Raw genomic sequence first — 55,683 nt, forward strand, 5'->3', positions numbered from 1 at the left:
GGCAGACCCGGCAGCGGACGAATCACCAGCTTGCCGCCCTTGAGGCCAGCAGCGGAGATCGGCGTGATGCAGGCCAGGCCGTTCTTGCCGTTGATGTTCATGCCGTCGGAGCCACAAACGCCCTCGCGGCAGGAACGACGGTAGGAGAAGCCTTCGTCCTGTTCCTTGATCAGCGCCAGCACGTCGAGGACCATGATGTCCTTGCCGCTGGTGTCGACCTGGAAGTCCTGCATGAAGGGCGCAGCGTCCTTCTCAGGGTTGTAGCGATAAACACTGACTTGCAACATATCCGTCACCCTTAATAAGTCCGAACCTTGGGTTCAAATGCCGGAACGGTCTTCGGCGCGAAGTTGACCGCACGCTTGGCTACGCGCTTCTCGCCTGGGAAGTACAGGGAGTGGCACAGCCAGTTTTGGTCATCACGCTCTTCGAAGTCTTCACGAGCGTGGGCGCCACGGGATTCTTTACGAACCTCGGCTGCGACCGCGGTCGCTTCAGCGACTTCGAGCAGGTTTTGCAGTTCCAGCGCTTCGATACGCGCAGTGTTGAACGCCTGGCTCTTGTCCGCGATTTTGACTTTCGCGATGCGCTCACGCAGGTCGGCCAGTTGTTGGATGCCCTTCTGCATGTATTCGCCAGTACGGAATACACCGAAGTAGTTCTGCATGCACTGTTGCAGCTCTTTACGCAGCGGCGCGACGTCTTCACCGGTGCTGCGCTCGTTGACGCCAGCCAGACGCGACAGCGACTGCTCGATGTCGGTTTCGCTAGCGCCACGGACTTCCACGCCTTCTTTCAGCGCTTTTTCCAGGTGCAGGCCAGCGGCACGACCGAACACCACCAGGTCGAGCAGCGAGTTGCCGCCCAGACGGTTGGCACCGTGTACCGATACGCACGCCACTTCGCCTACGGCGAACAGGCCTTCGATGATGGTGTCGTTGCCGTTGGCATCCTGAGTGATGGCCTGACCATGAATATTGGTGGCAACGCCGCCCATCATGTAGTGGCAGGTCGGGATGACCGGAACCGGAGCGACGACTGGATCGACGTGAGCGAAGGTCTTGGACAGCTCGCAGATACCCGGCAGACGGCTGTGCAGCACTTCTTCGCCGAGGTGATCGAGCTTCAGCAGCACGTGATCCTTGTTCGGGCCACAGCCGTTACCGGCGATCACTTCCTTGACCATGGAGCGGGCAACCACATCGCGGCCTGCCAGGTCTTTGGCGTTCGGCGCGTAACGCTCCATGAAGCGCTCGCCATGAGCGTTGATCAGGTAACCACCCTCACCACGGCAGCCTTCGGTGACCAGCACACCAGCACCGGCGATACCGGTCGGGTGGAACTGCCACATCTCGATGTCCTGCACCGGCACGCCGGCGCGCAGGGCCATGCCCACGCCGTCACCGGTGTTGATCAGGGCGTTGGTGGTAGAGGCGTAGATACGGCCAGCACCGCCAGTGGCCAGAACCACGGCCTTGGAACGGATGTAGACGGTTTCGCCAGTCTCGATGCAGATGGCGATGATGCCGACAATGGCACCGTCCTGGTTCTTCACCAGGTCAACGGCATACCACTCGTTGAGGAACGAGGTGCCGGCTTTCAGGTTGGCCTGATACAGGGTGTGCAGCAGCGCATGACCGGTACGGTCGGCTGCGGCGCAGGTACGGGCTGCCTGGGTCGGATTGTCCGGACCCTTGGACTGGCCACCGAACGGACGCTGATAGATGCGGCCCTGCTCGGTACGGGAGAACGGCAGACCCATGTGCTCGAGTTCGAACACGGCCTCCGGGCCGACGGAGCACATGTATTCGATAGCGTCCTGGTCACCGATATAGTCGGAACCCTTGACGGTATCGTACATGTGCCAGCGCCAATCATCGTTCGGATCGGCCGAAGCGATGGCGCAGGTGATGCCACCCTGAGCGGAGACGGTGTGCGAACGAGTCGGGAACACCTTGGTGACCACGGCGGTCTTGTGGCCGCCCTGGGCCAGTTGCAGCGCAGCACGCATGCCGGCGCCGCCGCCACCTACGATGATGGCGTCATAGGAAAGAGTACGGATGCTAGCCATGAATCAGAAACCCCACAGAATCTGCACGCCCCAGACGAACATCGCGAACATCGCGATGCCGCACACGGCCTGGAACAGGAAACGCACGCCAGTCGCCCACTTGCCCAGCGCCATTGGCGTCAGGTAGTCGGTGGAAATGGTCCACATGCCGACCCAGGCGTGCACACTCAGTGCGACGAGGGCCAGCAGGCTGAAGATGCGCATTGCGGTATTCGAGAACAGGCCATGCCATTCGGCGTAGCCCATACCCGGATTGCAGATCACATAGCCCAGCAGAAACAGCGTGTAAGCCGCGAGAACGACCGCAGAAACGCGCTGAGCCATCCAGTCATAGAGACCCGAACGCGAGAAATTCGTGACATTAGTTACCATATCCACACCCCCAGCAGCACGATCACGACTACCGCCACGGCGACGACAATCTTGGAGCCCAGCTTGCCGCCTTCCAGCGTCTCACCGATGCCCATGTCCATGATCAAGTGGCGCACACCGGCCACCAGGTGGTACAGCAGAGCGGACAACAGACCCCAGATCACGAACTTGGCCAGCGGGCTGGTCAGGCATTCTTTCACCTGGGCGAAGCCCTCTTCGGAGGTCAACGACTTGTCGAGGCCAAACAGCAGAATGGCGATACCGACAAAGAGGATGACACCGGAGATACGGTGAAGAATGGACGTGTAAGCGGTGATCGGAAGCTTGATAGTCCGAAGGTCTAGGTTTACAGGTCGTTGGCTATTCACGGCTTTTTTATCACACTGAGAGCCCCTAACGATCAGGGCAAAGTTGTTGGGAAGTGCACTGGCAAGGTACCCATCACCCAATGAGTGACAACCGCCATGACACGGCCCTAAAGCCTGTGGCGGTCGGCCGCAGAGTATAGACAGTTAGCAGACTAATGACAATGCGACCTCCCCCCCTAAAAAGCGCATTGCAGCCTTTAAACAAATGGCGTAAATAGCGCCCCTTTTTCGTTGAAAATCCCGTTCAAACCCTTCTACTGCCTGGGTTCTCGCAAATTGACTTTCGGATTTATCCCACTATAGTGGTGCGGGCCCTGCGTGGGGGGCTGTCTGATGATTTCAAGCATAACTAGGAGGCCACATATGGCTGACAAAAAAGCGCAGTTGATCATCGAGGGCAATGCCCCCGTCGAACTGCCCGTTCTGACCGGCACTGTTGGTCCCGAAGTAATAGATGTGCGGAGCCTGACCGCCACGGGTCGGTTCACCTTTGACCCTGGTTTTATGTCGACCGCCTCTTGCGAGTCGAAGATCACCTACATCGACGGTGACAAGGGCATTCTGCTGCACCGCGGCTACCCCATCGAGCAGCTCGCCGAGAAGTCCGACTACCTGGAAACCTGCTACCTGCTGCTCAACGGCGAACTGCCGAGCAAGGAAGAGAAGGCCCAGTTCGTCAGCACCATCAAGAACCACACCATGGTTCATGAGCAACTGAAGACCTTCTTCAACGGCTTCCGTCGCGACGCCCACCCGATGGCCATCATGTGTGGCGTGGTTGGCGCCCTGTCCGCGTTCTATCACGACTCGCTGGACATCAAGAATCCGCAGCATCGCGAAGTGTCCGCCATGCGCCTGGTTGCCAAGATGCCGACCATCGCAGCCATGACCTACAAGTACTCCATGGGCCAGCCCATGATGTACCCGCGCAATGACCTGAATTACGCGGAAAACTTCCTGCACATGATGTTCAACACCCCGTGCGAGATCAAACCGATCAGCCCGGTACTGGCCAAGGCGATGGATAAGATCTTTATCCTGCACGCCGACCATGAGCAGAACGCCTCTACCTCTACCGTACGCCTGGCAGGTTCTTCGGGCGCCAACCCGTTCGCCTGTATCGCCGCCGGCATCGCTGCACTGTGGGGCCCGGCACACGGCGGTGCCAACGAAGCGGTGCTGACCATGCTCGACGAGATCGGCAGCGTGGAGAACATCGACAAGTACGTGGCCAAGGCCAAGGACAAGGACGATCCGTTCAAGCTGATGGGCTTCGGTCACCGCGTCTACAAGAACTTCGACCCGCGCGCCAAGGTCATGAAGCAGACCTGCGACGAAGTACTGGCCGAGCTGGGTATCAACGATCCGCAGCTGGAACTGGCCATGAAGCTCGAAGAGATCGCGCGTAACGATCCTTACTTCAAGGAGCGCAACCTCTACCCGAACGTGGACTTCTATTCGGGCATCATCCTCAAGGCCATCGGCATTCCGACCTCGATGTTCACCGTGATCTTCGCCCTGGCACGTACCGTGGGCTGGATCTCGCACTGGAAGGAAATGCTCTCCGGCCCGTACAAGATCGGCCGTCCGCGCCAGCTGTACACCGGTTACGAGCAGCGCGACCTGCCCGACGACCGCGGCTGATAGCGAAACGAGACAAAAAAGGCTGCCAGATTGGCAGCCTTTTTTATTGCCGCAAACGCCCTCGTTTCAGCGTCCCTCCACCTTTGCCCGCAAACCCTGCAGCGTTTGCAGGGGAGCGTCGACGACAAAACTATTGGCCAGCCAGGAGGGCACGCTTCCGCCCGGCTCGGTATGCACCTCGTAGATCACTTCCACCCCGCCCTGCTCCAGCGGCTTGAGGTGCCACTCACCGTCGACGCGCGGCACCCGTACGAAGCCCTTTTCCTCCGGTAAACGCTCTGGCACGGCCTTGAGCAGGCGCGTGACACTGCCATCGGCATCGGTGCGCGTGGTCACCTGGATCACCGAATCGCGCGCCTCTACCGGCCAAGGCATTTCGAAGCGGGTGTACAGCTCGCTCACATTGCCCTTGGTGTCGAGCAGCCGCTGCTGCTGACAACTGAAAATCCAGGCACAGGACCCCGCGACATCTTCCTGAGCGGCCTGTACAGCAGCCAGGTCGCCCTTGATCGTGACCACGCCGCGATAGGCCTTGTACTTGGACCCAGGCACATCGGCCAGGTAAACGCTGACGCCGTCCTCCTCACGTTCCAATTGCCACGGCCTTTCGGCAGACTGGGCAGCGCTTGCACACAACAGCAGGGTCAAAACGGAAAAACGCATCATCTTCGAACAACTCCCGGCAGGATTGTTTGCCTTTCGACCCGCAGGGGTCACAAGCGGTTCATCACGTCAGGCCGTCGCCTGCTCCAGCCAACCCAACAGGCGAATGGCAGTTTCGCGATCATTGCCGCACAACTGCTCTTCCGCCTTGAACCCGCCGCACACCGCAGGCCTCTCCGGGCGACCGAAAATGGCGCAGAGATACTCGGCATCGAGATGAATGCAGCGCACACCGGCAGGCTTACCCTCCGGCATACCCGGAATCGGCGAACTGATGGAAGGCGCGATGCAGCAGGCACCGCAACCGGCTCGACACTCCATGAAATGACCTCGACTACAAACGAACGGCCTTTTGCGATCAGCGGTCGCGCTGCAAACGGGCCAGCAGACTGGACGTATCCCAACGCCCGCCGCCCATGGCCTGGACATCGGCATAGAACTGATCGACCAGCGCCGTCACCGGCAGCTGAGCACCATTACGACGCGACTCCTCGAGCAAGATCGACAGGTCCTTGCGCATCCAGTCGACCGCAAAGCCGAAGTCGAACTCGCCGGCCAGCATGGTCTTGTAGCGGTTTTCCATCTGCCACGACTGCGCCGCCCCCTTGCTGATCACATCGACCACCGCATGGCCATCGAGGCCCGCGCACTGAGCGAAGTTCAGCGCCTCTGCCAGCCCCTGCACCAGGCCGGCGATGCAGATCTGGTTGACCATCTTGCTCAACTGACCGCTGCCGGCCGGCCCCATCAAACGCTGCATTCGCGCGTAGCACTGGATGACCGGTTCGGCCACGGCATAGGTGCCGGCCTCGCCGCCAACCATGACCGTCAGCACGCCATTGACCGCCCCGGCCTGACCGCCGGACACCGGCGCATCGAGAAAGCCCAGGCCGCGCTCGGCCGCGACAGCCGCCAACTCACGCGCCACATCGGCCGAAGCCGTGGTGTGGTCGACCAGGATCGCGCCCGCCGCCATACCGGCGAAGGCGCCCTGCTCGCCCAGGATCACGCTACGCAGGTCATCGTCGTTGCCGACGCAGCACATCACCAGTTCGGCGCCAGCCGCCGCCTCACGCGGTGTCGGCGCACTGCTGCCGGCGTATTCCGCCACCCACTGCTCAGCCTTGCCCGGAGAACGGTTATAGACCGTCACCTGATGGCCGTTACGAGCGAGATGCCCGGCCATCGGATACCCCATAACCCCCAAACCGATAAATGCGACCTTTGCCATACCAACCTCCTCAGGACATAGGTTGCAGAGCCTAGCATGACGTTTGCCCTGGCCGAAAAGGCCTTCCATACTGCCAGCGAATCGGCCCGGAGCATGGCCTTGCGAAGGATAGGAGCAGCAATGGGACATTGGTTGGTCATCGACCTGGAAGCCACGACCGACGAAGGCGGCTGGCCGATGGAAGAAATGGAAATCATCGAAATCGGCGCCAGCCTGGTTGGCGTCGATGGCCATGAACGCGACCACTTCCAGCGCATCATCAAGCCGCAGCGCCGCCCCTGCCTGACCGACTTCTGCCGCGAGCTCACCCGTATCACCCAGGCCGAGGTCGACGCAGCAGCGCCAATGGCCCAGGTCTGGCCCCAGTTCGAACGCTGGCTGGCCCAGCATGCACCACGCCTGGTCGGCTGGAGCAGCTGGGGCGATTACGACCGCCGCCAACTGGAACAGGAATGGCGCCAGCACCAGCTGCACAGCCTGCTGACCCAAATACCGCACCTGAACCTCAAACAGGCCTTTGCCAAGGCGCGCCAACTTCAGCGCCCGGTCGGCCTTCACAGTGCCCTGCAACTCGCCGGCATGCAGTTTCTCGGGCGCCAGCATCGCGCGCTGGAAGATGCACGTAACACCGCGCGACTGCTGCCGCTGGTACTCCCCCTCAAAGACTGATGACGAAGAAAAGCCGCTTGGGCATACTGGCGGCCCTTTTATGGCCTGCCGTCCATGGCGGCCAGCCTCCGGGCCGTCGCTGGGCGACGTTAGAAATGGCTACCCGCAACTTTTCCACCCCCTTCCGAGGAATCGCAGATGTTCAAGGTCAACGAGTACTTCGACGGCACCGTCAAATCCATCGCTTTCAGCATGGCTGAAGGCCCAGCCACCCTCGGCGTGATGGCTCCGGGCGAATATGAGTTCGGCACCAGCCAGCTGGAAGTCATGCATGTCGTCGCCGGCGCCCTGACCGTCAAACTGCCGGGCAGCGACAGCTGGAGCACCTTTGAAGCTGGCAGCAAGTTCACCGTACCGGCCAACAGCAAGTTCCAGCTGAAAGTCGCAGTGGACACCGCCTACCTCTGCGAATACCGCTAAGCCAAAGGCCTCATGAGAAACCGGCCCTCGCGGCCGGTTTTTTCTTTGCTGATCACCACCAGGACACAGCCATGCCACGTTCCGCCCTTCTCGCCCCCATCGCCTTGCTCGTGGTGGCCATGGTCTCGATCCAGAGCGGTGCGTCGCTGGCCAAGAACCTGTTTCCCCTGGTGGGCGCCGAAGGCACCACGGCACTGCGCCTGGTGCTGGGTGCGATCATCCTGTCGCTGGTCATGCAGCCTTGGCGGGCCAGGCTGGACTTGAGCAAATGCCACGCCCTGCTGGCCTATGGCCTGGCCCTGGGCGGCATGAACCTGATGTTCTACATGTCCCTGCAGAGCATCCCGCTGGGCATCGCCGTGGCCCTGGAGTTCACCGGCCCCCTGGCCCTGGCGTTGTTTTCCTCGCGCCGCCTGCTGGATTTCGTTTGGGTAATCCTGGCCATCGTCGGCCTGTGGATGCTCCTGCCCACCGGCGCCACGCAAAGCGCCATCGACCCGCTTGGCGCCGCCCTGGCCCTCGGCGCCGGCGTTTGCTGGTCGCTGTACATCATCTTCGGACAGAAAGCCGGCGCCCAGCATGGCCGCCACACCGTCGCGCTGGGTACCTGGGTCGCCGCCCTGCTGGTACTGCCCATCGGCGTCTGGCATGCCGGCAGTGATCTGCTGAACCTCGACCTGTTGCCCATCGCCCTGGGTGTCGCAGTGCTGTCCTCGGCCCTGCCTTACAGCCTGGAAATGGTTGCTCTGACGCGCCTCCCGGCACGGACCTTCAGCGTCCTGATGAGCCTGGAGCCGGCAGTCGCAGCCATGTGCGGCCTGGCCTTTCTCGGCGAGAAGCTGCTCTGGGGCCAGTGGCTTGCCGTCGGCGCAATCATCGTGGCCTCGGCCGGTGCCGCTGCCACCATCAGACCCAAGAGCTAGCGACCGAACTGCAGCTCGGCCAACCGCGCATACAACGGGCTGCTCTCGATCAGCTCGGCATGCCGACCGATCGCGGCCAGGCGCCCCTGCTCGATCACCGCGATGCGATCAGCCTGCTTGACCGTCGCCAGGCGATGGGCGATGACCAGCGTGGTACGCCCGGCCATCAAGGATGGCAGCGCCTGCTGGATCAAGTGCTCGCTCTCGGCATCCAGCGCGCTGGTGGCTTCATCGAGCAGCAGGATCGGCGCATCGGCAAGCAAGGCGCGGGCGATGGCCAGACGCTGACGTTGCCCACCGGAAAGCCCAAGCCCGGCCTCACCGAGATGGGTCTGATAGCCCTGCGGCAGACGCTGGATGAACTCATGGGCATGCGCCGCCCGCGCCGCCGCCTCCACCTCAGCCTGACTGGCATCCAGGCGACCGTAGCGAATGTTGTCCTCGACCGAACCGAAGAACAGCGCGGGATTCTGCGAAACCAGGGCGAAACTGGCGCGCAGCTCGCGCGGGTCGAGCTGATCGATCGGTACGCCATCGATGAGGATGCGCCCGGCCTGCGGATCGAAGAAACGCAGCAGCAGATCGAACAGCGTCGACTTGCCAGCGCCGGAAGGCCCCACCAGCGCCAGGGTCTCACCCGCCGACACCTGCAGGTCGATGCCATCGATGGCGTAGCTGTCCGCACGCGACGCATAGGCGAAGCGCACGCCCTGCAGCTCGATGCGCCCCTGCACCGGCTGCGGCAGATGCCTGGGCTGCTCTGGCGCGACGATGGCGTTGCTGGCACGCAACAGCTCGCCGATACGCTCGGCGGCGCCCGCCGCGCGCTGCAACTCGCCGATCACCTCGCTCAGGGTGCCGAAGGATGAGCCAACGATCAGACTGTAGAACACGAATGCCGCCAGCTCACCACCGGAGATGCGCCCGGCGATCACATCCATGCCGCCCACCCAGAGCATCACCCCCACCGCACCGAGCACCAGCACGATGACCACGGTGACCAGCCAGGCACGCTGGGCGATGCGCTTGCGCGCCACATCGAACGCCGCCTCGGCGGACTCGCCAAAGCGGCGCTTGTCCTCGCTCTGATGGTTGTAGGCCTGCACCGTCTTGATCTGTCCCAGCACCTCACCCACGTAGCTGCCGACATCGGCCACGCGGTCCTGGCTTTGCCGCGACAGCGCCCGCACGCGACGGCCAAACAGCAGGATCGGCGCCACCACCAACGGCAGGGCCAAGAGGACGATGCCGCTGAGCTTGGGATTGGTCACCACCAGCAGCACACTGCCGCCGATCAGCATGATCAGGTTGCGCAATGCCATCGACAGGGACGAGCCGATCACCGACTGCAGCAAGGTGGTGTCGGCGGTCAGCCGCGACTGGATTTCCGAGCTGCGATTGCTCTCGTAGAAGCCCGGATGCAGCTCGATCAGGTGGTCGAACACTCGTCGGCGGATGTCCGCAACCACCCGCTCACCGATCCACGACACCAGATAGAAACGTGTGTAGGTACCGAAAGCCAATGCCAGCACCAGCACGAAAAACAGCAGCAGAGAATGGCGCAGTGCCGCTGGCGACTGCGTGGCCAGGCCCTGATCCACCAGCAGCTTGATGCCCTGGCCCATGGACAGGGTGATCGCCGCAGTGAACATCAGCGCCAGCAGCGCCCCCACTACCCGGCCGCGATAAGGCGCGATGAAGCGCCAGGCCAGGCGTATGGCGCCACGCTGGCGGGAAGAAAGCATCGATGTCATGACGGGTCTCAGGAGTCGGCAGCCGAGGGCGCTTCAGCCAGCCAGGCCACTGCACACAGGGCCAGCGCAGCCAGATTGGTCGAAAGCGGATTGAACGCTTGAATCAACAGATGGGGACTCAGCAGCGCAACATCAAGCAGCAGCACCAGCAACACCGCACCTGCGACCAGCAAAGGCCAGCGCTGGCGCGGCACCGCCAGCAGCGCGATACCCAGCAGTATCTCGACAATGCCACCGATGCGCGCGATCGACTCCGGCGCGAACAGCGCATGATCAGGCAGGCCATGCGCCGCGATCATCGCCACCTCGTCAGGGCTGAGCCAGAGAATCTTCGGCGCCAGCCCATGCCAGATGAACACCAGCGCCAGGGCCAGCCGAGCTAGCCAGGCGATCTGCGCCAGGCGCTGCTCAGTCATGCAGGAAGCGCTCGGCGTGATCGGCAGTGGGCAGCAGGCAGACCTGGTAGCGCCCGAACAGGCGGTAGCGATTCAGCGCGATGCGGTCATAACACCAGTCACGCAGCGGACGCGGAATCAGACGCAGCCAGGCAAGAACACGCCAGGGCTGAGGTAGGCGGGCGAGAATGCGCAACAATGCGCTGGAGCGCACATGCAAGCCTGCTTCATCGATCAGTGCCATGGTGTCGAAGCGATCGTTCGGCAGGCCATACCAGGCCAGCAGCGCCTGCCCCTGCGCCGACTGCACCGAAGCCAGGCGAAACTGGCACAGGCGATCATGCCGAATGAGAAATTTCGCCCAGCCGTTGCAGAGCTTGCAGACGCCATCGAACAGGACGACGCGCTCGCCTGCAGCAAGACCGGGCGCTAGCGATGGTTTCGTCATTGACCAGCGCTCGCCTGCTGCGCCAGAGGGCGGTAGTGGCCAGTGATGCGGTAGGCGAACAGAATGTCCTCCTCCTGCGTACCACGGCCGATGTTATGCAGCACCAGCGGCGCCCCGCTGGTTGCGCGGCGGTCGCTGACGATGCCGATATGGGTGAGGCCGCGACCCAGATCCCAGGTGACGATATCGCCGGGCTGATAGGCAGAGGCATCCTGTTTGACCGCAAGCGCCCAGCCCTGGCGCTTGAACCAGGTCATCAGATTGGGCACGCGGCGGTGGTCGATATTGCTGTCCGGACGAGTCAGGCCCCAGTTCTTCGGATAGGCGGCGAAGTTGCCGCGCATGTCGCGATGCACTGCTTCCTGCAGATCCAGCCCCTGCTGGCGTAGCGCGCGGATCACCACGTCGGTGCAGACGCCGGTGGCCAGGGGCACATCGCCGCCTGGATAGCTCAGCTTCCGGTAGGCCGGGTCATAGCTCAGGGTCACGCCGACCTGCTGGCGAGCATCGAGCACCAGCCTGTGCGCCTCGATGGCGTGCGCTGCAAAAGCCAGCGAGCAGAGCAGCAGTGCGATCACCGTGCGCATATCGATCTCCTATCGACTCAAGGGGTACAGCAGCTCTTCCTTATAACCGGCCCAGACCCGCACTGCATCGGGAAAATCGTCGTCCAGGCTCACGTCACCACTGTCCACCAGCAATGGCCGCCCCTGCAGCGTGCCCAGCTTGCGCTTGGTCGCCACCACGCGTAGGCGCTCCAGCCCAACCGCGCGCAATACACGCGGGCTGATCTGCTGGTTACCGCGACCGATGATATGACCCTGACCACCAATCGCGGTCAGCAGCAGGTAGCTTGGATAGCCCTCGACCAGGCCGAACAACTCGGCTTCGTTGACGTCGCGAGCGATGACCTGGCCGTCCTCGATCACGTCGACGCCCAGCAAGGTGGTTTCCAGTCCCAGATTCTGCGCCAGTCCGTGCAAGGTCGAACCGGGGCCGAACACGTAGCGCGCGCCCGGCTCCCACTCCGCCTCCAGCCAGGCGGCAAGATCGGCCAACACCAGCTCTTCGGATTCCACGCCGCCCTGTTTGACCGCCTGCACATACCCCCCCTCCTGCGGCACGCACAGCTCACCGTACCAGCGCGCGGTGACGCGGCCTTCGCGCAGGGCGCTCTCGTCGATGTCACGCACTTCGCCGCTGCCCAGGCGCACCAGGCCGCCGTCCACCAGGCGCGCAGTCAACTCACCCGCCGCTCGCGGACTGATGGCATAGACGCCGGACTGGATCTTCACCCCTGCCGGAATACCCAACACCGGCTGCCCCTCCCTGACGGCCGCACAGACATCACGGGCGGTACCATCACCGCCTGCGAACAGAATCAGAGCCACGCCGGCGTCCTGCAGCTGCTGCACCGCCTGGCGGGTGTCTTCGGCAGTGCTCACGCCGTCGTGCAACTCACCCAGCAAACGATGCGCGAAGCCCATCTGCGCCAGGAGATCGCCACCCATGGCACCCGGATAACTGACGAACTCAATGCGCTCATGCAGGGTCAACAACTGCTCAAGCGCAGTGCGCGTGCGTTGTGCAGCCTGTGGCTCGACGCCCAGCGCCAGTGCCTGCTCGGCCATGCCGTCGCTGCCCTTGAATGCTGCCGGACCACCCAGCCCAGCCAGTGGATTGATGATCAGACCGATATGAAAACGCGACATGACTTCCTCGTTCCACGAAGGCTGGCACGCAGCCTGCAGTGTGACTTTCGCAATGTGTTATCTGACGGCTTTCCGCCGTCGTGAACCAACTCAGAGTACCGCGAGCAGGAGCCAGGCCGGGCGAACAGATGAGCTTTCCGAGCCCGTTTACCACCCGGCATGGCCAACGCGCAGCAGACTTTTAACTGTCACCGCGCCTTCATCTGGATGCCCTAGAGTGGCGCGCACCACTGATGAGGAGACAGGCCATGAGCTTGCAAGACAACGCTGCCCAATGCCCAGCCACCCGACAACAGCAGGAGCCGGTGGGCGGTTTTATCATTGACGGCCAGGGCCGCGAAGTGCCCATTACCGAAGACATGATCCAGCAGGCCTGTGACGCTCTGGAAGAAAGCCGCCAGAGCGCCAACCAGCAGGCTTGAGCCGCACGCGCCAGGCAGCCGAAGCGCCTGGCGCGCCTTGCCTCAATCGCGTGGCACCAGCTTCAACGACAGGGAGTTGATGCAGTAACGCAGCCCGGTCGGGCGCGGACCATCAGGGAATACGTGGCCCAGATGCGCATCGCATTTAGCGCACTTGACCTCGATGCGATGCATGCCATGGCTGTAATCGTCGAGGCTGGCAATCACCTCGTCATTGATCGGCTGGAAATAGCTCGGCCAGCCGCTGCCCGAGTCGTACTTGGCATCCGAATCGAACAGCGCCTCGCCGCAGCAGGCGCAATGGTAGATGCCAGGGGTCTTGCTGTCGTGATAAGCGCCGGTGAACGGTCGCTCCGTGCCACCCAGACGGCAGACATGAAACTGCTCGTCAGTCAGCTCTTCGCGCCAGCTATCCAGGGGTTTGTCGAGTTTATCCACGAACGGGGCTCCTCCTCGGTAATGGGCGATACGCCAGGTTGCAGGCAGCGCCAGACCTTGCCTCGAAGGCAAGGCGTACACAACAACCCAGTCACTGTGCGCCGCGTGGCAGGCCAGAAAAAAGCAGAGCGGATAGCTTTGCCGCGCTCAGGTCGCCACGTATGATTCGACCCCAGTCTGTCACCCGCGTTACAGGCTGCCAAGATTCCCAGTCGAGAGAATTTTGCAGCGTGTTCAAGCGGGCTCTCCATAGCTCGGGATTTCTTACATGCAGGTCAGCAAATCGAACAAGCTCGCCAACGTCTGCTATGACATTCGCGGGCCGGTGCTCAAGCACGCCAAGCGTCTGGAAGAGGAAGGCCATCGCATCCTCAAGCTGAACATCGGCAATCCGGCGCCGTTCGGTTTCGAGGCGCCGGAAGAAATCCTCCAGGATGTGATCCGCAACCTGCCCACCGCGCAGGGCTACAGCGATTCCAAGGGCCTGTTCAGCGCCCGTAAAGCGGTGATGCAGTACTACCAGCAGAAGCAGGTCGAAGGCGTCGGCATCGAGGACATCTACCTCGGCAACGGCGTATCCGAGCTGATCGTCATGGCCATGCAGGCGCTGCTCAACAACGGTGACGAGGTGCTCATCCCAGCCCCTGACTATCCGCTGTGGACCGCTGCCGTGGCGCTGTCCGGCGGCAAGCCGGTGCATTACCTGTGCGACGAACAGGCCGGCTGGTTCCCCGATATCGCCGACATGCGCGCCAAGATCACGCCGAACACCAAGGCGCTGGTGCTGATCAACCCGAACAACCCGACCGGCGCGGTCTATTCCAAGGAAGTGCTGCAGGACATCGTCGAGCTGGCCCGCCAGCACAACCTGGTGATCTTCTCCGACGAGATCTACGACAAGATCCTCTACGACGAAGCGGTGCACATCAGCACCGCCTCGCTGGCACCGGACGTGCTCTGCCTGACCTTCAACGGCCTGTCCAAGAGCTACCGCGTGGCCGGTTTCCGTTCCGGCTGGGTGGCCATCTCCGGGCCCAAGCACAAGGCGCAGAGCTACATCGAAGGTCTGGATATCCTCGCCAACATGCGCCTGTGCGCCAACGTGCCGAGCCAACATGCGATCCAGACCGCACTCGGCGGTTACCAGAGCATCAACGACCTGGTGCTGCCCAACGGCCGCCTGCTGGAGCAGCGCAACCGCGCCTGGGAACTGCTCAACGACATCCCCGGGGTCAGCTGCGTCAAACCCATGGGCGCGCTGTACGCCTTCCCGAAGATCGACCCGAAAATCTGCCCGATCCACAACGACGAGAAGTTCGTCCTCGACCTGCTGCTGTCGGAGAAGCTGCTGATCGTCCAGGGCACCGCCTTCAACTGGCCCTGGCCGGATCACTTCCGCGTGGTCACCCTGCCCCGCGTCGACGACTTGGAGCAGGCCATCGGCCGTATCGGCAACTTCCTCAAGGGCTATAGCCAGTAAACCAGCATGGATCTGCAGATAGACGATTTCTACAAGGACGCGGCCAGCGGCCTGCTCATGCTCTATCAGGCCTTCCCGCGCAAGATGGCGCTGTACGTGGAAGACCTGATCGGGCGTGAGGAGCCGGATGAATTTGGCCTGCCCAGCAAGCGCCACCAGGCCTGCCTGGGCGCCTTGCTGTGGCTGGCCGAAGAAGGTTATCTGCGTTTCGAGTCGACCATCGCTTACGATGCGCTGGATCAGGCGGTGCTGAGCGAGAAAGGTTTTTTGCGCCTGTCGCGCGGCGTACCGCACGTGCTTCCCGACGGTGAACCATTGCCGCCAAGCGTACGCCGCGTGCACGCCACGCTGGCCTTCCAGCTGCGTGAAGCCCTGGCGCGCCAGCACGGGGAACGCATCGCCCGGCTGACCCGTCTACTGTTCGAAAGCCAAGCGGCGCAGGCAAACGACATAGTTTGAAATAGTCCCTGGTTGAAAGCTCCAGGTAGGCGCCCTTATATAGCCCGCATTACTCGTACGTCTTTCCCCGTGAGGAGTCCGTTCACACCATGATGCGCATTATGTTGTTCCTGGCCACCAACCTGGCGGTGCTGGTTATCGCCAGCATCACCCTCAAACTGTTGGGGGTCGACCGCTTCACCGGCCAGAACCACGGCAGCCTGCTGATTTTCTGCGCCGTGTTCGGTTTCGCCGGCTCGCTGGTGTCGCTGTTCCTGTCCAAGTGGATGGCGAAGATGAGCACCGGCACGCAGATCATCACGCAACCGCGCACCCGCCACGAACAGTGGCTGCTGCAGACCGTCGAGGAGCTGTCGCGCGAAGCCGGGATCAAGATGCCGGAAGTCGGTATCTTCCCGGCCTACGAGTCCAATGCCTTCGCCACCGGCTGGAACAAGAACGACGCGCTGGTCGCCGTCAGCCAGGGCCTGCTCGAACGCTTCTCGCCGGATGAGGTGCGCGCGGTACTGGCCCACGAGATTGGCCACGTGGCCAACGGCGACATGGTCACCCTGGCGCTGATTCAAGGCGTGGTGAACACCTTCGTGATGTTCTTCGCACGCATCTTCGGCAACTTCGTCGACAAGGCGATCCTGAAGAACGAAGACGGTCATGGCATCGGCTACTTCGTCGCCACCATCTTCGCCGAGCTTGTTCTGGGGATACTGGCCAGCATCATCGTCATGTGGTTCTCGCGCAAGCGCGAGTTCAAGGCAGACGAAGCCGGTGCCCAACTGGCCGGTACTGGCGCGATGATCGCTGCGCTGCAACGCCTGCGTGCCGAACAGGGTGTGCCGGTACAGATGCCGGACAGCCTGACCGCCTTCGGCATCAATGGCGGCCTGAAGAACGGACTGGCTGGCCTGTTGATGAGCCACCCGCCGCTGGAAGATCGCATCGAGGCGCTGCGCCGCCGCGGCTGATCGAACGCTACAGACGAAAAAGGCGACCTTCGGGTCGCCTTTTTCATTGGCTTGGCGTATCAGCTGCGCGTGAGGTGAAACACCACCTCCTCCACCGCTTCGAGCTGACTCTCGACAAAGCGCGGGTTGCCGCTCAGAACATCCTTGCGTTCCACCTCACGCGCCACCCAGCCAGACGTGAAGCGCTGCTCGACCTCGGCGTCCGCGACCGAGAACGGCGGGCCATCCATGCGCTGCTGATCGTACACCAGGGTCACCAGCAAGCCCTGGCAGGCTGGCGGCAGAATCGCCTGCAGGTGGGCGGCGTAACGCTCGCGCATCGGCGCTGGCAGCGCGATCAGCGCCGCACGGTCATAAAACGCCTGGCAGTCGGCAACGTCCTCACGGGTCAGGGCGAAAAAATCGCCGCAGAGAATCCGCAGCTTGCCCGCCTGGTAGACCTTGAACGCACCCTGCTGAACGACCTGCGGCTGCACATCACGCTCGACGAAGAAATCCTGCACGGCACGCTCGGCCAGCTCCACCCCGATCACGACGTGCCCCTGCTCCGCCAGCCAGGCCAGATCGAGGCTCTTGCCGCACAGTGGCACCAGCACCGCCGCCTCTTCACAGAGCCCGAGCCGAGACCAGTGACGGCGTAGATAGCCGTTGACCTTCTCCTGATGAAAACCGATTTGGCTACGCGCCCAACGATCCTGCCAGAACGCCTCGTGCATGGATAAAACCTCCACAAATTCGATAGGAATGCTCAACTATTTATGCTGGAAGTCGATAGATCCAGCACCGAAGATGGCGACATCCTACTTCAGGAACTGATTACCATGCTGCCCTCACTGTTCATATCCCATGGCTCACCGATGCTTGCCCTGGACCCAGGCGCCAGCGGCCCGGCACTGGCCAGGCTGGCCGCCGAGCTGCCCAGACCCCGGGCCATCGTGGTGGTATCGGCGCACTGGGAAAGCCAGGGCATACTGCTGACAGCGGGTGAGCACCCGCAGACCTGGCACGATTTCGGCGGCTTCCCGGCGCCCTTGTATGCCATGCAGTACCCCGCCCCCGGCGCACCGCAGCTGGCCGAGGAGATCGCCAGGCAATTGAACGACGCCGGCCTGCCCACCGGGCTCGACACCCAGCGCCCATTCGATCATGGAGCCTGGGTTCCGCTGTCGCTGATGTATCCGCAAGCGGATATCCCGGTGCTGCAGCTGTCTCTGCCGAGCCACCTGGGTCCCGAACTGCAGACCCGCGTTGGCCGGGCCCTGGCCAACCTGCGCGAGCGCGAGATATTGCTGATCGGCTCCGGCAGCATCACCCACAACCTCGGCGAGCTCGACTGGCGCGCCGGCCCCGACGTCATCACGCCCTGGGCCAAGGCGTTTCGCGACTGGGTGGTGGCACGGCTCGAAGCCGAAGACGAGCAAGCGCTGCACCAGTACCGCCGACTGGCGCCCAACGCCGTCCGCAACCATCCCAGCGACGAACACCTGCTGCCCCTGTTCTTCGCCCGCGGTGCTGGTGGCACCTTCAAGGTTGAACACAGCGGTTTTACCTACGGCGCGCTGGGTATGGATATCTATCGATTCGGCTAGGCATGCCACGCGCATGCAGCGGTGTCATCAGCCGAAAAATGCCGAGGCCCGTCATCGACGGGCCTCGCTCATACGCTCAGTCGAGCCGCACCAGGATACGGCCGACCATGCCGCCGGCCAGTATTCGCTCGATGGACTCTGGCAATTGCGTCAGGCCAATTTCATGGCACAGCGGCGAAAGATCGAGCTTCCACTGCAGCGATAGCTTGTCCCACATCGACGCCTTGACCACCAGCGGCAGCTCCACCGAATCCACCCCCAGCAGATTGACGCCACGCAGGATGAACGGCAGAACGCTGGCCTGGAACGCAACGCCTGCGGTCAACCCGCAGCAAGCCACGCTACCGCTGTGGCTCAGCGACTTGACCACGTTGAACAGAATATCGCCGCCCACGGTATCCACCGCACCCGCCCAGCGCTCCTTGAGCATCGGCCGCTCGCTACCCTGCTGCAGCTCCTCGCGGCTGACAATTTCATCTGCACCCAGGCCACGCAGGAAATCCGCCTGTTCGGCCTTGCCGGTGGCGGCGGCTACGCGATACCCGAGCTGCTTGAGCAGCACCACCGCGATGCTGCCAACGCCGCCCGTAGCGCCGGTGACCAGGACAGTGCCGGACTCCGGGGTAACGCCGGCCTGCTCCAGCTTGTCGACACACAGGGCGGCGGTCAGGCCGGCGGTGCCGAGCACCATCGCCTCGCGCAGCGGCAGGCCCTGCGGGCGCTTGATCGCCCACGCGGCCGGCACCCGGATGTACTGGCCGAAACCACCGGCGGTGTTCATGCCCAGGTCGTAGCCGGTGACGATCACTTCGTCGCCCACGGCAAACTCGGCAACGCTGGAGGCTTCGACCACCCCCGCCGCGTCGATGCCGGGCGTATGCGGGTAAGCCTTGGTCACACCACGATTGCCGCTGGCGGACAGAGCATCCTTGTAGTTGAGCGAGGAATAGCGCACGCGGATCAGCAGCTCGCCCTGCGGCAACTGCTCGACGTTGCGCTGGACGACTTCACGCTGGAAACCACCGCTAGCGCCTTCACTGACCAATAAGGCCTTGAACTCGGTCATAACCCTCTCCTCTTGTCGTGGTTCGCTGCTGCGCGATGCGAGTCGCCCGCGCAGCCATCATGAACGAAGCGTTACCAGAAGCGCTGCTGATTGAGCCGGCTCAGCCAGGTCAGGACGAAGCGATCTGCCGCCATGCTGGCAGCCAGTCCAACGCGCTCCTGCAGGCTCTTCTTCTGAGCGAAATGCAAATGGAACAGCTCCGCTTCAGCAGCACGTTCGGCCAGGTACTGGTCGCTGGTCTTGAGTTCGTCGACCAGCAGGCGCTCCTGTGCGGCCATGCCCAGCCAGATTTCGCCGGTGGCGATGGCATCGATGTCTAGCTGCGGGCGATAACGGGCGACGAAACCCTTGAACAGTTCGTGAGTGGTTTCCAGGTCCTCCTGGAACTTCTCCCGGCCCTTGTCGGTGTTTTCGCCAAATACCGTCAGAGTGCGCTTGTATTCGCCGGCAGTCAGCACTTCGAAATCGATCTCATGCTTCTTCAGCAGGCGATGCACGTTGGGCAACTGCGCCACCACGCCGATGGAGCCGAGGATGGCGAATGGCGCGCTGAGAATCTTCTGGCCGATGCAGGCCATCATGTAACCGCCGCTGGCGGCCACCTTGTCGACACACACGGTCAGCGGGATACCGGCATCGCGAATGCGCACCAGCTGCGACGACGCCAGACCGTAACTGTGGACCATGCCGCCACCGCTTTCCAGGCGTAGCACCACTTCGTCCTCGGCCTTGGCCATGGACAGCAGCGCCGTCACTTCATGGCGCAGGTTGTCGGTGGCCGACGCCTTGATATCGCCATCGAAATCCAGCACGAACACCCGCGGCTTGCTGGCCGGTGCCTTCTTGTCCTGCTTGGCCGCCTTGGCCTCGGCCTTGCGCGTGGCCTTGAGCTGGTCCTTGGACAGCACGCTCTGCTCCAGGCGCTCGCGCAGGTCCTTGTAGAAGTCATTGAGCTTTTGCACCTGCAACTGGCCACTGCCGCGCCGCCCTCTGCCGCGCGTGGCGGCAATCGCCACCAGCACCACGACGATAGCGACCACCAGGGTCAGGGTCTTCGCCAGAAAGCTGGCGTACTCACTAAGAAACTCCACGGATCCCCCTCGGACATTGCGGCGGCGCCTGAGCGCACAAAGGCCCAAGCATACCGGCGCGGCGGCCCGCCGGCCAACCTTGGCAGCGCGGCATAATGGCCATACAAGCAATTCAAACAAGCGTATGTTTTTTCGTTGACAGCCCCTGAGCTTCCTCATACCCTCGCGAAACATTCAACGTGCCGAGACCAATACGGACGTGGGCAGCATCTATCTGATTCGACATGGCCAGGCTTCATTCGGTGCGGACGACTACGATGTCCTGTCTCCCGTCGGCGTGCGCCAGGCCGAAGTGCTGGGTGACCACCTCGAGCAGCTCGGCATCGGCCTCGACCGTTGCGTCAGTGGCAGCCTGCGCCGCCAGCAACACACTGCCAACGCCGCCCTGGAGCGCATGAGCCATGCGCCGGCGCTGGATATCGATGAAGCCTTCAACGAATTCGATGCCGATGCGGTGATTCGTACGCTGCTGCCAGATCTGCTGCCGCAAGAGCCCGAAGCCCTGCACATCCTGCGCAACGGCGCGCAGAACCGCGCCGAGTTTCAGCGCCTGTTCGCCACCCTGATCCAGCGCTGGATTTCCGGCGAGCACGACAAGCCCGGCCTGCAAAGCTGGCAGGCCTATGTCGAGCAGGTCGCAGGCGGCCTACGGCGCATCCTCGAGCAGGCCCACAGCAAGCAGAACATTGCCGTGTTCACCTCCGGCGGCACCATCACTGCCCTGCTTCGCCTGATCACCGGCGTACCGCCTGCAAAAGCCTTCGAACTGAACTGGCAAATCGTCAATACCTCGCTCAGCCAACTGAAATTCCGTGGCAGCGAGGTGAGTCTGGCTTCCTTCAACAGCCATGTGCATTTACAGCTGCTGAAGGCGCCGGAGCTCATCACCTATCGATGAGCTCCAGCCCACTGCGGCCGCAAGGCTGCGCGAAAAAACCGAAAAAGGATAAGACCATGAGTGTTGCTGACATCGCCCAAACCATGCAGTCCAAGTTCAACGCCAGCGCCGCTGCAGGCCTGGATCTGGTATTCCAATTCAACATCGAAGATGGCGAGAACTACGCGCTGATCGTCAAAGACGGCACCTGCGCCCTCGAGCAAGGCGACAACCCGGACGCCAACGTGACCCTGATCATGGACAGCGAAACCCTCAAGGGCATCGTCAGCGGCGAAACCGACGGCATGCAGGCGTTCATGGCCGGCAAGCTGCGCGCCGAAGGCGACATGATGCTGGCGATGAAGCTGGGCGAACTGTTCCCGGTCTGATCGGCGAGCTGAGCGCAGAACACGAAAACCGGAGTCCTGGCACTCCGGTTTTTTATTGCCCGCGCACAGGTGAACGGCGCAGGTCGAAGATGACTGATCAGGCAGTTTGATCGAGGTGCAACACGCCCGCCTATAACGGCGCGTATTGCTTGTGACAGCCTGGGTGCAGCATTAGATTAACCAATTATCTGGGGCACCCATCATAAGTAAAAGGGATAAGCATGGCGCTCACTGACCAATCCACCCGCATCCGCACCGGCGAAGAGCTCGATACCGCCGTCATCGACGCCTACCTCAAAGCCAATATTCCGGGCTTGAGCGGCGAAGCCAGGATCAGCCAGTTTCCCGGCGGCGCGTCGAATCTGACTTACCTGATCGAATACCCGCAGCAGGAGTTCGTCCTGCGCCGCCCGCCATTCGGCCACAAGGCCAAGTCGGCGCACGACATGGGCCGCGAGTACCGCATCCTCAACCAGCTCAACGCCGGCTTCCCCTACTGCCCAAAAGCTTACGTGCACTGCACCGACGAGTCGGTGATCGGCGCCGAGTTCTACGTCATGGAGCGGGTCAAGGGCATCATCCTGCGTTCGGAGATGCCCGCTGAGCTGAACTTCAGCGCCGAGCAGACCAGCGCCCTGTGCAAGAGCTTCATCGACAAGCTGGTGGAGCTGCACAACGTCGACTACAGCGCTTGCGGTCTGGGCGATCTGGGCAAGCCCGAGGGTTATGTCGAGCGTCAGATCAGGGGCTGGAGCGACCGCTACGAGAAAGCCCTGACCCCGGATGCGCCAACCTGGGAGCCGATCAAGGCCTGGCTCAATGACAAGATGCCCGCCGATCACCACAAGCCGGGCATCGTGCACAACGACTACCGTTTCGACAACGTGATCCTCGCCCCGAACAACCCGATGCAGATCATCGGCATACTCGACTGGGAGATGACCACCATCGGCGATCCGCTGATGGATTTGGGCAACACCCTGGCCTACTGGATCGAAGCCAGCGATCCGGCGCCGGTGCAACTGATGCGCCGCCAGCCAAGCAACGCGCCGGGCATGCTCACCCGTCAGCAGTTCGTCGACTACTACGCCGAGAAAGCCGGCATCGAGATCAACAGTTTCGACTTCTACTACACCTACGGCCTGTTCCGCCTGGCCGGCATCGTGCAGCAGATCTACTACCGCTTCTACCACGGCCAGACTCAGGACAAGCGCTTCGCCCAGTTCATTCAGATGAACAAGCTGCTGGAGCAGATGTGCCTGCAGGTCATCGGCAAATCCACTCTCTAACCCCGGGGTAATCACAATGTCCAAGACCCAACTGTTCGACCTCGACGGCAAGATCGCCTTCGTTTCCGGCGCCAGCCGCGGCATCGGCGAGGCCATCGCCAAGCTGCTGGCCCAGCAAGGTGCTCACGTGATCGTGTCCAGCCGTAAGATCGACGGCTGCCAGGCCGTGGCCGACGCCATCACCGCCGAGGGCGGTAAGGCCACCGCCATCGCCTGCCACATCGGCGAGATGGAGCAGATCCAGAGCGTCTTCGCGCAAATCCGCGAGCAGTTCGGTCGCCTCGACATCCTGGTCAACAACGCCGCCACCAACCCGCAGTTCTGCAACGTGCTGGATACCGACCTCTCCGCCTTCCAGAAAACCGTGGACGTGAACATTCGCGGCTACTACTTCATGTCCATCGAAGGCGGCAAGCTGATGAAGGAAAACGGCGGCGGCTCGATCATCAATGTCGCCTCGATCAATGGCGTCTCCCCGGGCGAATTCCAGGGCATCTATTCGGTGACCAAGGCCGCGGTGATCAGCATGACCAAGGTCTTCGCCAAGGAGTGCGCGCAGTTCGGCATCCGCTGCAACGCGCTGCTGCCGGGCCTGACCGACACCAAGTTCGCCTCGGCGCTGACCAAGAACGACGCCATCCTCAAGCACGCCCTGCAGCGCATCCCGCTCAAGCGCGTGGCCGATCCGAGCGAGATGGCCGGTGCCGTGCTGTACCTGGCCAGCGACGCCTCCAGCTACACCACTGGTGTGGCGCTGAACGTGGACGGCGGCTTCCTCTCCTGAAGCCGAACGCCCTGAACGACAAAGGCACCTTGCAGGTACCTTTTTTATTTGTAGGGCGGGTCGTACGGCGCAGCCAACCTCAAGGGTACAAAACGCCCACTACCCGCTCCCACAAGTGAGAGAGGGTCATCAGATGGCCGCTACCAATCCTTCAGCGCAGCTTCGGCGGCGGGATTCATCGGCTCGGCCAGCAAGCCGGTCGGCGTCAGGCTGACGCTGTAGACCGCATCGGCGGCAATCGGCAGGTAGGTGACGCGCAGCGCCTGCGGGTCGAACAGCAGCAAATCACGCTGACTCAGTCGCAGCCAGCGCCACAGATCCACGCCATAAGGACTTTCGGCCAGCTGCACGCGGCCATGCTGTGCCAGCGCCTGCTGCTCAATGGCCAGAAAACGCCCGGACAAACGCTCCAGGCGGTAACCCGGCTCCAGACCGATCAGATCGGCCAGACCTTTCCAGCGAATCAGGCGACCATCGAGCTGCCACATGTCACCTTCCAGCGTGACCGTGCGCTCACGCCCCTTTTCGAGCAGCGTGACCTGATAACGCTGCGGGCCATCGGCCTTGAAGCTGAGTGTCACCAGTGGCTTGCCCGGCTGCAGCGGCTCGTAGGTGTACAGGTCGTAAGCCACCAGCCCCACCAGCCCGGCCAGGGCAAGAAATGCCAGACCACAGGTGCCGCGCAACCAGCCCAGGAACCAGCCCGTATTGAGCAAAATGCGCAATGCCACCAGCAGCGCCAATACGGCCAGCAGCGCCACGGCCCAGGCCAACCCGTCGTATTGCATCGGTTGCGTTCCTTCTCTGACGAAATCCCGGCATTATGCGCAGCTCTCCCCACGACGAACAGCCGCCACGCTGCGCATTCGCCCACAAGTCGACACTTTACCTATGCCTTTCGCTCTCGAGCTCGCCATCGACCCCAGCACATTAGCCATTCTCGCCCTGGTCGCCTTCATCGCCGGCTTCATCGATGCCATCGCCGGCGGTGGCGGCCTGCTGACCATTCCCGCCCTGCTCACGGCGGGGCTGCCACCGCATCTGGTCCTGGGCACCAACAAGCTGTGCGCCACCTTCGGCTCAGGTACTGCTGCCCTGACCTTCTACCGGCGCAAACTCTTCGATCCCAAGCAGTGGCGCAATGCGCTACTGGCTACGCTGATCGGCGCCCTGCTGGGCGCAGTCATCGCCCACTGGATGCCAGCGGCCTGGCTCAATCAGATGCTGCCGATAATCGTCTTCGCCTGCGGCCTGTATCTGCTGTTCGGCCGCATGCCGGAGGCGCCGGCCGAACACGACCTGCCGATCGCCCGTGGCCGGCAGTGGCCGCAAGGCCTGGGTCTGGGCCTCTACGATGGCGTCGCCGGCCCTGGCACCGGCGCCTTCTGGACGGTCAGCAGCCTGCTGATGTATCCGCTCGACCTGGTTCGCGCCAGCGGCGTGGCGCGCACCATGAATTTCGTCAGCAATGCGGCTGCCCTGGTGGTGTTCATCGCCTTCGGTCAGGTGGCCTGGGTGCTCGGTCTGAGCATGGGTGCAGCGCTGATGGTCGGCGCCTTTCTCGGCGCCCGCACGGCGATCAAGGGCGGCTCGAAATTCATCCGCCCGGTATTCATCACGGTGGTGCTGGCGCTGACTGCGCGCCTGGTCTGGCAGCACTGGTTTGGCTGATCCGGCGAGCCGTTCAGGATCCTGCAGGAGCGGCTTCAGCCGCGAAATGGTCGACGAGGTTCGCGGCTGAAGCCGCGCCTACATAAACAGCTCTAGGCCGGCAACGTAGGCTCGGGCTGGCCAAGACGGCGTGCGACGTAGAGATCGATCAGATGGCGGGCGATGGAGCGCGATGCCGGCAGCGGCGGTAGCTCATCGACCCGGAACCAGCCCGCGTCCTCGATTTCGTCTTCCTGCATGACGATTTCGCCGCCTGCATATTCGGCATGAAAGCCCAGCATCAGCGAATGCGGAAACGGCCAACCCTGGCTGCCGATGTACTGCAGGTTCTTCACCTGCAGGCCAACCTCCTCGTGCACCTCGCGCGCCACGCAATGCTCCACCGACTCGCCCGGCTCGACGAAGCCGGCCAGGGTGCTGTAAACCCCGGTGACGAAACGCGGCGAGCGCGCCAGGAGAATCTCGTCGCCGCGCGTGACCAGCACGATCATGCTCGGCGAAATACGTGGGTAGTGCTGCGACTCGCAGCCGTCGCAGCGCATCGCGCGCTCGCCAGGAAGCTGGCGGGTCGGCGCACCACAGCTGCCACAGAAACGGTGCTCGGCATACCAGGTGCCTATCTGCGCCGCGTAGGCCAGCATGCGGAAGGTTTCCACCTCGCCCTGCAGCATGAACTGGCGCAGGCTTTGCCAGGTGCAGCCTTCCAGCGCAGCGTCGGGCCTGACCTGCAGCAGGTAGACGGCGTCATCACCGAAATGACCGATACCCTGCTCGCCGATGATCGGCAGATCCTGGCGCTTGATCCAGTCACGCGGGAACAGCACGCCGTTGCTGTCGGCGAGAAAATGCTGCTTGCTGTAAAGCAGCGCCCAGCCACCTGGCTGGGCAGGATCGAGGAAAGCGTGGCGCCAGCTCATCAGGCTGCCACCTGCATGCCCAGCGCCTTGACGCTCTCTTCGGCCAGGTCGAGCACGCTGGGACGCGTTTCCGGACGCATCACCGCGCCGGCCTCCAGGTAGTACTCGAGACTGCTGAGGGCGTCGGCCAGGGTTTCCAGCATCTGCTCCGACGGCATCTGCCCGGCCTCGAGCATGCGCGTCTGGATGTAATCAGCGCAGGCTCCGACCAGCATCGCGGCGCGGCGCTGCTCGAGAAACCAGAGACCGCCACGTACGGCCTGCAGGCTGAACGGCACGTTGGACAGGTGCATCTTGTCGCCACCCGATTCCAGATAAGCGGTGATCGCGCGCTTGGCCAGAGCCAGCCCCGCTTGTGCTTCATCGACCACGACGATGCGCGCTTCGTTGAGCTGATGGCCGGCGAACGAATCGGCTTCATTGCCCGGTTCGACCACCGCCGGCCGAGTATCGCGCCCTTCGCCGCGTTCCAGGCTCGCCACCATACCTTCGACATACAGCACGGCATCGGCCAGCTTGTGCAATTGTTCCGGCTGCGGCGGCGTGTCTTCGCGCCAGGCCGCGACCAGCGGCAACTGCGCGCTGAGCGAGTTGCCGGCAGAGTTCAGACCGACCATGCCGAGGGTCTTGGCCAACTTGCCCAACAGAGCATGCAGAGTGCCCAGGGTTTCGTCCTGCAGGGTGCCACGCTCGAGCAGGTCGAGCATGTCCTTGACGCTGGCCAGCTCTTCGCGAATCGCCGTGGACAGCGAACGCATCACCGCCTTGCCCGGCCCGGCCAGGCGCTGGTATTCCTCTTCCAGCATATGGTCGGTGAACGGCAGCGGCGTCAGCCCGAATACCTCACGCATGGCACTGGCCAGCGGCCCCTGACTGTCGGCCAGTGCGACCAGGTACAGCAGCTCTTTGAGCAGACTGCGCGGCGCCTCGTACTGGGGATTGGCGAGCATCACCTTGAGCTCGCGATCCATCCGCGAGAACAGCTGTTTGCGTAACTTGCGTGGCAGCAACTGGCCGTCGCACTGCGCTTCGATGGCGGCCGCGCCGATCCAGCACATGCGGCCGCGCGGCTCATTGGCGAACAGACTGTCCAGGCGCGCCAGGGCGCGCACCATCAACTTGAGGCTGGCTTGCGGATTCTGTTCGCGAATGAAGCCCAGCAAGCCGACCTGATACATATGGCGCAGGCGCTTGCCTTCGCTCAGTTTGGCAGCGCCATCGAGCGGCTGAGTGGCAATGTGCGGGCGGGCGTGATCCAGCCGTACGCTGAAGAAGAAGCTCTCTGGCAGCGGCTGTTGAGCGCCCGCCTGACGCAGATCGTTGATCGCCGGCAGCAACAGCTCGGGCATCTCCTGGCGGTGGGCGTCGACGTTTTCCAGATAGCGGCGCAACACGTGCAGGGCATTGCTGAGCGCCGCCAGTTGCACGTCGCGCTCCTCACCGGCACCGGCGGGAATGTCTGTCGCCTGGTCGAGCACTTCCTGAGCCAGTAATTCAGCGCCGGCCAGCTCGATCAGATTGAGCGTGCCACGCACCTGGTGCAGGCTTTCCACAGCTTGCTGCAGCAGGCTGCCGTTGTGCCGCTCGGCGATGAACTGCTCGAGGCTCTGCTCGGCCTCCTCCATCGTGACGAACAGCTCATCGCGCACCAGATTCAGGGATGTGGCTCCACTTACCATGCTCTAGACCTCGCAGCGAACATCAGCAAAAACGGCATCAATCGGCAAACTCCGGCTTCTGCTTGGTCATATGCGCCGTCATGGCCAGGCGCAGGTCTTCCGACTGCAGCATGGCGGCGTTCCAGGTGGCAATGTATTCCAGGCCATCGTCGACCCGGTGATCGCGCATATAGCGAATCATTTCCTTGGTGCCGCGCACCGCAATCGGCGACTTGGCGGCGATCTGCGCAGCAATCTCCATCACTGCCCCAAGCAAGGCCTCGTGGCTTTCATAGGTACGGTTGACCAGGCCGATACGGGCAGCCTCATTGCCGTCGATGCTGCGCCCGGTAAAGGCCAGCTCGCGCATCATGCCGTCTCCGATGATGCGCGGCAGGCGCTGCAGCGTGCCGACGTCGGCGGCCATGCCCATGTCGATTTCCTTGATCGAGAACTGCGCATCGACCGTGCTGTAGCGCATGTCGCAAGCGCTGATCAGATCGATGGCGCCGCCGATGCAATAACCCTGAATGGCGGCCAGTACCGGCTTGCGGCAGTTGTCGACCGCGTTGAATGAAGCCTGCAATTCGAGAATCTTGCGCCGCAGAGCCGTGGCATTGCGACCCACGTCCTTGCCCAGCTGGGCGCCGACCGATGCCAGCAGCATCAGGTCGATGCCCGAAGAGAAGTGTTTGCCCGCACCGGAGAGCACCACGACACGCACCGCGTCGTTGTCGTCGACCCACTGGAAGATCTCGATGATCTCGCGCCAGAAGTCGGCATTCATGGCGTTGATCTTTTCCGGACGGTTGATCTGCACATGGGCGATCTTGTCCACCAGCTCGACGCGGAAGGCTTTGTAGTCGGACATGGCAGGCATCCTCAGCCGCAGCGTGGCAGCATGATATTTATTTTGTGATTAATAACCGAGCAACTATAACAAGCACGCCATAAAAGTCGATGCTTGCCACTGTGACGCAGGGCACGCCTCGGACGTTATCAACTGCTTTGAATATCAGAGATAAGAGATTGATCTGTCGAGGATCTTATTCCTCGACAGATCCGCAGCCAGCTCACTCCACCAGACAATTCACGCAGTACTCACCTGCTTCGGTTTGCAGGCCGTGCACGTCGATGTCGAAACCCGGGAATGCCTGATCGAAGGTTCTGGCGAACGCCAGGTAATCGATGATCGAGCGCGTGGCGGCGGTGAAGCGTTCCCCCGGCATGATCAGCGGAATGCCCGGCGGATAGGGCACCAGCATTACGGCGGCGATACGCCCCTGCAACTGGTCGATGGGCACCGCTTCCACCTCGCCGCGCACCAGGCGGTCGTAGGCGTCGGCCGGCTTGATCGCCAGTTCCGGCAGCGCCGTGTACATGCTCTTCAGGGCTTTGGCCGTGGCATTCTCGCGATAGCAGCCGTGCAGCGCATCGCACAGATCACGCAGCCCCATGCCCTGGTAGCGCCCGCCGCCGGCATGGGCAATGGAGGGCAATACATCGATCAGCGGCAGGTTGGCGTCATAGCTGCGCTTGAACTCCAGCAACTCGGTCAGCAGCGTGCTCCACTTGCCCTTGGTGATGCCCATGGAGAACAGCACCAGGAAGGAGTAAAGACCGGTCTTCTCCACCACCAGACCTCGCTCCCAGAGGAACTTGCTGACCACCGCAGCGGGAATCCCCTGTTGCTCGAGCTTGCCGGCCGCGTTGAGGCCCGGCATCACCAGAGTGACCTTGATCGGATCGAGCAGCACATAATCGTTGGCCACTTCGCCGAAACCGTGCCAGTCGGCATCGGGCTGCAGCACCCAATCAGCGGTCGACAGACTGTCGGCACCATCGGCCTCACCCGGCTGCCAAATGCTGAACCACCAGTCCTCGGCACTCAGGTTGCGCCGCACATTGGCCAGGGCACGACGGAAGCTCAGCGCTTCGTCGAACGTCTCCTGAATCAGCGAACGCCCGGCCGGGCCCTCCATCATCGCCGAGGCCACGTCCAGCGAGGCGATGATGCCGTACTGCGGCGAGGTAGAGATATGCATCATGAAGGCTTCGTTGAAACGGTCGCGGTCCAACTGACGCTGGCCGCCATCCTGCACATGAATCATCGAGGCCTGACTGAAGGCCGCCAGCAGCTTGTGCGTGGAATGGGTGGTGAACACCAACGGTGACTGTTCGTCGCACTGGGTGCCCATGCCGTAGCGGCCGGCGTAGAACTCGTGGAACGCGGCGTAGGCATACCAGGCCTCGTCGAAGTGCAGCACTTCGACCGAATCACCAAGGGCCTGCTTGACCATCCCGGCGTTGTAACAGAGCCCGTCGTAAGTGGAGTTGGTCACCACCGCCAGCTTGACCTTGGGCGCGCGGCCACGCGCCAGTGGGCTGGCGTCGATCTTCGCCTGGATCGACTCGCGACTGAACTCGGAGAGCGGAATCGGCCCGATGATGCCCAGCTCATTGCGCTCCGGGCACAGGTAAAGCGGAATGGCGCCCGTCATGATGATCGAGTGCAGGATCGACTTGTGGCAGTTGCGATCCACCAGTACCAGGTCGTCGCGACCGACCATCGAATGCCAGACGATCTTGTTCGCCGTCGAGGTGCCGTTGATCACGAAGAAGGTGTGGTCGGCGCCAAAGTTGCGCGCCGCACGTGCCTCAGCCTCGGCCAACGGCCCGGTGTGATCGAGCAGCGAGCCCAGCTCCGGTACCGATACCGACAGGTCGGAACGCAGGGTGTTCTCGCCAAAGAACTGGTGAAAGGCCTGCCCTACCGGGCTCTTGCGGTAGGCCACGCCCCCGCCATGGCCGGGTGTGTGCCAGGAGTAGTTGGATTGCGCAGTGTGCTGCACCAGCGCCTTGAAGAACGGCGGCAACAGACCGTCGAGGTAGTTGTGCGCCGCGCGCGCCACCTGCCGGGCCAGGAAGGACACGGTGTCTTCGTAGAGGTAGAGGATGCCACGCAGGTGGTTGAGATCGGCCATGGCCTCGGCCGGCGCATTCTCGATGGTGACCTGTTCGCCAAGGGCGAAGATCGGCAGTTGCGGCGCCCGTACCCGCGCCACGCGGATGAGCTCGACCATGTCCTGCAGCAGCCGGCTGTTCTCCCCCGCGCCTTCGGCCGCCACCAGAATGCAGGCCAGGCCGTGATGAGTGGAGGCAACGATACGCCCTTCGGCGGCGCTGGCCGTGGGCAGAATACTGAAACCGTCCTGGGTGAGTTCCTGAGCGATGGCGCGCACACGATCACCGGCCACGGTGTCGGCCTTGATGTCGCGATGCACGATTAGGACGGGAAACTTGAGATCTTTATACATTGTGACGTCCTGAAGGCTGGCAGGCCTGGCCTGCCCATCAGCTCAGGTTAGAGGCTCCCCCTAATGGGCGGAACCCCCTGTGCATCACGCTATAAGAAAAGGTCGCAATTGCGCTGTTCGGTTATTCGGGCGCTTTTTCCAGCTGCGCCCACAACGACGGGCCGCCAGCGGATTTCTCGATCACTGCCAGGCGCGCCATGTGCGCCGCGAGCTCGTCCTCGTTGGCGCGAATGACCCGCGTGCGCGGGCGCGAAGCGTCCAGGCGGCGGATCGGAGTGGCCTGCTGACGCCCGCTGCCATCGCCATCGGAGCCTTCACCGGCCAGAGACAGGTTGGTCTGCCCACCCGTCATCGCGAGGTAGACGTCGGCCAGAATCTCCGAGTCGAGCAAGGCGCCGTGCAGTTCGCGGTTGGAGTTGTCGACGCCGTAACGCTTGCACAGTGCGTCCAGGCTGTTGCGCTGCCCCGGATGGCGTTCGCGCGCCATCATCAGGGTATCGAGCACCGAGCAATAGTCGCTGACGTCGGCGCGCTCGCTCTGCCCCAGCAGGGCGAACTCGTTGTTGATGAAGCCAACGTCGAACGCCGCGTTGTGGATGATCAGCTGGGCGCCCTTGATGAATTCGTAGAACTCATCGGCGACTTCCCTGAAGCGCGGCTTGTCGGCTACGTATTCGTTGGTGATGCCGTGAACCGCGATGGCGCCTTCGTCGATCTCGCGATCCGGGTTGAGGTAGACGTGAAAGTGACGCCCGGTCAGGCGCCGCCCCAGCAACTCGACACAACCGATCTCGATGATACGGTGCCCGTCGGTGACCGGCATGCCGGTGGTTTCGGTATCCAGCACCACGTAGCGCTTGACGGTGTTATCGGTTGTCACGCCTTGCCTCTCTCATCTATCCGGGTTGTCGCACATTCAAGCACGGCATCTTAACTCAGCTCGCGCGCCACAGCTCAACGCGCCGAGCGCACCTCGTCGACCCCCCGATTGGCCAACTGGTCGGCTCGCTCGTTGCCAGGGTGTCCGGTATGCCCGCGCACCCACTGCCAGCTCACCTGATGACGATTGACTTCCTCATCCAGCTTCTGCCAGAGGTCGGCATTCTTCACCGGCTCTTTAGAAGCCGTTTTCCAGCCGCGCTTCTTCCAGTTCGGCAGCCATTCCTGGATGCCCTTCATTACATATTGCGAGTCGGTCACCAGCTTGACCGTACAAGGCCGCGTCAGCGCGATCAGGCCGGCAATCGCGGCCATCAGCTCCATCCGGTTGTTGGTGGTGTTGGGGTCGCCGCCCCAGAGTTCCTTTTCCACGCCCTTGTAGACCAGCAGCGCGCCCCAGCCACCAGGACCAGGATTGCCTTTGCAGGCGCCGTCGGTGTAGATCACCACATCATCGGTTTCGGACATTCATAAGCTCTGAACAGAATTGACTAACCGGGAACATGGCCCTCAGTTATCGAGATCACGCCGGCTGACCTTGGCCACCGGCATCGGCAGCAGCTTGCCCATCGGCTCACGGCGCGATTGCCGCAGCGGGCGCAAACCGACTACCAGCTTGCGCGCCACCAGCAGGTAAAAACCGGCGCCCGGCAGCTGCCAGGCGTCGCCCCAGCGCTCCATTCGGCGCAGACGCATTTGCCAGGCCAGCGACGCGAGCGGCGGACGATAGCACCCGAACCGGCGTTTCTCCAACGCAAAGCCCAGCAGGCTGAGCCAGTCCGTGACACGGCTCGGGGCAATACAGCGCGCCTTGGCCAGACCATCCTGGGCGAACAGGCGACGTACGCCCCAGGTACTCCAGGGATGAATCCCCAGAATCAACAGATGCCCGCCAGGCCTTACGCTGCGCGCCGCCTCACGCAACAGGCCATGGGGCGACAGGCTGAAATCCAGGCCATGCTGCAACACCACAACGTCGGCGGCGTGCTCACCCAGTGGCCAGGATTGCTCCTCGCAGACGATCTGCACACCGGGCATTGGCGCGCCGAGGCGCACGTTGTGTTGGATCTGCCCGGCCTTGGGCGGCCCTTCGGCACCAGGCCCGTAGCTCACCAGATAGCCGCCAAAAAAACGCGCCAGCTCTTCCTCCAGCAAGCGCCGCTCCTCTTCCAGCAACAGCTGCCCGAGCGGCCCGGCCAGCCATTGGCGCGCCTCACCCACAAGCTTGAGCCACTCAGGATCGGCCTGGGCGAATGCCTGATCAGTCATCGCTGCCTCCACATGACAGGTTCCGCATGTCGTGTCTAAGATGCACCTTTATCACCCGCTTAGCGACCCGCAATGATCCAGATCGACGCGCTACCTGCCTTCAATGACAACTATATCTGGCTGCTGCAAGACGCCCGCAGCAGGCGCTGCGCGGTGGTCGATCCCGGTGATGCGGCGCCTGTCCTGGCCTGGCTGCAAGCCCATCCTGACTGGACGCTCAGTGATATCTTGATCACTCATCACCACTTCGATCACGTCGGCGGCGTCGAAACGCTGAAAAAAGCCAGCGGCGCACGTGTCGCCGGCCCGGCGGCGGAAAAGATCCCCGCGCGTGATATCGACCTGAACGATGACGACGAGATCGAAGTGCTGGGTCTGCGCCTCAAGGTCATGGCCGTGCCTGGTCACACCCTCGGTCATATCGCCTTCTACCATGCCGAGCAGAACCTGCTGTTCTGCGGCGACACCCTGTTCGCAGGCGGCTGCGGTCGCCTGTTCGAGGGGACCCCGCAACAGATGCATCGATCCCTGAGCCGCCTGGCGGCCCTGCCCGCTCGCACGCGGGTGTATTGCACCCATGAATACACCTTGAGCAATCTGCGCTTTGCCCATGCCGTGGAGCCAGACAACCAGCAGCTGAACGAGCGCCTGGCCGAAGTGACCCGCTGGCGCGAAGAAGGACGTATCAGCCTGCCGTCGACCATCGAACTGGAGCTGGCCACCAACCCCTTCCTGCGCGCCAGCGAGCCGTCTATCGTCGCTGCGACCGAGGGACGCGACGACCGGCAATCGTGCGAGCCAAGCGCCGTATTCGCTAGTCTGCGTGCCTGGAAGGACACTTTTTAGCGGCTGAGGAAAAGGTCGACAGGCCCGCAAAAAACTGGCGAAAACTTGACCACCCCCGGCCCGGTTCCTAGAATCGCCCGATCTTTTCGCCGGGACATACACCTCACCCAATGCCTTCAATATCACGCAAGCCATTGAATATAAAGGCATTGGCGCGAGGCGCTCGAGCGCTCGCGGTGATGTGCAGCATGATCCTGGCCGGCTGTCAGAGCCTCCCCAGCGACACCCCGGATCAGGCGACCGACACCTCGCGCGCGGTCGGCCTGGAGCGTGAGCCCGAGTGGCTCAGCAACCCAACCAAGCCACGCGAATACAGCGATATCTGGGAACGGGTGCGCGACGGTTTCAAGCTGCAGGATGAAATCGGCATCAACCCGCGTATCGAACGCGTGCGCCTCTGGTACGCCAGCAATCCCAAACACGTCAACACCGTCAGCGAACGCAGCGCACCTTATATCCACTACATCGTCGAGCGCCTGGCCGAGCGCGACATGCCGATGGAGCTGGCGCTGCTGCCGGTCATCGAAAGCGCCTACGACCCGCAGGCTTATTCGTCGGCGCATGCCGTCGGTCTCTGGCAGTTCATCCCGTCCACCGGCCGCCATTACAACCTGCGTCAGACCAACTGGTACGACGGCCGCCGTGACGTCACCGCGTCGACTCAGGCTGCACTCAACTACCTCAGTCGCCTGCACGAGATGTTCAATGGTGACTGGCTGCTTGCCCTGGCTGCTTACAACGCCGGCGAAGGCCGCGTCAGCCGCGCCATCGAGCGCAACGAGAAGCTCGGCCTGCCCAGCGACTACTGGAACCTGTCGCTGCCCAAGGAAACCGAAGACTACGTGCCCAAGCTGCTGGCGCTGTCGCAGGTGATCCTCACCCCCGAGGCCTACGGCGTGAACCTGGCGCCGATCGCTGACGCGCCCTACTTCGAACAGATCGCCATCAAGCAACACATGGACCTGTCCCGCGTGGCCAAGCTGGCTGACCTGGATGAAGAGGAACTGCTGCAACTGAACCCCGCCTACAAGCGCGGCATCACCCTGGATGGCCCGCAGCACCTGCTGGTACCGACCGACAAGGCGGAAATGCTCAGCGCCAACCTGGCCCTGATGAAGCCACAGGAGCTGGTCGACTGGCAGACCTATACCGTACGCTCCGGCGACAGCCTGCATGCCATTGCCAATCGCAATCACCTGACCGTCAGCATGCTCAAGGACGTCAACCGCCTGAGCAGCAACAACCTGAGCATCGGCCAGGAGCTGACCATTCCGGGCAAACCCGGCGCCCAGCCGAGCGAGCCGCTGTATCAACAGCGTAACGTCGCCCAGAGCACGAGCAGGCGCACCTATCAGGTGAAGAACGGCGACAGCCTGTGGCAGATCGCTCGCGCCAACCAGGTCGCGGTGCATGACCTGAAGCGCTGGAACAAGCTGCAAGGCAATCAGCTGAAAGTCGGCCAGGTGCTCAGTCTGGCGGCGGCAGATAACGGCGCGCAGGTCGCCAGCAACACTCGCAGCAGCTCGCGCGCGCGCGACAAGGCCACCTACTACCGCGTGCAGCACGGCGATTCGCTGTACGTAATCGCCAAGCGCTTCAAGATCGACCTCAAGCGCCTGCAAGCCTGGAATCCGCGCACCGAAACCCTGCGCCCAGGCGAAATGCTGACCCTCTACCTGCCCTGATCAGCGCTTGCTGATCGCTTCCAGGCAGCGGCCGGTCAGTTGCGTGAAGCGCTGAAACGCCACGAACTGCTCATGCCGTAGCGCTCGCCCGGACAATCGACTGTCGGCATAGAGCACCCCGATCTCCCGCGTACCGGCGAGGATCGGTGCGATGAAGAACATGCCGCCGCCGAGGCTGCGTCGAATTGGCTGGGTCACCAGCTCGGCCAGGTTGTAGCTGGCGGGCACGCCCATCCAGATCGCCTCACGATGGCGCAACGCATAACTGAAGATATGCGGCTGCTCCGCCTGTTCGGCCGGCAGCACGAAGTCCTCCAGCCAGTGCTGAGTCTTCTCACCTATCACCCGCTTGGCGCGAAAGCGGCTTTGCCCATCGGCCAGCACCGTGAGCATCACCCGCTCCAGGCCGGCGCCGCGGTGCAGACCTTGCAACAGGGTATCGAGCACCAAACCGACGTCGGCTCTGGCACTGACCATCAACCCGAGATCCTGCAGGGCCTGCTGCATCACCAGCAGATCCGGCTGCAACAACTGCGTGCGGCGCGCCTCCTGCTGTTGACGAATATGCTCGGGGTCAGTGCTGGGGATCAGCTTGCAAAGCTTGCTGGCACCGAAGGTCGAGGCGACCTTGACCGCCTCGTCTGCGCTGGCCAACACCTGCTGCAGGGCTTCTTCCGGCGCCAGACCGATAAAGGCGGCCACCTTGCCCATAGCACTGTCCATCTCCGCGCAGTCCCAGCCTTCGAGCGCTGCCTCGCTGATGCGCACTCCCAGCTGTACCGCATAAGCCGCCGGATCATGAGGGCTGGCGCCGGCCTGTGCCAGGCTGGCGGTCTCACCCAGACTCCAGCTTTTCAGCAGTGCCTGGGTCAGTTGCCGGAAGCTGGTACCGAGTATTTCGCGCACGGCCTCATCGGCATCGACACCCGGGCGCTCAAGAGCAGCGGCCAGCTCGTCGGCCTGCGCCCCGCCACAGCCCCAGAACGCGAGCTCGCCCAGGTGATGCAGCAACGCCGCGATGAACACCTCTTCGGCATGCCCGGCAATCACATAGCTGGCCATGTTGCGTGCCTGCACGGCAGCGTGAAAGGAACGCGCGAGCAGCGTCTGCAGTTGTTCACGTGGCGCGCGGGTAAGCAAACCGTCGATCAGACTGACGGAAAGACAGATCAGCCGAACGTTGTCGAAACCGATCAGCACGATGGCCCGCGAAATGGTCTTGATGGCTTCTTGCGAGGGGTTGTAATAAACGCTGTTGGCCACCCGCAGCACCTTGGAGGTCAGCGCGGCATCACGCAGTAACACATCGGCCAGTTGCTGTACCGAGGCAGACTCCTGCTGCGCCAGGCGCTGTAGATCCTGTACCACCGAGGCCAGCGCGGGCAGTTCGGCTTGGTTGAAGCGATCAATCCATGACTGCAGACCATGGCTATGTTCCGACAAAGTTCGTGCCCTCGTGACGTCTGCTGCAAGTGTATGCCAAAGCGTCACGGGCGACCGCCCGCCACGGCACTCTTTTTCCTGCCGATACAAGCTGTTACTGTACCGCCCCAGAAGCCCAAACGCCGCCATGGATCGGATCTCACGCCCGATGCGTCCCCTCCTACTGCTGTTCCTCAGCCTGGCCTTGAGCTTTCCCGCCTCTGCGACTATCAGCGAGAGCCACGGCTACGCCCAGTTCGGGACACTCAAGTACCCCGCCAGCTTCAGTCATTTCGACTGGGTCAACCCCGATGCGCCCAAAGGTGGCACGTTGCGCATCATGGCGTCCGGCACATTCGATACGCTCAACCCCTACACCTTCAAGGGCAGCAGTCCGATCAGCACAGCGCACTTCCTGCAATATGGCGCCAACGAGCTGAACGAACCCCTGATGGTCGGCACCGGCGCCTATGACCCTTCGGGTGATGAGCCGGCTTCGAGCTACGGCCTGATCGCCAAAAGCGTCGAATACAGCGAGGACCGCAGCTGGGTGGTGTTCAACCTGCGACCGGAAGCACGCTTTCACGACGGCAAACCCATCACAGCCTACGACGTGGCGTTTTCCTATCGCCTGCTACGCAGTGACGGCCACCCGCAATACCGCACCAACCTGCAGGAAGTGAAGCGCGTCGACATTCTTGGCCGTCATCGCATCCGCTTCGTCTTCAAGCGCGCCGGCAACCCGCTGCTGATCCTGCGCCTGGGTGAACTACCGGTGTTGCCGCAGCACTACTGGAAGGACCGCGACTTCAAGAGCACCACCTTCGATGCGCCACTGGGCAGCGGGCCCTATCGCATCGTCCAGGTGGTGCCGGGCCGCCGCCTGGTGTTCGAACGGGTGAAGGACTGGTGGGGCAAGGACCTGCCGGTCAATCGCGGCAAGTACAACTTCGACCGTATCGAAGTGGAGTTCTACCGCGACAACCACGTCGCCTTCGAAGCCTTCAAGGCCGGCGAATTCGATTTCTACATCGAGAATCAGGCAAAGAACTGGAGCAACGGTTATCGCTTTCCGGCCGTGACCCGTGGTGACGTGGTTCGCGCCGAGATACCGCACCAGATCCCGACCCAGACCCAGGCGCTGTTCATGAACACGCGCCGTGAGATATTCAGCGACCGCAGGGTGCGCGAAGCGCTGGGGCTGATGTTCGATTTCGAGTGGACCAATCGCACCCTGTTCAACAACGCCTACATGCGCGCCGCCAGCTATTACCCCAACAGCGAGTTCTCGGCCACCGGCAAGCCCGAGGGTGCGGAATGGCTGCTGCTGTCACCGCATCGCGACAAACTGCCCGCGCGCCTGTTTACCGAGGCGCCGAAACAGCCGGTAACCGATGGGCGCGGCATCCCGCGGGAAACCTTGCGTCGCGCCCTCGGTCTATTGGCCGAAGCCGGCTGGAAACCCGTCGGCCAGGAACTGCGCAATGCCCGAGGCCAACGTCTCGAATTCGAGATCATGCTGGTCAACCCCAGCCTCGAACGCATTCTCCAGCCCTATACCGCCAACCTTGCCAGCATCGGCATACAAGCCAACCTGCGCACTGTCGACCGCGCCCAGTACAAGCAACGCCTCGACCAGTTCGACTACGACATGATTCTGCTGACCCTGCCGCAAACCCTCAGCCCGGGCCTGGAGCAATCGCTGTATTTCCATTCCAGTCAGGTTAACGTCAAGGGCGGCAAGAACTACGCAGGCGTCAACGATCCGGTGGTCGACGAAATGATCGACAAGCTGCTCTCGGCGCAGACCCGCGACGAGCAGATCGCCGCCGCTCGCGCCCTCGACCGGGTCCTGCTCTGGCAGCACTACAGCATTCCCAACTGGTACATCAATTATCACCGCCTGGCGTACCGCAACCGGTTCGCCTTCGTCACCACGCCGCCCTACACGCTGGGCCTGCGCACCTGGTGGCTGAAGCCAACGGAGAACCCTCGATGACCCACCCGCTGCGCAGTTTCCTGCTTCACGGTAGCAGCCTCATTCTGCTCGGCCTCGCCGGCCTGGCCTTCGCCGCCCCCAAGCACGCCGTCACGCTCTATGACGAGCCGCCCAAATACCCCGCCAATTTCACCCATTTCGAATACACCAACCCCGACGCCCCCAAGGGCGGCACCTTTCGCGAGGCGGGCTTCGGTGGCTTCGACAGCCTCAACCCGTTCATCAGCAAAGGCGTGTCCGCCGACGAGATCAACCTGATCTACGACACCCTGGCCGTACAGAGCATGGATGAGCCCTTCACCGCCTATGGCCTGGTAGCCGAGAAGATCGAGAAGGCGCCCGACAATGCCTGGGTACGCTTTCTGATTCGCAAGGAAGCGCGCTTTCACGACGGCACGCCGATCACCGCCGAAGACGTGAAGTTCACCTTCGATACGCTGATGGAAAAAGGCGCACCGATGTATCGTGGCTACTACGCCGACGTCGCCCAGGTGGAAGTTGAGTCGCCGCACAGCGTGCGCTTCGTGTTCAAGCATGCCGGCAATCGCGAGTTGCCGTTGATCGTTGGCCAACTGCCGATTCTGCCCAAACACTGGTGGGCCGAGCGCGACTTCAGCAAGAGCAACCTGGACGTGCCGCTGGGCAGTGGTCCGTACAAGGTCGGTCGCGTCCAGCCCGGCCGCAGCATCCGCTACGAGCGGGTCAAGGACTGGTGGGCCAAGGACTTGCCGGTGAGCCGTGGCTTCTACAACTTCGACACCATCCAGATCGACTACTACCGCGACAACACCGTGGCCCTGGAGGCGCTCAAGGCCGGCCAGTTCGACTACTGGCTGGAAACCAGCGCGAAGAACTGGGCCACTGCCTACAACACCCCGGCGGTCGCCAATGGCCAGCTGATCAAGGAAGAAATCCAGAATCGCAACCCGACAGGGATGCAGGGCTTCATCTTCAACACCCGCCGCCCACAGTTCCAGGATCGCCGCGTGCGTGAGGCGCTGGGCCTGCTGTTCGACTTCGAATGGGCCAACAAGCGCCTGTTCAACGGCGCCTACATCCGCACCCGCAGCTACTTCGACAACTCCGAACTGGGCTCGCGGGGGCTGCCTGGCGAAGACGAACTGGCGATCCTCGAACCGCTGCGCGGCAAGGTTCCAGCCGAAGTGTTCAACGAAGAATTCCGCGTGCCGGTCACCGACGGCAGCGGCATCATCCGCGAACAGCAGCGCCGCGCCTATCAGTTGCTGCAGCAGGCCGGCTGGCGCATCGATGGCGATCACATGCTCGACGCCAATGGCCAGCCGGTCAGTTTCGAATTCTTGCTCGCGCAGACCGAGTTCGAGCGCGTGCTGCTGCCCTTCAAGCGCAACCTGGCCGACCTCGGCATCGAGATGGTGATCCGCCGGGTCGACGTTTCGCAGTACATCAACCGCCTGCGCTCGCGTGATTTCGACATGATCGTCGGCGGTTTCGGCCAGTCCAACTCGCCGGGCAACGAACAGCGTGAATACTGGCACTCCTCCAGCGCCGACAACCCGGGCAGCCGTAACTACATCGGCCTGAAAGACCCGGCCATCGACCAACTGGTCGAAGGGCTGATCAACGCCGACTCGCGGCAGAACCTGATCGCCCACACCCGGTCGCTGGATCGCGCATTGCTGTGGGGCTACTACGTGATCCCCAACTGGCATATCAAGACCTGGCGTGTTGCCTACTGGAACCGCTTCGAGCATCCGAAGGTGACGCCGCTCTACGACATCGGCCTGCACACCTGGTGGGTACGCCCAGGCCTGGAGCAGCCAAACGAGGCCCAGCAACCAGCCGCAGAACAGGCGGAGCAATAACATGCTGGCCTATATCTTGCGCCGCCTGCTGCTGATCATCCCAACCCTGTTCGGCATTCTGGTGATCAACTTCATCATCATCCAGGCCGCGCCTGGCGGCCCGGTCGAGCAGATGATCGCCAAGCTGGAGGGCTTCGAGGGCGCCACCAGCCGCATCGCCGGTGGTGGCGCCGAGGTCTCGGTGGCCGGCTCCAACTATCGCGGCGCCCAGGGCCTCGACCCGCAGCTGATCAAGGAAATCGAGAAGATGTACGGCTTCGACAAGTCGGCGCCGGAACGTTTCTGGATCATGCTCAAGAACTACGCGCAACTGGATTTCGGCTCCAGTTTCTTCCGCGATGCGCAGGTCATCGACCTGATCATCGAAAAGATGCCGGTCTCGATCTCGCTTGGCCTGTGGAGCACCCTGATCATGTATCTGGTCTCCATCCCCCTGGGCATCGCCAAGGCCACCCGCCATGGCAGTGCCTTCGATGTCTGGACCAGTTCAGCGATCATCATCGGCTACGCCATTCCGGCCTTCCTCTTCGCCATCCTGCTCATCGTGTTGTTCGCCGGTGGCAGCTACTGGGACTGGTTCCCGCTGCGCGGGCTGACCTCGAACAACTTCGAACAACTCAGCCTAGGCGGCAAGATTCTCGATTATTTCTGGCACCTGGTGCTGCCAGTCACTGCGCTGGTGATCGGCAACTTCGCCACCCTGACCCTGCTGACCAAGAACAGCTTTCTCGACGAGATCAACAAACAGTATGTGGTGACCGCCCGCGCCAAGGGCCTGACCAATCACCGCGTGCTTTACGGTCATGTGTTCCGCAACGCCATGCTGCTGATCATCGCCGGCTTCCCCGCCGCCTTCATCGGCATCTTCTTCACCGGCTCCCTGCTGATCGAGGTGATCTTTTCCCTCGACGGCCTGGGCCTGATGAGCTTCGAGGCGGCGATCAACCGCGACTATCCGGTGGTGTTCGGCACCCTGTTCATCTTCACCTTGCTGGGGCTGGTCGTGAAATTGATCGGTGACATTACCTACACCCTGGTCGATCCTCGCATCGACTTCGAAAGCAGGGAGGGCTGAGCATGAAACTCTCCCCCCTCAACCGACGCCGCCTCGACCGCTTCAAGGCGCACAAACGCGGCTGGTGGTCACTGTGGCTGTTCCTCCTGCTGTTCGGCCTGAGCCTGGGCGCCGAACTGATCGCCAACGACAAGCCACTGGCCGTGCGTTACGACGGGCAATGGTATTTCCCGGTGCTCAAGCGCTACCCGGAAACCGTGTTCGGCGGCGAATTTCCGCTGCAAGCCAACTACAAGAGCCCATACATCCAGGACCTGATCGCGGCAAAGGACGGCAAGATGATCTGGCCGCCGATCCCCTTCAGCTACTCCAGCATCAACTACGATCTGGAAGTGCCGGCCCCCGCACCACCTTCGGCGCAGAACTGGCTGGGCACCGATGACCAGGGCCGTGACGTGCTGGCACGGGTGATCTATGGCTTCCGCATCTCGGTGCTGTTCGCCCTGATCCTGACCCTGGCCAGCTCGGTGATCGGGGTGATCGCCGGTGCGCTACAGGGCTTCTACGGCGGCTGGGTCGACCTGCTCGGCCAGCGTTTCCTGGAAATCTGGTCGGGCCTGCCGGTGCTCTACCTGCTGATCATCCTCGCCAGCTTCGTGCAACCGAACTTCTGGTGGCTGCTGGGCATCATGTTGCTGTTTTCCTGGATGAGCCTGGTCGACGTGGTGCGCGCCGAATTCCTTCGCGGCCGCAACCTCGAGTACGTGCGGGCGGCTCGGGCGCTGGGCATGGGCAACGGGGCGATCATGTTCCGCCATATCCTGCCCAATGCCATGGTCTCGACCATGACCTTCATGCCCTTCATCCTCACCGGCGCCATCGGCACCCTGACCGCTCTGGACTTCCTTGGCTTCGGCCTGCCGCCCGGCGCGCCGTCGCTCGGCGAGCTGGTCGCCCAGGGCAAGAGCAACCTGCAGGCGCCTTGGCTGGGCATCAGTGCATTCGCCGTGCTGGCGATCATGCTGAGCCTGCTGGTATTCATCGGCGAAGCCGCCCGCGATGCCTTCGACCCGAGGAAATGACATGAGCCAGAACGAAACCCTGCTGCAAGTTCGCGACCTGGCCGTCGAGTTCGTCATGGGCCAGCAGTGCCAGCGCGTGGTCGACGGCGTCAGCTTCGACATTCACAAAGGCGAAACCCTGGCCCTGGTTGGCGAGAGCGGCTCGGGCAAATCGGTCACGGCGCACTCGATCCTGCGCCTGCTGCCCTACCCGCTCGCCCGCCATCCGCATGGCAGCATCGACTACGCCGGCGAGGACCTGCTCAAGCTCGGCGAAGGCCGTCTGCGCGGCATTCGTGGCAATCGCATCGCCATGGTCTTCCAGGAGCCGATGACCTCGCTCAACCCCTTGCACAGTATCGAGAAGCAGATCAACGAGGTGCTCGCCCTGCACAAGGGTCTGCGCGGCAAGGCCGCCAGCGCGCGCACCCTCGAGCTGCTGGAGCTGGTCGGCATCCCCGAACCGAAGAAGCGCCTGAAGGCCTACCCCCATGAGTTGTCCGGTGGCCAGCGTCAGCGCGTGATGATCGCCATGGCCCTGGCCAATGAGCCGCAACTGCTGATCGCCGACGAACCCACCACTGCGCTGGACGTCACCGTACAGCTGAAAATCCTCGAATTGCTCAAGGATCTGCAGGCGCGCCTGGGCATGTCGCTGCTGCTGATCAGCCACGATCTCAACCTGGTTCGCAGAATTGCCCATCGCGTATGTGTCATGCAGCGCGGTCGCATCGTCGAACAGGCGTCGTGTGAAGAATTGTTCCAGGCTCCGCAGCATCCCTACACCAAGGAACTGCTCGGTGCCGAGCCCAGCGGCGACCCTGCGGCCAACCCCGCGGGCCAGCCGTTGCTGGAAGTGGACGACCTGCGCGTATGGTTCCCGATCAAGAAGGGCCTGCTGCGCCGGACGGTGGATCATGTCAAAGCGGTGGACGGCATCAACTTCAGCCTGCCTCAGGGCCAGACCCTGGGCATCGTCGGCGAAAGTGGTTCCGGTAAATCCACCCTGGGCATGGCCATTCTGCGGCTGCTCGCCAGCCGCGGTGATATCCGCTTCCAGGGCCAGCAGCTGCAGGGCCTCAGCCAGCAGGAAGTACGCCCGCTGCGGCGGCAGATGCAGGTGGTGTTTCAGGACCCCTTCGGCAGCCTGAGCCCACGTATGTCAGTGAGCCAGATCGTCGGTGAAGGTCTGCGCATTCACGGTATGGGCGACGAGGCGGAGCAGGAGCAAGCCATCATCGACGCGCTTTTGGAGGTAGGGCTGGATCCGCAGACGCGGCATCGCTACCCCCACGAGTTTTCTGGCGGGCAACGGCAGCGGATTGCCATTGCCCGGGCACTGGTGTTGAAACCGGCGCTGATCCTGCTGGACGAGCCCACTTCGGCGCTCGACCGCACGGTGCAGCGTCAGGTGGTGGAGTTGTTGCGCGGCTTGCAGGCCAAGTACAACCTGACCTATCTGTTTATCAGCCATGATCTGGCGGTAGTCAGAGCGCTGAGCCACCAGTTGATGGTGGTCAAGCAGGGCCAGGTGGTCGAACAGGGGTCTGCCGAGTCGATCTTCAACGCACCGCAACACCCTTATACGCAGCAGTTGCTGGACGCCGCTTTTCTGGCCCCGGCAACGGCTCACTGATCCTTGAAACAGGAAGAGGAATAGCACAATGGGTTTTCTAACCGGTAAGCGCGTACTCATCGTTGGCGTTGCCAGCAAACTGTCCATCGCCTCGGGCATCGCCGCGGCCATGCACCGCGAAGGTGCCGAGCTGGCTTTCACCTACCAGAACGAGAAGCTCAAGGGCCGCGTAGAAGACTTCGCTGCCGGCTGGGGCTCCAACGCCGACCTGTGCTTCCCTTGTGACGTGGCCAGCGACGAGGAAATCGCCTCGGTATTCGAAGCGCTGAGCAAGAAATGGGACGGCCTGGACTGCATCGTCCACTCGGTCGGCTTCGCTCCGGGCGACCAGCTCAACGGCGACTTCACCGACGTCACCACCCGTGAAGGCTTCAAGATCGCCCACGACATCAGCGCCTACAGCTTCGTCGCCCTGGCCAAGGCCGGCCGCGAGATGATGAAAGGCCGCAACGGCAGCCTGCTCACCCTCTCCTACCTGGGCGCCGAGCGCACCATGCCCAACTACAACGTCATGGGCATGGCCAAGGCCAGCCTGGAGGCCGGCGTTCGCTACCTGGCCGGCAGCCTCGGCCCGGAAGGCACCCGCGTCAACGCCATTTCCGCCGGCCCGATCCGCACCCTGGCCGCCAGCGGCATCGCCAGCTTCCGCAAGATGCTGGCCGCCAACGAGAAGCAGACTCCGCTGCGCCGCAACGTCACCATCGAGGAAGTCGGCAACGCCGGTGCCTTCCTGTGCTCAGACCTCGCTTCGGGCATCAGCGGTGAAATCATGTACGTCGATGGCGGCTTCAACACCACCGCCATGGGTGCCATGGAAGACTGATCGTCAGTCGCCTGGCATCTAATCGGCCAGAACCTCTGCTGAACGGCGCCCGCGCCAAAACGAAAACGCCGCAACCCTCACGGGACTGCGGCGTTTTCGTATCCGGAAGATCTTGCCAGGGCCGATCCTGAACGTATCCAGCGCCTTTCGCCCCATCCTCAATCAACACAGGCACGCATCTGGGTTGGCGTTGTCCTAGCTTAGAACCTGGACAGAGATGAGTCGATGCTCCCGACAAGCCTGTGGCGAACCTGCCTGATCACCGCGCTATGCAGCCTGGTCACAGGCTGTGCGCTACCAGCACTGGATGGCCGCAGCGAGAGCCACGCCTTCACCCAGGCCGAAACAGCCGATACCACGCTGGGACAGGCGCTGAGCGGTGAGCGAGACGCTCATCCCGGCCTGTCCGGCATCCTGACACTGGCGGACGCTCGTGACGCCTTCGCGGCGCGCATGCTCCTGGTCGAGACGGCGGAGCGTAGTCTCGACGTGCAGTACTACATCTGGCGCGACGACATAACCGGTACCCTGTTGCTCGACGCCTTGCTCAGAGCAGCCGAGCGCGGCGTTCGCGTCCGCCTGTTGCTCGATGACAATGGCATCACCGGCCTCGACAAGATCCTGAGCACCCTCGATCAGCACCCCAACATCGAAGTGCGCCTGTTCAACCCCTTCTCCCTGCGCCAGGCCAAGATACTGGGCTACCTGACCCATTTCCCTCGTGCCAACCGACGCATGCACAACAAGTCACTTACCGTCGACAACCAGGCCACCATCATCGGCGGGCGCAACATCGGCGACGAGTACTTCGATGCCAGTGAGGGCGTGCTTTTCGCCGACCTCGATGCGCTGGCCATCGGACCGGTCGTAGCCGACACCTCAGCCGATTTCGATCGTTACTGGGCCAGCGAGTCCAGCTATCCGCTGGAGTTGATCGTGCCGCGCACGCAGAGCACCCCACTGCGTTTGCACGATGTTGCGGCAGACCTTTCCCGGACACCTGCCGCCAGCGGCTATGTGAAGGCCCTGCGCGAGAGCGACTTCATTGCCCGCTTGCTGGACAGGAACCTGAGTTTCCAATGGAGCAAGACCACACTGGTCAGTGACGACCCTGCCAAGGGCCTTGGCGAGGCCAGTGACGGCGAGCTTTTGATCAGCGATCTGGCGAACATGCTCGACACCCCCACGTCACGGGTCGACCTGGTCTCCCCCTACTTCGTCCCCACCCAAAGCGGTGTCGACATGTTCACCGCCATGGTGCGGCGCGGCGTGCACGTGCGCATTCTTACCAATGCCCTGGAGGCAACGGACGTGACGCCCGTCCATGCCGGCTACGCCAAGTACCGTCGCACCCTGCTGGAAGGCGGCGTCAAACTCTATGAAATGCGCCTGGGTGCAGACGACCAGCATCGGGAAAAGGCCGGTCCATTCGGCAGCTCCGGCTCCAGCCTGCATGCGAAGACCTTCGCCCTGGATGATCAGCGCGTCTTCATCGGCTCATTCAACTTCGACCCTCGCTCGGCCCGCCTCAACACGGAGATGGGCTTCATCATCGAAAGCCCACCCTTGGCAGCAGCCATTGGCCAGGCATTCGAAAGCGATATCCCGGCCAACGCCTACGAACTGGGCCTGGACGAAAACGGCCAGATCTACTGGCTTGAGCGGGTAAATGGCGAGCAACGCCGGCTGGACAGCGAGCCCGGCGCGGGCCTGCTGAAGAAACTGGGCATCCGCCTGCTGTCTTGGCTGCCTATCGAATGGCTGTTATGAGCGCAAACGAAAAAGCCCCGCACTAGGCGGGGCTTTTTCATAGCCAACAGCGATCAGAATCGCTCGATGTCGGCCCTGGCTTCAAGCTGCTTGCGCAGCGCCGCGAAGTCCTGTTGCCCCTCGCGCGAGGCCAGGAAGTTGCGGTACATGGCAAGCTCTTCGTCTGCCAGTGCCTGTTCCGGTACGTTCACACCATCGAGGCGCAGCACGACGTAGTCACCATTGTTCAGCGTCACGCCGGCAAAGGTCGGCTCACCCGCCTTGGCTGGCTTGGGCATGCGGAACAGCGCCTGCAGCACCTTCGGCTCTATGCCGTCCTGGCTGCGCGTGGCGGCTTCCTGAACCTGCCAATCACCGCCTGTCGCTTCACCAGCCTCGGCAGCAGCCAACTGCTTCTCGCCCTCAGCCTTGGCAGCAGCGGCGGCGCGCTCCTGCTGCAGATGAGCGCGAATGCTCGCGGCAACTTGCTCCAGCGGCAGTTGCTCGGGCTTGTTGTGCTCTTTCACGCGCACGACAACCACGGTGCTCGGATCCAGCTCGATGGTCGGGCTGTTGGTGCCGTCCTCCAGAACCTCAGGGCTGAATGCAGCCTGCAGCACCTGACGGTTGGCGGTAATACCCGTTGCACCACCCTCACGACCGAAAGGTTCGCTGGTCTTGAGTTCGAGCCCCAGTTCCTGAGCCGGCTGCGCCAGGTCCGATGCTTCGAACGCGGCGTCTTCCAGTTGCTTGGTCGCCTCGACGAAACGCTGCTCGACCTGCTGCGCCTTGAAGTCACGCGCCAGCTTGTCCTTGAGGCTGTCGAAGCTGGGCACTTCAGGCGACTGAACGCCGAGCAGCTTGATCAGGTGCCAGCCGAACTCGCTCTTCACCGGCTCGGATACCTGGCCCTGCTGCAGCGCGTAGAGCGCCTTTTCGAAGGCCGGATCGTATACACCCGGACCGGCATAACCCAGGTCGCCGCCATCGGCAGCCGACCCCGGATCCTGCGAGAATTCCTTGGCCAGTGCGGCGAAATCTTCGCCTGCATCCACGCGCGCCTTGATCTCTTTGATCTTGGTGCGGGCCGCTTCGTCATCGCCTTCGATCAGGATGTGTGCAGCCTGACGCTGCTCAGCCAGGTTGGCGATTTCGCTTTCGTACAACGGCTTGAGGTCTTCGTCGCTGACTTCGATCTGATCGAAGAAGCTGTCCTTGTCCAACTCGACATACTCCAGCACCACTTGCTCGGGGCTCATGAATTCGCCGGCATGCTCGTCGTAATAGGCTTTGACGTCGCTATCGCTCAGCTCGATCGCAGCACCGTCGGCCTTGATGGTGTGGCTGGCGAAGTCACGGGTCTGGCGCTCCAGATTGGCGAACGCACGCGCCTCCTGCTCGGTAACGAAGCTACTGGCACCGATACCGGCACGCAGCTGCCCGATCAGCATTTCCTCTTCCAGCATCTGACGGAACTGCAGGCGGGTATAGCCCATCTGGCGAATGACCTGGTCGAAGCGCGCACTATCGAAGCGGCCATCTACCTGAAATTCGGGGGTTTGCAGAATCACCTGATCCAGCGATCCCTGCGAAAAGGCGAAATGAGCGTCGCCAGCTGCCTGCAGCAGCAGCTTGCGCTCGATCAGGCCCTTGAGCGAAGCCTCACGCAGCAGCTTGTCATCGAGCAGAGAGGCATCGAAATCACGACCCAGTTGCTGCAGCAGCTGACGGCGCTGCATTTCAACAGCCTGGCTGAGCTCGTTGAGGGTAATGGTGTCACCGTTCACGTCGGCCGCGTTGTTGCGGTTGCTGGTGCCCGTGACAATGGCTTCGAAACCGGTAAAGGCCATCAGCATGACGATGAGGCCGATGATGATTTTGGCAATCCAACCGCGTGAATTGTCCCTGATGTTTTGCAGCATGCTTCCCCCAGAACGACTGTACAGAGTCACCAGCCGCGCAGTGTGGGTAATATGTCCAGATAGAAGAAAGGCGCATCCTTGGATGCGCCTTCTCGTAACGCGTTAAGCGGTCAGTGCAGAAGAGTCTAGGACTACCTGCTCTGCCTCCTAACAGCCGCCAGACAGAGCCTGACGGCGAGGCAAACCCGGAAGACGCTTAGTTGACGGCGTCTTTCAGAGCCTTGCCAGCTTTGAAACCTGGGATCTTGGCAGCAGCGATGCTGATCGGCTTGCCGGTCTGCGGGTTGCGGCCAGTGCGAGCAGCACGCTCTTTGACAGCGAAGGTGCCGAAGCCAACCAGTACGACGGAATCACCAGCCTTCAGAGCGCCAGTGACGGATTCAATCACTGCATCCAGCGCGCGGCCAGCAACAGCTTTCGGGATATCAGCAGATGCAGCGATGGCATCGATCAGTTCCGACTTGTTCACTCTAAGTCCCCTTATTTCTGTTGAGTTTGTTTCTTGATTTTTAGTGTAAGCAAAGCGGGTGCTGGATGGCCTGCTGACACAATAAGAGCCGCTTTATAACAAGGGCTCAAAAATTGTGTCAAGGAAGCCCCCCTGCTAATGCGTGCTGATTCGCTCCTTGGAATCAGACTCGCGCTTGTCATCCGTTGCAACCATCTCGGGAGCCGCATCGGGCAAGGGCTCCGGGGCGTATTGCAGCGCAATTTGCAGGACCTCGTCAATCCATTTAACCGGTTTAATCTGCAGGTCTTGTTTAATATTTTCCGGAATTTCTTTCAGATCACGCACATTTTCTTCGGGAATGATCACAGTCTTGATCCCACCCCGATGCGCAGCCAGAAGCTTTTCCTTCAGACCACCGATGGCCAACACCTGACCTCGCAGGGTGATTTCCCCGGTCATGGCCACATCCGCCCGCACCGGAATCTGGGTCAGTGCCGACACCAGTGCCGTGCACAAACCGATGCCCGCACTCGGGCCATCCTTGGGTGTAGCACCCTCGGGCATATGGATGTGAACGTCGCGCTTCTCGTTGAAATCAGCGGGAATTCCCAGGCTTTTGGCACGACTACGCACCACCGTCATGGCAGCCGTCATGGACTCGGCCATCACATCACCCAGCGAGCCGGTCTTGATCAGCACGCCCTTGCCGGGCACCACTGCGGTCTCGATGGTCAGCAGCTCGCCGCCCACCTGAGTCCAGGCCAGACCGGTCACCTGACCAATCTGATCCTGCTGCTCGGCCAGGCCGTAGCGATGCTTGCGCACGCCCAGGAAGTGCTCCAGCGAATCAGCAGTCACCACCACCTGGAAGCGCTTCTCGGTGATGTGCTCCTTGACCGCCTTGCGGCAGACCTTGGCAATCTGACGCTCCAGGCTACGCACGCCGGCTTCGCGGGTGTAGTAGCGGATGATGTCGCGAATCGCGGCCTCTTCGAACTCCACCTCGCCTTTCTTCAGGCCATTGGCCTTGATCTGCTTGGGCGCCAGATACTTGATGGCGATATTGACCTTCTCGTCCTCGGTGTAGCCCGGCAGACGGATGATTTCCATCCGATCCAGCAGCGGACCGGGGATGTTCATCGAGTTGGCAGTGCACAGGAACATCACGTCCGACAGGTCGTAATCGACCTCCAGGTAGTGATCGTTGAAATTGTGATTCTGCTCCGGGTCGAGTACCTCAAGCAAAGCAGACGCAGGGTCGCCGCGCATGTCCTGGCCCATCTTGTCGATTTCGTCGAGCAGGAACAGCGGGTTGCGCACGCCAACCTTGGTCATTTTTTGAATCAAACGCCCCGGCATCGAGCCGATGTAGGTGCGGCGGTGACCTCGAATCTCGGCCTCGTCACGCACGCCACCCAAGGCCATGCGCACGAACTTGCGGTTGGTGGCGGTGGCGATGGATTCGGCCAACGAGGTCTTGCCCACGCCGGGTGGGCCAACCAGGCACAGCACCGGTCCCTTGAGCTTCTTCACCCGTTTCTGCACGGCGAGATACTCGAGGATGCGCTCCTTGACCTCTTCCAGACCGTAATGGTCGGCATCGAGGATGCTCTCGGCGCGCACCAGATCCAGGCGAACCTTGCTCTCGGCCTTCCACGGCACGTTCACCAGCCAGTCAATGTAGGAACGCACCACCGTGGCTTCGGCCGACATCGGCGACATCTGCTTGAGCTTGTTCAGCTCGGCATTGGCCTTGGTCAGCGCTTCCTTGGACAGACCAGCGTTATCGATGCGCTTGCGCAGCTCATCGAGCTCATTGTGGCCTTCATCGATATCGCCCAGCTCTTTCTGAATGGCCTTCATCTGCTCATTCAGGTAGTACTCACGCTGGCTGCGCTCCATCTGCTTCTTCACGCGGCCACGGATACGCTTCTCGACCTGCAGCAGGTCGATCTCGGCATCCAGCAGCGCCAGTACGTGCTCGACGCGAGCGGACAGCGCGGTGATCTCGAGAATCTCCTGCTTCTGCTCGATCTTCAGCGCCATGTGCGCGGCCATGGTATCAACCAGGCGACTGGGCTCATCGATGCTGTTGAGCGAGGACAGCACTTCGGCCGGTACCTTCTTGCCCAACTGCACGTATTGTTCGAACTGACTGAGCAGGCTGCGAGTGAAGACCTCCGACTCGCGCTCGGCGGTCTCGCCCTCCTCGATCAGCTGCACTTCAGCCCGGCAATGATCATCGAGCTCGATAAAACGCTCGATAGAGCCGCGCTGCTCACCCTCGACCAGCACCTTGACGGTGCCGTCGGGCAACTTGAGCAGTTGCAGGACGGTGGCAACGGTGCCAACGCGATACAGATCCTGATCATCCGGATCATCGACGGCCGGGTTCTTCTGGGCCACCAGCAGAATCTGCTTGTCGCCCGTCATCGCGGCCTCAAGGGCCTCGATGGATTTCTCACGCCCGACGAAAAGCGGGATGACCATGTGCGGATAGACCACTACATCGCGCAATGGCAGGAGAGGCAATTCGATGGTTGTCTTCATGATTTCGGCTCAGCAGCGGCCCAAGGGCCGTAAACAGGCGGGATTACCCTTGGCTTTTAAGATGGGGGTAGCTCCCACAAAAAACAAGCGCAATGTCCAGAAAAGCGAAGGGGCCCAAAGGGCCCCTTCTTTGCATCGTGTAACAGCCGTCAGGCGTCTGGCGCGGCCTTCGCCGGCGGCTCGCTGTTCTCGTAGATCAACAGCGGCTTGGACGATCCCTCGATGACGCTCTCGTCGATCACCACCTTGCTCACGTCCTGCTGGGACGGGATCTCGTACATGGTGTCGAGCAGAATGCCCTCGAGAATCGAACGCAGACCACGCGCACCGGTCTTGCGCTCCAGCGCCTTCTGCGCCACGGACTTCAGCGCATCGGAGCGGAACTCCAGATCCACGCCTTCCATCTCGAACAGCTTGGCGTACTGCTTGGTCAGCGCATTCTTCGGCTCGGTAAGGATCTGCACCAGCGCAGCCTCGTCCAGCTCTTCCAGGGTCGCGATCACCGGCAGGCGACCGACGAATTCTGGAATCAGGCCAAACTTGACCAGATCGTCCGGCTCGACCTCACGCAGAGACTCGCCGATTTTCTTGCCTTCCTGCTTGCTGCGCACTTCCGCACCGAAACCGATGCCACCCTTGGTGGAGCGCGCCTGAATGACCTTCTCCAGACCGGCGAACGCACCGCCGCAGATGAACAGGATATTGCGCGTATCGACCTGCAGGAACTCCTGCTGCGGATGCTTGCGCCCGCCCTGCGGCGGAACCGAGGCGACCGTGCCTTCGATCAGTTTCAGCAACGCCTGCTGTACGCCCTCGCCCGACACGTCACGAGTGATCGACGGGTTGTCGGACTTGCGCGAGATCTTGTCGATCTCGTCGATGTAGACGATACCCATCTGGGCCTTCTCGACATCGTAATCGCACTTCTGCAGCAGTTTCTGAATGATGTTCTCGACGTCCTCACCCACGTAACCGGCTTCGGTCAGGGTGGTGGCATCGGCGATGGTGAACGGTACGTTGAGCAGACGCGCCAGCGTTTCGGCGAGCAGGGTCTTGCCGGAACCGGTCGGACCGATCAGCAGGATATTGCTCTTGCCCAGCTCGACATCGTCTTTCTTCTCACGCTGGTTCAGACGCTTGTAGTGGTTGTACACCGCTACCGACAGCACCTTTTTGGCGCGCTCCTGACCAATCACATACTGATCGAGGATGGAGCTGATTTCCTTGGGTGCCGGGAGTTTGTGCGCGCTGCTCTCGGCCTGTGCTTCCTGCACCTCCTCGCGGATGATGTCATTGCACAGGTCGACGCATTCGTCGCAGATGAAGACGGAAGGACCGGCGATCAACTTGCGCACTTCATGCTGGCTTTTGCCGCAGAAGGAGCAATAAAGCAGTTTGCCGTTGTCCTCACCGTTACGGGTATCAGTCATTCGATCAATCCAATACGGTAGGCTTGAAACACAAGATGAAGGCAAATGCGGGCATTTTCAAGGGCGCAGGTCGCGTCATTGACAATGCCCGTAGCCGGCGCCTCATCTAGACCGGCATTTGACGCTTTTCATGAACAGCATCGACGAGACCATATTCCACGGCGCGCGACGCACTCATGAAGTTGTCGCGGTTGGTATCACGCTCGATGGTTTCCAGGCTCTGCCCGGTGTGCTCAGCCAGCAACTCGTTCAAACGCTCACGAATGAAGAGAATTTCCTTGGCATGGATCTCGATATCCGAGGCCTGGCCCTGGAAGCCGCCCAGCGGCTGGTGAATCATCACGCGCGAGTTCGGCAGGCAGAAACGCTTGCCCTTGGCGCCACCGGCCAGCAAGAACGCACCCATGCTGCAGGCTTGGCCGATGCAGGTGGTGGACACGTCGGCCTTGATGAACTGCATGGTGTCGTAGATCGCCATACCGGCCGTCACCGAACCGCCCGGCGAGTTGATGTACAGGTGAATGTCCTTGTCCGGGTTTTCTGCTTCCAGAAACAGCAACTGGGCGCAGATCAGGTTGGCCATGTAGTCCTCGACCTGGCCGACCAGAAAGATCACGCGCTCTTTGAGCAGGCGCGAATAGATGTCGTAGGCACGCTCGCCACGAGCGGATTGCTCGATGACCATCGGCACCAGGCCGCCAGCGGCCTGGATTTCAGGCATGTTTTGCATAAAAGGATTGCGGGACATGTCTTGCGCTCACTCCCTAATAGTCATGTCTCAAATACACATAAGCCAGCACGGAGGCTGGCTTATGGTGGTGTACTCGAACGAGGTTACGAGATCAGTCGGCTTTAGGAGCTTCCGCCGGCTTGACTGCGTCTTCGTAGGAAACCGCTTTATCGGTCACGTTGGCCTTCTGCAGAACAGTATCTACAACTTGCTCTTCCAGTACAACCGAACGTACTTCGTTCATTTGCTGGTCGTTCTTGTAGTACCAGGCAACCACTTGCTCGGGCTCTTGATAGGCCGAAGCCATCTCTTCGATCAGCTCACGCACGCGGGCTTCGTCCGGCTTCAGCTCGAACTGCTTGACCACTTCGGCGACGATCAGGCCCAGCACGACACGGCGCTTGGCTTGCTCTTCGAACAGCTCGGCCGGCAGTTGGTCAGGCTTGATGTTGCCACCGAACTGCTGAACGGCTTGCACGCGCAGGCGATCAACTTCATTGCCGATCAGCGCCTTCGGCACCTCGACCGGGTTGGCAGCCAGCAGACCGTCCATTACCTGGTTCTTGACCTTGGACTTGATGGCCTGGCGCAGTTCGCGCTCCATGTTCTTGCGGACTTCGGCGCGGAAACCTTCCAGACCGCCTTCCTTGATACCGAACAGGGCGAAGAATTCGTCGTTCAGCTCAGGCAGTTGCGGGGCGGAAACCTCGTTCACGGTAACGGTGAACTCGGCGGTCTTGCCGGCCAGATCGAGGTTCTGGTAATCCTCGGGGAAAGTCGGGTTGATCACGCGCTCTTCACCAGCCTTGGCACCAACCAGAGCATCTTCGAAGCCCGGAATCATGCGGCCAGAGCCCAGCACCAGTTGAGTACCCTTGGCGCTGCCGCCAGCGAAGGCTTCGCCGTCGATCTTGCCAACGAAGTCGATGTTCAGCTGGTCACCGTTCTCGGCAGCACGCTCAACAGCTTCGAAGCGGGTATTCTGCTTACGCAGAATGTCCAGCATGTTATCGACGTCGCTATCAACCACGTCAGCCTGCAGGCGCTCGATGGAAATGCCATCCAGGCCAGTGACCTCGAACTCCGGGAACACTTCGAAAGTGGCCACGTATTCCAGTGCCTGGCCCTTCTCGAAGGACTTCGGCTCAACCGACGGAGCGCCGGCCGGGTTCAGCTTCTGCTCGACCACGGCTTCGTAGAAGGTAGCCTGGATCAGGTCGCCCAGGGCTTCCT

The 55,683-nt window shown here is 62.1% G+C and carries 54 protein-coding genes (2 of these 54 running past the window's edge); 23 read left to right on the forward strand and 31 right to left on the reverse strand.

What is annotated here, in order from left to right:
- The 4 genes in view from ACN8M7_RS08930 to sdhC are tightly spaced (at most 11 nt apart) and all read right to left on the reverse strand, a layout consistent with a single transcriptional unit that may run on beyond the window.
- Positions 1–287, reverse strand: the beginning of a protein-coding gene (locus tag ACN8M7_RS08930) for a succinate dehydrogenase iron-sulfur subunit (protein WP_061239204.1). It extends 421 nt beyond the left edge of the window; the window shows 287 of its 708 coding nt (coding positions 1–287); its start codon is at positions 285–287; the stop codon falls past the left edge of the window.
- Positions 288–298: 11 nt separating this feature from the next.
- A complete protein-coding gene (gene sdhA / locus ACN8M7_RS08935; RefSeq protein WP_061239203.1) occupies positions 299–2,071 on the reverse strand; it encodes a succinate dehydrogenase flavoprotein subunit in 1,773 nt (590 codons plus the stop codon).
- Between the two features lie 3 nt (positions 2,072–2,074).
- A complete protein-coding gene (sdhD, locus tag ACN8M7_RS08940) occupies positions 2,075–2,443 on the reverse strand; it encodes a succinate dehydrogenase, hydrophobic membrane anchor protein (protein WP_003240851.1) in 369 nt (122 codons plus the stop codon).
- A complete protein-coding gene (sdhC, locus tag ACN8M7_RS08945) occupies positions 2,437–2,811 on the reverse strand; it encodes a succinate dehydrogenase, cytochrome b556 subunit (protein WP_061239202.1) in 375 nt (124 codons plus the stop codon). The genes sdhD and sdhC overlap by 7 nt, the downstream gene beginning before the upstream one ends.
- A 363-nt stretch (positions 2,812–3,174) precedes the next feature.
- On the opposite strand from sdhC, the gene gltA reads away from it, so the two are divergent.
- Complete coding sequence (gltA, locus tag ACN8M7_RS08950) at positions 3,175–4,455, forward strand: citrate synthase (RefSeq protein WP_061239201.1); 1,281 nt, start codon at positions 3,175–3,177, stop codon at positions 4,453–4,455.
- Positions 4,456–4,521: 66 nt separating this feature from the next.
- On the opposite strand, the gene ACN8M7_RS08955 is transcribed toward gltA, so the two are convergent.
- The 3 genes from ACN8M7_RS08955 to ACN8M7_RS08965 all read right to left on the reverse strand — a co-directional run bounded on the left by ACN8M7_RS08955 (position 4,522) and on the right by ACN8M7_RS08965 (position 6,349).
- Positions 4,522–5,121 (reverse strand): START domain-containing protein, encoded by a 600-nt coding sequence (locus ACN8M7_RS08955; protein ID WP_490260519.1) that lies wholly within the window; start codon positions 5,119–5,121, stop codon positions 4,522–4,524.
- Positions 5,122–5,187: 66 nt separating this feature from the next.
- Positions 5,188–5,439, reverse strand: a complete 252-nt coding sequence (locus ACN8M7_RS08960) for a YkgJ family cysteine cluster protein (protein ID WP_061239199.1) — start codon at positions 5,437–5,439, stop codon at positions 5,188–5,190.
- 37 nt (positions 5,440–5,476) lie between these two features.
- The gene (locus tag ACN8M7_RS08965; RefSeq protein WP_490260520.1) at positions 5,477–6,349 is read right to left on the reverse strand and encodes an NAD(P)-dependent oxidoreductase; all 873 of its coding nucleotides are present in this window, start codon (positions 6,347–6,349) and stop codon (positions 5,477–5,479) included.
- A 120-nt stretch (positions 6,350–6,469) separates the two neighbouring features.
- On the opposite strand from ACN8M7_RS08965, the gene ACN8M7_RS08970 reads away from it, so the two are divergent.
- The 3 genes from ACN8M7_RS08970 (at position 6,470) to rhtA (ending at position 8,361) form a co-directional block, all read left to right on the forward strand.
- Positions 6,470–7,018, forward strand: coding sequence for a 3'-5' exonuclease (locus tag ACN8M7_RS08970; protein WP_490260521.1), 549 nt, complete (start codon positions 6,470–6,472; stop codon positions 7,016–7,018).
- A gap of 138 nt (positions 7,019–7,156) precedes the next feature.
- Positions 7,157–7,438, forward strand: coding sequence for a pyrimidine/purine nucleoside phosphorylase (ppnP, locus tag ACN8M7_RS08975; RefSeq protein ID WP_061239196.1), 282 nt, complete (start codon positions 7,157–7,159; stop codon positions 7,436–7,438).
- Positions 7,439–7,509: 71 nt separating this feature from the next.
- Positions 7,510–8,361: a threonine/homoserine exporter RhtA gene (gene rhtA, locus ACN8M7_RS08980; protein ID WP_490260522.1), complete on the forward strand. Its 852-nt coding sequence runs from the start codon at positions 7,510–7,512 to the stop codon at positions 8,359–8,361.
- Here the strand turns inward: rhtA and ACN8M7_RS08985 are convergent.
- Genes ACN8M7_RS08985 through ACN8M7_RS09005 form a run of 5 tightly spaced genes read right to left on the reverse strand, consistent with a single transcriptional unit; the run spans position 8,358 to position 12,670 of the window.
- Complete coding sequence (locus tag ACN8M7_RS08985; protein WP_490260523.1) at positions 8,358–10,115, reverse strand: ABC transporter transmembrane domain-containing protein; 1,758 nt, start codon at positions 10,113–10,115, stop codon at positions 8,358–8,360. The two genes, rhtA and ACN8M7_RS08985, sit on opposite strands and share 4 nt — an antisense overlap.
- Before the next feature lie 8 nt (positions 10,116–10,123).
- Complete coding sequence (locus tag ACN8M7_RS08990; RefSeq protein ID WP_490260524.1) at positions 10,124–10,531, reverse strand: DoxX-like family protein; 408 nt, start codon at positions 10,529–10,531, stop codon at positions 10,124–10,126.
- Positions 10,524–10,958, reverse strand: coding sequence for a thiol-disulfide oxidoreductase DCC family protein (locus ACN8M7_RS08995; RefSeq protein WP_490260525.1), 435 nt, complete (start codon positions 10,956–10,958; stop codon positions 10,524–10,526). Before ACN8M7_RS08995 ends, ACN8M7_RS08990 begins: the two co-directional genes overlap by 8 nt.
- A complete protein-coding gene (locus ACN8M7_RS09000) occupies positions 10,955–11,545 on the reverse strand; it encodes a DUF1287 domain-containing protein (RefSeq protein WP_490260526.1) in 591 nt (196 codons plus the stop codon). The genes ACN8M7_RS08995 and ACN8M7_RS09000 overlap by 4 nt, the downstream gene beginning before the upstream one ends.
- Before the next feature lie 9 nt (positions 11,546–11,554).
- Positions 11,555–12,670 (reverse strand): ATP-NAD kinase family protein, encoded by a 1,116-nt coding sequence (locus tag ACN8M7_RS09005; protein ID WP_490260527.1) that lies wholly within the window; start codon positions 12,668–12,670, stop codon positions 11,555–11,557.
- A 248-nt stretch (positions 12,671–12,918) separates the two neighbouring features.
- Between ACN8M7_RS09005 and ACN8M7_RS09010 the strand changes: the two genes are divergently transcribed.
- Positions 12,919–13,092, forward strand: a complete 174-nt coding sequence (locus ACN8M7_RS09010) for a PA1571 family protein (protein WP_197432170.1) — start codon at positions 12,919–12,921, stop codon at positions 13,090–13,092.
- A gap of 42 nt (positions 13,093–13,134) precedes the next feature.
- Here ACN8M7_RS09010 and msrB read toward each other — a convergent pair whose 3' ends face one another.
- Entirely contained in the window at positions 13,135–13,530 is a 396-nt protein-coding gene (gene msrB, locus ACN8M7_RS09015) for a peptide-methionine (R)-S-oxide reductase MsrB (RefSeq protein ID WP_061239189.1), read from the reverse strand.
- A gap of 268 nt (positions 13,531–13,798) precedes the next feature.
- Here msrB and ACN8M7_RS09020 point away from each other — a divergent pair, with 268 nt between their 5' ends.
- The 3 genes from ACN8M7_RS09020 to htpX all read left to right on the forward strand — a co-directional run bounded on the left by ACN8M7_RS09020 (position 13,799) and on the right by htpX (position 16,431).
- On the forward strand, positions 13,799–15,010 hold the full coding sequence (locus ACN8M7_RS09020; RefSeq protein ID WP_490260528.1) for a pyridoxal phosphate-dependent aminotransferase: 1,212 nt from the start codon (positions 13,799–13,801) through the stop codon (positions 15,008–15,010).
- A 6-nt stretch (positions 15,011–15,016) separates the two neighbouring features.
- On the forward strand, positions 15,017–15,469 hold the full coding sequence (locus ACN8M7_RS09025; RefSeq protein WP_490260529.1) for a hypothetical protein: 453 nt from the start codon (positions 15,017–15,019) through the stop codon (positions 15,467–15,469).
- Between the two features lie 89 nt (positions 15,470–15,558).
- Entirely contained in the window at positions 15,559–16,431 is an 873-nt protein-coding gene (gene htpX / locus ACN8M7_RS09030; RefSeq protein ID WP_061239186.1) for a protease HtpX, read from the forward strand.
- Between the two features lie 59 nt (positions 16,432–16,490).
- Here the strand turns inward: htpX and ACN8M7_RS09035 are convergent, their stop codons facing one another.
- Positions 16,491–17,147 (reverse strand): thiopurine S-methyltransferase, encoded by a 657-nt coding sequence (locus ACN8M7_RS09035; RefSeq protein WP_490260530.1) that lies wholly within the window; start codon positions 17,145–17,147, stop codon positions 16,491–16,493.
- Positions 17,148–17,252: 105 nt separating this feature from the next.
- Between ACN8M7_RS09035 and ACN8M7_RS09040 the strand changes: the two genes are divergently transcribed.
- Complete coding sequence (locus ACN8M7_RS09040) at positions 17,253–18,020, forward strand: DODA-type extradiol aromatic ring-opening family dioxygenase (RefSeq protein WP_490260531.1); 768 nt, start codon at positions 17,253–17,255, stop codon at positions 18,018–18,020.
- 76 nt (positions 18,021–18,096) lie between these two features.
- Here the strand turns inward: ACN8M7_RS09040 and ACN8M7_RS09045 are convergent, their stop codons facing one another.
- A complete protein-coding gene (locus ACN8M7_RS09045) occupies positions 18,097–19,086 on the reverse strand; it encodes a YhdH/YhfP family quinone oxidoreductase (protein WP_490260532.1) in 990 nt (329 codons plus the stop codon).
- Positions 19,087–19,157: 71 nt separating this feature from the next.
- Positions 19,158–20,177: a protease SohB gene (sohB, locus tag ACN8M7_RS09050; protein WP_061239182.1), complete on the reverse strand. Its 1,020-nt coding sequence runs from the start codon at positions 20,175–20,177 to the stop codon at positions 19,158–19,160.
- Between the two features lie 199 nt (positions 20,178–20,376).
- On the opposite strand from sohB, the gene ACN8M7_RS09055 reads away from it, so the two are divergent.
- From ACN8M7_RS09055 to ACN8M7_RS09070, 4 genes are all read left to right on the forward strand, one after another.
- A complete protein-coding gene (locus ACN8M7_RS09055) occupies positions 20,377–21,075 on the forward strand; it encodes a histidine phosphatase family protein (protein ID WP_490260533.1) in 699 nt (232 codons plus the stop codon).
- A gap of 56 nt (positions 21,076–21,131) precedes the next feature.
- Complete coding sequence (locus ACN8M7_RS09060) at positions 21,132–21,443, forward strand: SCP2 sterol-binding domain-containing protein (protein WP_061239180.1); 312 nt, start codon at positions 21,132–21,134, stop codon at positions 21,441–21,443.
- A gap of 221 nt (positions 21,444–21,664) precedes the next feature.
- The gene (locus ACN8M7_RS09065) at positions 21,665–22,732 is read left to right on the forward strand and encodes a phosphotransferase family protein (RefSeq protein WP_490260534.1); all 1,068 of its coding nucleotides are present in this window, start codon (positions 21,665–21,667) and stop codon (positions 22,730–22,732) included.
- 16 nt (positions 22,733–22,748) lie between these two features.
- Entirely contained in the window at positions 22,749–23,516 is a 768-nt protein-coding gene (locus ACN8M7_RS09070; protein WP_061239178.1) for an SDR family oxidoreductase, read from the forward strand.
- A gap of 140 nt (positions 23,517–23,656) precedes the next feature.
- Here ACN8M7_RS09070 and ACN8M7_RS09075 read toward each other — a convergent pair whose 3' ends face one another.
- Entirely contained in the window at positions 23,657–24,304 is a 648-nt protein-coding gene (locus tag ACN8M7_RS09075; RefSeq protein WP_061239177.1) for a hypothetical protein, read from the reverse strand.
- Between the two features lie 103 nt (positions 24,305–24,407).
- Between ACN8M7_RS09075 and ACN8M7_RS09080 the strand changes: the two genes are divergently transcribed.
- Positions 24,408–25,187 (forward strand): TSUP family transporter, encoded by a 780-nt coding sequence (locus tag ACN8M7_RS09080; RefSeq protein WP_490260535.1) that lies wholly within the window; start codon positions 24,408–24,410, stop codon positions 25,185–25,187.
- A 92-nt stretch (positions 25,188–25,279) separates the two neighbouring features.
- On the opposite strand, the gene nudC is transcribed toward ACN8M7_RS09080, so the two are convergent.
- The 7 genes from nudC to ACN8M7_RS09115 all read right to left on the reverse strand — a co-directional run bounded on the left by nudC (position 25,280) and on the right by ACN8M7_RS09115 (position 33,287).
- Positions 25,280–26,104 (reverse strand): NAD(+) diphosphatase, encoded by an 825-nt coding sequence (nudC, locus tag ACN8M7_RS09085; protein WP_490260536.1) that lies wholly within the window; start codon positions 26,102–26,104, stop codon positions 25,280–25,282.
- Complete coding sequence (locus ACN8M7_RS09090; protein ID WP_490260537.1) at positions 26,104–27,783, reverse strand: FimL-related protein; 1,680 nt, start codon at positions 27,781–27,783, stop codon at positions 26,104–26,106. Before ACN8M7_RS09090 ends, nudC begins: the two co-directional genes overlap by 1 nt.
- A gap of 37 nt (positions 27,784–27,820) precedes the next feature.
- Positions 27,821–28,633: a crotonase/enoyl-CoA hydratase family protein gene (locus ACN8M7_RS09095; RefSeq protein WP_490260538.1), complete on the reverse strand. Its 813-nt coding sequence runs from the start codon at positions 28,631–28,633 to the stop codon at positions 27,821–27,823.
- A gap of 202 nt (positions 28,634–28,835) precedes the next feature.
- Positions 28,836–31,079 carry an Orn/Lys/Arg family decarboxylase gene (locus ACN8M7_RS09100; RefSeq protein WP_490260539.1) on the reverse strand — a complete coding sequence of 748 codons (2,244 nt, stop codon included), beginning with the start codon at positions 31,077–31,079 and terminating at the stop codon, positions 28,836–28,838.
- A gap of 121 nt (positions 31,080–31,200) precedes the next feature.
- Positions 31,201–31,959, reverse strand: a complete 759-nt coding sequence (dnaQ, locus tag ACN8M7_RS09105) for a DNA polymerase III subunit epsilon (protein WP_082768050.1) — start codon at positions 31,957–31,959, stop codon at positions 31,201–31,203.
- A gap of 74 nt (positions 31,960–32,033) precedes the next feature.
- Positions 32,034–32,486, reverse strand: coding sequence for a ribonuclease HI (gene rnhA / locus ACN8M7_RS09110; RefSeq protein WP_061239171.1), 453 nt, complete (start codon positions 32,484–32,486; stop codon positions 32,034–32,036).
- Positions 32,487–32,528: 42 nt separating this feature from the next.
- Complete coding sequence (locus ACN8M7_RS09115) at positions 32,529–33,287, reverse strand: class I SAM-dependent methyltransferase (RefSeq protein ID WP_061239170.1); 759 nt, start codon at positions 33,285–33,287, stop codon at positions 32,529–32,531.
- A 72-nt stretch (positions 33,288–33,359) separates the two neighbouring features.
- On the opposite strand from ACN8M7_RS09115, the gene gloB reads away from it, so the two are divergent.
- Positions 33,360–34,133 carry a hydroxyacylglutathione hydrolase gene (gene gloB, locus ACN8M7_RS09120; RefSeq protein ID WP_490260540.1) on the forward strand — a complete coding sequence of 258 codons (774 nt, stop codon included), beginning with the start codon at positions 33,360–33,362 and terminating at the stop codon, positions 34,131–34,133.
- A 110-nt stretch (positions 34,134–34,243) separates the two neighbouring features.
- Positions 34,244–35,818 (forward strand): LysM peptidoglycan-binding domain-containing protein, encoded by a 1,575-nt coding sequence (locus ACN8M7_RS09125; RefSeq protein WP_490260541.1) that lies wholly within the window; start codon positions 34,244–34,246, stop codon positions 35,816–35,818.
- On the opposite strand, the gene ACN8M7_RS09130 is transcribed toward ACN8M7_RS09125, so the two are convergent.
- Positions 35,819–37,261, reverse strand: a complete 1,443-nt coding sequence (locus ACN8M7_RS09130; RefSeq protein WP_490260542.1) for an HDOD domain-containing protein — start codon at positions 37,259–37,261, stop codon at positions 35,819–35,821.
- Between the two features lie 148 nt (positions 37,262–37,409).
- On the opposite strand from ACN8M7_RS09130, the gene ACN8M7_RS09135 reads away from it, so the two are divergent.
- The 7 genes from ACN8M7_RS09135 (at position 37,410) to ACN8M7_RS09165 (ending at position 47,388) form a co-directional block, all read left to right on the forward strand.
- Positions 37,410–39,239, forward strand: a complete 1,830-nt coding sequence (locus ACN8M7_RS09135) for an extracellular solute-binding protein (RefSeq protein ID WP_490260543.1) — start codon at positions 37,410–37,412, stop codon at positions 39,237–39,239.
- Entirely contained in the window at positions 39,236–41,083 is a 1,848-nt protein-coding gene (locus ACN8M7_RS09140; protein ID WP_490260544.1) for an extracellular solute-binding protein, read from the forward strand. Before ACN8M7_RS09135 ends, ACN8M7_RS09140 begins: the two co-directional genes overlap by 4 nt.
- Before the next feature lies 1 nt (position 41,084).
- Complete coding sequence (locus ACN8M7_RS09145) at positions 41,085–42,158, forward strand: microcin C ABC transporter permease YejB (protein WP_061239165.1); 1,074 nt, start codon at positions 41,085–41,087, stop codon at positions 42,156–42,158.
- A gap of 2 nt (positions 42,159–42,160) precedes the next feature.
- Complete coding sequence (locus tag ACN8M7_RS09150) at positions 42,161–43,180, forward strand: ABC transporter permease (protein ID WP_061239164.1); 1,020 nt, start codon at positions 42,161–42,163, stop codon at positions 43,178–43,180.
- 1 nt (position 43,181) lies between these two features.
- Positions 43,182–44,795 (forward strand): ABC transporter ATP-binding protein, encoded by a 1,614-nt coding sequence (locus ACN8M7_RS09155; RefSeq protein WP_490260545.1) that lies wholly within the window; start codon positions 43,182–43,184, stop codon positions 44,793–44,795.
- Positions 44,796–44,823: 28 nt separating this feature from the next.
- On the forward strand, positions 44,824–45,618 hold the full coding sequence (gene fabI / locus ACN8M7_RS09160) for an enoyl-ACP reductase FabI (protein ID WP_490260546.1): 795 nt from the start codon (positions 44,824–44,826) through the stop codon (positions 45,616–45,618).
- A gap of 225 nt (positions 45,619–45,843) precedes the next feature.
- Entirely contained in the window at positions 45,844–47,388 is a 1,545-nt protein-coding gene (locus tag ACN8M7_RS09165) for a phospholipase D family protein (protein WP_490260547.1), read from the forward strand.
- A 53-nt stretch (positions 47,389–47,441) separates the two neighbouring features.
- Here ACN8M7_RS09165 and ACN8M7_RS09170 read toward each other — a convergent pair whose 3' ends face one another.
- The 6 genes from ACN8M7_RS09170 to tig all read right to left on the reverse strand — a co-directional run.
- On the reverse strand, positions 47,442–49,289 hold the full coding sequence (locus tag ACN8M7_RS09170) for a SurA N-terminal domain-containing protein (RefSeq protein ID WP_490260548.1): 1,848 nt from the start codon (positions 49,287–49,289) through the stop codon (positions 47,442–47,444).
- 196 nt (positions 49,290–49,485) lie between these two features.
- On the reverse strand, positions 49,486–49,758 hold the full coding sequence (gene hupB, locus ACN8M7_RS09175) for a nucleoid-associated protein HU-beta (RefSeq protein WP_003239952.1): 273 nt from the start codon (positions 49,756–49,758) through the stop codon (positions 49,486–49,488).
- A 135-nt stretch (positions 49,759–49,893) separates the two neighbouring features.
- A complete protein-coding gene (gene lon / locus ACN8M7_RS09180; protein WP_061239159.1) occupies positions 49,894–52,290 on the reverse strand; it encodes an endopeptidase La in 2,397 nt (798 codons plus the stop codon).
- 149 nt (positions 52,291–52,439) lie between these two features.
- Complete coding sequence (gene clpX, locus ACN8M7_RS09185; RefSeq protein ID WP_061239158.1) at positions 52,440–53,720, reverse strand: ATP-dependent Clp protease ATP-binding subunit ClpX; 1,281 nt, start codon at positions 53,718–53,720, stop codon at positions 52,440–52,442.
- A 106-nt stretch (positions 53,721–53,826) separates the two neighbouring features.
- Positions 53,827–54,468, reverse strand: coding sequence for an ATP-dependent Clp endopeptidase proteolytic subunit ClpP (gene clpP, locus ACN8M7_RS09190; protein ID WP_061239157.1), 642 nt, complete (start codon positions 54,466–54,468; stop codon positions 53,827–53,829).
- Between the two features lie 94 nt (positions 54,469–54,562).
- Positions 54,563–55,683 carry the 3' portion of a trigger factor gene (gene tig, locus ACN8M7_RS09195; protein WP_490260549.1) on the reverse strand. Its footprint extends 190 nt past the window's final position, so the window shows 1,121 of its 1,311 coding nt (coding positions 191–1,311); its start codon lies beyond the right edge, outside the window; the stop codon is at positions 54,563–54,565.

The organism is Pseudomonas spartinae (assembly GCF_965197125.1).
Lineage (GTDB): Bacteria > Pseudomonadota > Gammaproteobacteria > Pseudomonadales > Pseudomonadaceae > Aquipseudomonas > Aquipseudomonas composti_A.

Bases quoted from the DNA above. Each gene is read 5' to 3' on its own strand.
- sdhA (WP_061239203.1), bottom strand. From the start codon at position 2,071: ATGGCTAGCATCCGTACTCTTTCCTATGACGCCATCATCGTAGGTGGC.
- sdhD (WP_003240851.1), bottom strand. From the start codon at position 2,443: ATGGTAACTAATGTCACGAATTTCTCGCGTTCGGGTCTCTATGACTGG.
- gltA (WP_061239201.1), top strand. From the start codon at position 3,175: ATGGCTGACAAAAAAGCGCAGTTGATCATCGAGGGCAATGCCCCCGTC.
- ACN8M7_RS08955 (WP_490260519.1), bottom strand. From the start codon at position 5,121: ATGATGCGTTTTTCCGTTTTGACCCTGCTGTTGTGTGCAAGCGCTGCC.
- ACN8M7_RS08960 (WP_061239199.1), bottom strand. From the start codon at position 5,439: ATGGAGTGTCGAGCCGGTTGCGGTGCCTGCTGCATCGCGCCTTCCATC.
- ACN8M7_RS08965 (WP_490260520.1), bottom strand. From the start codon at position 6,349: ATGGCAAAGGTCGCATTTATCGGTTTGGGGGTTATGGGGTATCCGATG.
- ACN8M7_RS08970 (WP_490260521.1), top strand. From the start codon at position 6,470: ATGGGACATTGGTTGGTCATCGACCTGGAAGCCACGACCGACGAAGGC.
- ppnP (WP_061239196.1), top strand. From the start codon at position 7,157: ATGTTCAAGGTCAACGAGTACTTCGACGGCACCGTCAAATCCATCGCT.
- rhtA (WP_490260522.1), top strand. From the start codon at position 7,510: ATGCCACGTTCCGCCCTTCTCGCCCCCATCGCCTTGCTCGTGGTGGCC.
- ACN8M7_RS08985 (WP_490260523.1), bottom strand. From the start codon at position 10,115: ATGACATCGATGCTTTCTTCCCGCCAGCGTGGCGCCATACGCCTGGCC.
- ACN8M7_RS08990 (WP_490260524.1), bottom strand. From the start codon at position 10,531: ATGACTGAGCAGCGCCTGGCGCAGATCGCCTGGCTAGCTCGGCTGGCC.
- ACN8M7_RS08995 (WP_490260525.1), bottom strand. From the start codon at position 10,958: ATGACGAAACCATCGCTAGCGCCCGGTCTTGCTGCAGGCGAGCGCGTC.
- ACN8M7_RS09000 (WP_490260526.1), bottom strand. From the start codon at position 11,545: ATGCGCACGGTGATCGCACTGCTGCTCTGCTCGCTGGCTTTTGCAGCG.
- ACN8M7_RS09005 (WP_490260527.1), bottom strand. From the start codon at position 12,670: ATGTCGCGTTTTCATATCGGTCTGATCATCAATCCACTGGCTGGGCTG.
- ACN8M7_RS09010 (WP_197432170.1), top strand. From the start codon at position 12,919: ATGAGCTTGCAAGACAACGCTGCCCAATGCCCAGCCACCCGACAACAG.
- ACN8M7_RS09020 (WP_490260528.1), top strand. From the start codon at position 13,799: ATGCAGGTCAGCAAATCGAACAAGCTCGCCAACGTCTGCTATGACATT.
- ACN8M7_RS09025 (WP_490260529.1), top strand. From the start codon at position 15,017: ATGGATCTGCAGATAGACGATTTCTACAAGGACGCGGCCAGCGGCCTG.
- htpX (WP_061239186.1), top strand. From the start codon at position 15,559: ATGATGCGCATTATGTTGTTCCTGGCCACCAACCTGGCGGTGCTGGTT.
- ACN8M7_RS09035 (WP_490260530.1), bottom strand. From the start codon at position 17,147: ATGCACGAGGCGTTCTGGCAGGATCGTTGGGCGCGTAGCCAAATCGGT.
- ACN8M7_RS09040 (WP_490260531.1), top strand. From the start codon at position 17,253: ATGCTGCCCTCACTGTTCATATCCCATGGCTCACCGATGCTTGCCCTG.
- ACN8M7_RS09045 (WP_490260532.1), bottom strand. From the start codon at position 19,086: ATGACCGAGTTCAAGGCCTTATTGGTCAGTGAAGGCGCTAGCGGTGGT.
- ACN8M7_RS09060 (WP_061239180.1), top strand. From the start codon at position 21,132: ATGAGTGTTGCTGACATCGCCCAAACCATGCAGTCCAAGTTCAACGCC.
- ACN8M7_RS09065 (WP_490260534.1), top strand. From the start codon at position 21,665: ATGGCGCTCACTGACCAATCCACCCGCATCCGCACCGGCGAAGAGCTC.
- ACN8M7_RS09070 (WP_061239178.1), top strand. From the start codon at position 22,749: ATGTCCAAGACCCAACTGTTCGACCTCGACGGCAAGATCGCCTTCGTT.
- ACN8M7_RS09075 (WP_061239177.1), bottom strand. From the start codon at position 24,304: ATGCAATACGACGGGTTGGCCTGGGCCGTGGCGCTGCTGGCCGTATTG.
- ACN8M7_RS09080 (WP_490260535.1), top strand. From the start codon at position 24,408: ATGCCTTTCGCTCTCGAGCTCGCCATCGACCCCAGCACATTAGCCATT.
- nudC (WP_490260536.1), bottom strand. From the start codon at position 26,104: ATGAGCTGGCGCCACGCTTTCCTCGATCCTGCCCAGCCAGGTGGCTGG.
- ACN8M7_RS09090 (WP_490260537.1), bottom strand. From the start codon at position 27,783: ATGGTAAGTGGAGCCACATCCCTGAATCTGGTGCGCGATGAGCTGTTC.
- ACN8M7_RS09095 (WP_490260538.1), bottom strand. From the start codon at position 28,633: ATGTCCGACTACAAAGCCTTCCGCGTCGAGCTGGTGGACAAGATCGCC.
- ACN8M7_RS09100 (WP_490260539.1), bottom strand. From the start codon at position 31,079: ATGTATAAAGATCTCAAGTTTCCCGTCCTAATCGTGCATCGCGACATC.
- rnhA (WP_061239171.1), bottom strand. From the start codon at position 32,486: ATGTCCGAAACCGATGATGTGGTGATCTACACCGACGGCGCCTGCAAA.
- ACN8M7_RS09115 (WP_061239170.1), bottom strand. From the start codon at position 33,287: ATGACTGATCAGGCATTCGCCCAGGCCGATCCTGAGTGGCTCAAGCTT.
- gloB (WP_490260540.1), top strand. From the start codon at position 33,360: ATGATCCAGATCGACGCGCTACCTGCCTTCAATGACAACTATATCTGG.
- ACN8M7_RS09125 (WP_490260541.1), top strand. From the start codon at position 34,244: ATGCCTTCAATATCACGCAAGCCATTGAATATAAAGGCATTGGCGCGA.
- ACN8M7_RS09135 (WP_490260543.1), top strand. From the start codon at position 37,410: ATGCGTCCCCTCCTACTGCTGTTCCTCAGCCTGGCCTTGAGCTTTCCC.
- ACN8M7_RS09140 (WP_490260544.1), top strand. From the start codon at position 39,236: ATGACCCACCCGCTGCGCAGTTTCCTGCTTCACGGTAGCAGCCTCATT.
- ACN8M7_RS09145 (WP_061239165.1), top strand. From the start codon at position 41,085: ATGCTGGCCTATATCTTGCGCCGCCTGCTGCTGATCATCCCAACCCTG.
- ACN8M7_RS09150 (WP_061239164.1), top strand. From the start codon at position 42,161: ATGAAACTCTCCCCCCTCAACCGACGCCGCCTCGACCGCTTCAAGGCG.
- ACN8M7_RS09155 (WP_490260545.1), top strand. From the start codon at position 43,182: ATGAGCCAGAACGAAACCCTGCTGCAAGTTCGCGACCTGGCCGTCGAG.
- fabI (WP_490260546.1), top strand. From the start codon at position 44,824: ATGGGTTTTCTAACCGGTAAGCGCGTACTCATCGTTGGCGTTGCCAGC.
- ACN8M7_RS09165 (WP_490260547.1), top strand. From the start codon at position 45,844: ATGCTCCCGACAAGCCTGTGGCGAACCTGCCTGATCACCGCGCTATGC.
- ACN8M7_RS09170 (WP_490260548.1), bottom strand. From the start codon at position 49,289: ATGCTGCAAAACATCAGGGACAATTCACGCGGTTGGATTGCCAAAATC.
- lon (WP_061239159.1), bottom strand. From the start codon at position 52,290: ATGAAGACAACCATCGAATTGCCTCTCCTGCCATTGCGCGATGTAGTG.
- clpX (WP_061239158.1), bottom strand. From the start codon at position 53,720: ATGACTGATACCCGTAACGGTGAGGACAACGGCAAACTGCTTTATTGC.
- clpP (WP_061239157.1), bottom strand. From the start codon at position 54,468: ATGTCCCGCAATCCTTTTATGCAAAACATGCCTGAAATCCAGGCCGCT.